Origin of the sequence: Chelatococcus composti (assembly GCF_014201415.1) — a bacterium.
Lineage (GTDB): Bacteria > Pseudomonadota > Alphaproteobacteria > Rhizobiales > Beijerinckiaceae > Chelatococcus_A > Chelatococcus_A composti.
The window spans coordinates 279,198-334,508 of sequence record NZ_JACHEH010000003.1 but is presented as its reverse complement, the minus strand read 5'-3'; the positions used below and the strand labels follow the sequence as shown (position 1 = coordinate 334,508).

55 protein-coding genes, 1 tRNA gene and 1 other RNA gene (2 of these 57 running past the window's edge) are annotated in these 55,311 nt (G+C 68.1%); 14 read left to right on the top strand and 43 right to left on the bottom strand.

The genetic code is table 11. The features are described from left to right. The 5 genes from HNQ73_RS07835 to HNQ73_RS07815 form a co-directional block, all read right to left on the bottom strand. Window positions 1-761, bottom strand: the 5' portion of a protein-coding gene (locus tag HNQ73_RS07835) for an ABC transporter substrate-binding protein (RefSeq protein ID WP_183333945.1). The gene continues 358 nt to the left of window position 1, outside the view; 761 of the gene's 1,119 nt are visible here — the first part of the coding sequence; its start codon is at window positions 759-761; its stop codon lies off the left edge, out of view. Window positions 762-793: 32 nt separating this feature from the next. Continuing rightward, window positions 794-1,291: an L-2-amino-thiazoline-4-carboxylic acid hydrolase gene (locus HNQ73_RS07830; protein WP_183333943.1), complete on the bottom strand. Its 498-nt coding sequence runs from the start codon at window positions 1,289-1,291 to the stop codon at window positions 794-796. A gap of 32 nt (window positions 1,292-1,323) precedes the next feature. Beyond that, window positions 1,324-2,610 (bottom strand): NAD(P)/FAD-dependent oxidoreductase, encoded by a 1,287-nt coding sequence (locus HNQ73_RS07825; protein ID WP_183334305.1) that lies wholly within the window; start codon window positions 2,608-2,610, stop codon window positions 1,324-1,326. A 225-nt stretch (window positions 2,611-2,835) separates the two neighbouring features. Further along, window positions 2,836-3,621 carry an outer membrane protein gene (locus tag HNQ73_RS07820; RefSeq protein ID WP_183333941.1) on the bottom strand — a complete coding sequence of 262 codons (786 nt, stop codon included), beginning with the start codon at window positions 3,619-3,621 and terminating at the stop codon, window positions 2,836-2,838. 577 nt (window positions 3,622-4,198) lie between these two features. After that, a tRNA-Glu gene (locus tag HNQ73_RS07815) sits at window positions 4,199-4,274 on the bottom strand. Between the two features lie 156 nt (window positions 4,275-4,430). On the opposite strand from HNQ73_RS07815, the gene HNQ73_RS07810 reads away from it, so the two are divergent. Then, a complete protein-coding gene (locus tag HNQ73_RS07810; RefSeq protein WP_183333938.1) occupies window positions 4,431-5,450 on the top strand; it encodes an RluA family pseudouridine synthase in 1,020 nt (339 codons plus the stop codon). A 191-nt stretch (window positions 5,451-5,641) separates the two neighbouring features. Further along, window positions 5,642-6,547, top strand: coding sequence for an RNA polymerase sigma factor RpoH (gene rpoH / locus HNQ73_RS07805; RefSeq protein ID WP_183333936.1), 906 nt, complete (start codon window positions 5,642-5,644; stop codon window positions 6,545-6,547). A gap of 79 nt (window positions 6,548-6,626) precedes the next feature. On the opposite strand, the gene HNQ73_RS07800 is transcribed toward rpoH, so the two are convergent. From HNQ73_RS07800 to HNQ73_RS07790, 3 genes are all read right to left on the bottom strand, one after another. After that, complete coding sequence (locus HNQ73_RS07800; protein ID WP_183333934.1) at window positions 6,627-7,892, bottom strand: histidine kinase; 1,266 nt, start codon at window positions 7,890-7,892, stop codon at window positions 6,627-6,629. 33 nt (window positions 7,893-7,925) lie between these two features. Beyond that, entirely contained in the window at window positions 7,926-9,218 is a 1,293-nt protein-coding gene (locus tag HNQ73_RS07795; protein WP_183333931.1) for an adenylosuccinate synthase, read from the bottom strand. A gap of 154 nt (window positions 9,219-9,372) precedes the next feature. After that, a complete protein-coding gene (locus HNQ73_RS07790; RefSeq protein ID WP_210305032.1) occupies window positions 9,373-10,221 on the bottom strand; it encodes a type 1 glutamine amidotransferase in 849 nt (282 codons plus the stop codon). A 100-nt stretch (window positions 10,222-10,321) separates the two neighbouring features. Between HNQ73_RS07790 and HNQ73_RS07785 the strand changes: the two genes are divergently transcribed. After that, complete coding sequence (locus HNQ73_RS07785; protein ID WP_183333929.1) at window positions 10,322-11,242, top strand: DMT family transporter; 921 nt, start codon at window positions 10,322-10,324, stop codon at window positions 11,240-11,242. Between the two features lie 140 nt (window positions 11,243-11,382). Here HNQ73_RS07785 and serA read toward each other — a convergent pair whose 3' ends face one another. The 15 genes from serA to HNQ73_RS07710 all read right to left on the bottom strand — a co-directional run bounded on the left by serA (window position 11,383) and on the right by HNQ73_RS07710 (window position 28,274). Then, a complete protein-coding gene (gene serA, locus HNQ73_RS07780; protein ID WP_183333927.1) occupies window positions 11,383-12,972 on the bottom strand; it encodes a phosphoglycerate dehydrogenase in 1,590 nt (529 codons plus the stop codon). Window positions 12,973-13,150: 178 nt separating this feature from the next. Continuing rightward, entirely contained in the window at window positions 13,151-14,326 is a 1,176-nt protein-coding gene (locus tag HNQ73_RS07775) for a phosphoserine transaminase (RefSeq protein WP_183333925.1), read from the bottom strand. Between the two features lie 253 nt (window positions 14,327-14,579). After that, window positions 14,580-15,422, bottom strand: a complete 843-nt coding sequence (locus tag HNQ73_RS07770; protein WP_183333923.1) for an outer membrane protein — start codon at window positions 15,420-15,422, stop codon at window positions 14,580-14,582. Between the two features lie 75 nt (window positions 15,423-15,497). Continuing rightward, window positions 15,498-16,181: an outer membrane protein gene (locus HNQ73_RS07765; RefSeq protein ID WP_183333921.1), complete on the bottom strand. Its 684-nt coding sequence runs from the start codon at window positions 16,179-16,181 to the stop codon at window positions 15,498-15,500. A gap of 209 nt (window positions 16,182-16,390) precedes the next feature. Next, window positions 16,391-17,206, bottom strand: coding sequence for an outer membrane protein (locus tag HNQ73_RS07760; protein WP_183333919.1), 816 nt, complete (start codon window positions 17,204-17,206; stop codon window positions 16,391-16,393). Between the two features lie 229 nt (window positions 17,207-17,435). Further along, window positions 17,436-18,779 (bottom strand): phosphoglucosamine mutase, encoded by a 1,344-nt coding sequence (gene glmM, locus HNQ73_RS07755; protein ID WP_183333917.1) that lies wholly within the window; start codon window positions 18,777-18,779, stop codon window positions 17,436-17,438. A gap of 190 nt (window positions 18,780-18,969) precedes the next feature. After that, window positions 18,970-20,895, bottom strand: coding sequence for an ATP-dependent zinc metalloprotease FtsH (ftsH, locus tag HNQ73_RS07750; RefSeq protein WP_183333915.1), 1,926 nt, complete (start codon window positions 20,893-20,895; stop codon window positions 18,970-18,972). A 140-nt stretch (window positions 20,896-21,035) separates the two neighbouring features. Next, a complete protein-coding gene (gene tilS / locus HNQ73_RS07745) occupies window positions 21,036-22,121 on the bottom strand; it encodes a tRNA lysidine(34) synthetase TilS (RefSeq protein ID WP_183333913.1) in 1,086 nt (361 codons plus the stop codon). 3 nt (window positions 22,122-22,124) lie between these two features. Then, window positions 22,125-23,045, bottom strand: coding sequence for a tol-pal system protein YbgF (gene ybgF, locus HNQ73_RS07740; protein ID WP_183333911.1), 921 nt, complete (start codon window positions 23,043-23,045; stop codon window positions 22,125-22,127). A 119-nt stretch (window positions 23,046-23,164) separates the two neighbouring features. Continuing rightward, the gene (gene pal, locus HNQ73_RS07735) at window positions 23,165-23,680 is read right to left on the bottom strand and encodes a peptidoglycan-associated lipoprotein Pal (protein WP_373284876.1); all 516 of its coding nucleotides are present in this window, start codon (window positions 23,678-23,680) and stop codon (window positions 23,165-23,167) included. Window positions 23,681-23,844: 164 nt separating this feature from the next. Continuing rightward, on the bottom strand, window positions 23,845-25,119 hold the full coding sequence (tolB, locus tag HNQ73_RS07730; RefSeq protein ID WP_373284885.1) for a Tol-Pal system beta propeller repeat protein TolB: 1,275 nt from the start codon (window positions 25,117-25,119) through the stop codon (window positions 23,845-23,847). A 135-nt stretch (window positions 25,120-25,254) separates the two neighbouring features. Next, window positions 25,255-26,322, bottom strand: a complete 1,068-nt coding sequence (locus HNQ73_RS07725) for a cell envelope biogenesis protein TolA (RefSeq protein WP_183333907.1) — start codon at window positions 26,320-26,322, stop codon at window positions 25,255-25,257. A gap of 10 nt (window positions 26,323-26,332) precedes the next feature. After that, window positions 26,333-26,785, bottom strand: a complete 453-nt coding sequence (locus HNQ73_RS07720) for an ExbD/TolR family protein (protein ID WP_183333905.1) — start codon at window positions 26,783-26,785, stop codon at window positions 26,333-26,335. A 27-nt stretch (window positions 26,786-26,812) separates the two neighbouring features. Next, window positions 26,813-27,529 (bottom strand): protein TolQ, encoded by a 717-nt coding sequence (tolQ, locus tag HNQ73_RS07715; RefSeq protein WP_183333902.1) that lies wholly within the window; start codon window positions 27,527-27,529, stop codon window positions 26,813-26,815. Between the two features lie 328 nt (window positions 27,530-27,857). Next, window positions 27,858-28,274, bottom strand: coding sequence for a DUF2852 domain-containing protein (locus tag HNQ73_RS07710; protein ID WP_183333901.1), 417 nt, complete (start codon window positions 28,272-28,274; stop codon window positions 27,858-27,860). Between the two features lie 489 nt (window positions 28,275-28,763). Between HNQ73_RS07710 and HNQ73_RS07705 the strand changes: the two genes are divergently transcribed. From HNQ73_RS07705 to HNQ73_RS07690, 4 genes are all read left to right on the top strand, one after another. Beyond that, window positions 28,764-29,264 carry a type III secretion system chaperone family protein gene (locus tag HNQ73_RS07705; protein WP_183333899.1) on the top strand — a complete coding sequence of 167 codons (501 nt, stop codon included), beginning with the start codon at window positions 28,764-28,766 and terminating at the stop codon, window positions 29,262-29,264. 105 nt (window positions 29,265-29,369) lie between these two features. Beyond that, on the top strand, window positions 29,370-30,191 hold the full coding sequence (proC, locus tag HNQ73_RS07700; RefSeq protein ID WP_183333897.1) for a pyrroline-5-carboxylate reductase: 822 nt from the start codon (window positions 29,370-29,372) through the stop codon (window positions 30,189-30,191). A 159-nt stretch (window positions 30,192-30,350) separates the two neighbouring features. Further along, window positions 30,351-31,103: a TetR family transcriptional regulator gene (locus HNQ73_RS07695; RefSeq protein ID WP_183333894.1), complete on the top strand. Its 753-nt coding sequence runs from the start codon at window positions 30,351-30,353 to the stop codon at window positions 31,101-31,103. Between the two features lie 168 nt (window positions 31,104-31,271). After that, window positions 31,272-31,631 (top strand): tRNA-binding protein, encoded by a 360-nt coding sequence (locus HNQ73_RS07690; protein ID WP_183333893.1) that lies wholly within the window; start codon window positions 31,272-31,274, stop codon window positions 31,629-31,631. 7 nt (window positions 31,632-31,638) lie between these two features. On the opposite strand, the gene HNQ73_RS07685 is transcribed toward HNQ73_RS07690, so the two are convergent. From HNQ73_RS07685 to HNQ73_RS07675, 3 genes are read right to left on the bottom strand one after another with little or no spacing between them, the layout of a single operon-like run. Further along, window positions 31,639-33,000, bottom strand: a complete 1,362-nt coding sequence (locus tag HNQ73_RS07685) for an ATP-binding protein (RefSeq protein ID WP_183333891.1) — start codon at window positions 32,998-33,000, stop codon at window positions 31,639-31,641. 9 nt (window positions 33,001-33,009) lie between these two features. Continuing rightward, window positions 33,010-33,720: a response regulator gene (locus HNQ73_RS07680; RefSeq protein WP_183333889.1), complete on the bottom strand. Its 711-nt coding sequence runs from the start codon at window positions 33,718-33,720 to the stop codon at window positions 33,010-33,012. Between the two features lie 29 nt (window positions 33,721-33,749). Beyond that, entirely contained in the window at window positions 33,750-34,271 is a 522-nt protein-coding gene (locus tag HNQ73_RS07675) for a MarR family winged helix-turn-helix transcriptional regulator (RefSeq protein ID WP_183333887.1), read from the bottom strand. Window positions 34,272-34,428: 157 nt separating this feature from the next. On the opposite strand from HNQ73_RS07675, the gene HNQ73_RS07670 reads away from it, so the two are divergent. Beyond that, window positions 34,429-35,316, top strand: coding sequence for a branched-chain amino acid aminotransferase (locus HNQ73_RS07670; RefSeq protein ID WP_183333884.1), 888 nt, complete (start codon window positions 34,429-34,431; stop codon window positions 35,314-35,316). 122 nt (window positions 35,317-35,438) lie between these two features. On the opposite strand, the gene HNQ73_RS07665 is transcribed toward HNQ73_RS07670, so the two are convergent. From HNQ73_RS07665 to HNQ73_RS07645, 5 genes are all read right to left on the bottom strand, one after another. Beyond that, window positions 35,439-35,891: a molybdenum cofactor biosynthesis protein MoaE gene (locus HNQ73_RS07665; protein WP_183333882.1), complete on the bottom strand. Its 453-nt coding sequence runs from the start codon at window positions 35,889-35,891 to the stop codon at window positions 35,439-35,441. 4 nt (window positions 35,892-35,895) lie between these two features. Further along, window positions 35,896-36,147: a molybdopterin converting factor subunit 1 gene (gene moaD, locus HNQ73_RS07660; RefSeq protein WP_183333880.1), complete on the bottom strand. Its 252-nt coding sequence runs from the start codon at window positions 36,145-36,147 to the stop codon at window positions 35,896-35,898. After that, window positions 36,144-36,752 carry a CDP-diacylglycerol--glycerol-3-phosphate 3-phosphatidyltransferase gene (pgsA, locus tag HNQ73_RS07655; protein ID WP_183333878.1) on the bottom strand — a complete coding sequence of 203 codons (609 nt, stop codon included), beginning with the start codon at window positions 36,750-36,752 and terminating at the stop codon, window positions 36,144-36,146. The genes moaD and pgsA overlap by 4 nt, the downstream gene beginning before the upstream one ends. A gap of 47 nt (window positions 36,753-36,799) precedes the next feature. Then, the gene (uvrC, locus tag HNQ73_RS07650) at window positions 36,800-38,821 is read right to left on the bottom strand and encodes an excinuclease ABC subunit UvrC (protein WP_244649974.1); all 2,022 of its coding nucleotides are present in this window, start codon (window positions 38,819-38,821) and stop codon (window positions 36,800-36,802) included. 181 nt (window positions 38,822-39,002) lie between these two features. After that, window positions 39,003-39,947: a ribose-phosphate pyrophosphokinase gene (locus HNQ73_RS07645; RefSeq protein WP_183333876.1), complete on the bottom strand. Its 945-nt coding sequence runs from the start codon at window positions 39,945-39,947 to the stop codon at window positions 39,003-39,005. Between the two features lie 417 nt (window positions 39,948-40,364). Here HNQ73_RS07645 and HNQ73_RS07640 point away from each other — a divergent pair, with 417 nt between their 5' ends. The 4 genes from HNQ73_RS07640 to ychF all read left to right on the top strand — a co-directional run bounded on the left by HNQ73_RS07640 (window position 40,365) and on the right by ychF (window position 45,148). Further along, window positions 40,365-42,503, top strand: a complete 2,139-nt coding sequence (locus tag HNQ73_RS07640) for a mechanosensitive ion channel family protein (RefSeq protein ID WP_183333874.1) — start codon at window positions 40,365-40,367, stop codon at window positions 42,501-42,503. A gap of 164 nt (window positions 42,504-42,667) precedes the next feature. Continuing rightward, a complete protein-coding gene (locus HNQ73_RS07635; RefSeq protein ID WP_183333872.1) occupies window positions 42,668-43,285 on the top strand; it encodes a 50S ribosomal protein L25/general stress protein Ctc in 618 nt (205 codons plus the stop codon). 147 nt (window positions 43,286-43,432) lie between these two features. Continuing rightward, the gene (gene pth, locus HNQ73_RS07630; RefSeq protein WP_183333870.1) at window positions 43,433-44,047 is read left to right on the top strand and encodes an aminoacyl-tRNA hydrolase; all 615 of its coding nucleotides are present in this window, start codon (window positions 43,433-43,435) and stop codon (window positions 44,045-44,047) included. Window positions 44,048-44,050: 3 nt separating this feature from the next. Continuing rightward, the gene (gene ychF / locus HNQ73_RS07625; protein WP_183333868.1) at window positions 44,051-45,148 is read left to right on the top strand and encodes a redox-regulated ATPase YchF; all 1,098 of its coding nucleotides are present in this window, start codon (window positions 44,051-44,053) and stop codon (window positions 45,146-45,148) included. Window positions 45,149-45,181: 33 nt separating this feature from the next. On the opposite strand, the gene HNQ73_RS07620 is transcribed toward ychF, so the two are convergent. From HNQ73_RS07620 to HNQ73_RS07565, 12 genes are all read right to left on the bottom strand, one after another. Further along, on the bottom strand, window positions 45,182-45,835 hold the full coding sequence (locus HNQ73_RS07620) for a TetR/AcrR family transcriptional regulator (RefSeq protein ID WP_183333866.1): 654 nt from the start codon (window positions 45,833-45,835) through the stop codon (window positions 45,182-45,184). Between the two features lie 53 nt (window positions 45,836-45,888). Next, a complete protein-coding gene (gene ybgC, locus HNQ73_RS07615) occupies window positions 45,889-46,344 on the bottom strand; it encodes a tol-pal system-associated acyl-CoA thioesterase (RefSeq protein ID WP_244649976.1) in 456 nt (151 codons plus the stop codon). Window positions 46,345-46,431: 87 nt separating this feature from the next. Continuing rightward, the gene (ruvB, locus tag HNQ73_RS07610) at window positions 46,432-47,472 is read right to left on the bottom strand and encodes a Holliday junction branch migration DNA helicase RuvB (protein WP_183333862.1); all 1,041 of its coding nucleotides are present in this window, start codon (window positions 47,470-47,472) and stop codon (window positions 46,432-46,434) included. A 22-nt stretch (window positions 47,473-47,494) separates the two neighbouring features. Continuing rightward, entirely contained in the window at window positions 47,495-48,112 is a 618-nt protein-coding gene (gene ruvA / locus HNQ73_RS07605; RefSeq protein WP_183333860.1) for a Holliday junction branch migration protein RuvA, read from the bottom strand. A 31-nt stretch (window positions 48,113-48,143) separates the two neighbouring features. Next, the gene (ruvC, locus tag HNQ73_RS07600) at window positions 48,144-48,656 is read right to left on the bottom strand and encodes a crossover junction endodeoxyribonuclease RuvC (protein ID WP_183333858.1); all 513 of its coding nucleotides are present in this window, start codon (window positions 48,654-48,656) and stop codon (window positions 48,144-48,146) included. A gap of 42 nt (window positions 48,657-48,698) precedes the next feature. Beyond that, complete coding sequence (locus tag HNQ73_RS07595) at window positions 48,699-49,655, bottom strand: DMT family transporter (RefSeq protein WP_183333856.1); 957 nt, start codon at window positions 49,653-49,655, stop codon at window positions 48,699-48,701. 106 nt (window positions 49,656-49,761) lie between these two features. Beyond that, window positions 49,762-50,508, bottom strand: a complete 747-nt coding sequence (locus HNQ73_RS07590) for a YebC/PmpR family DNA-binding transcriptional regulator (RefSeq protein ID WP_183333854.1) — start codon at window positions 50,506-50,508, stop codon at window positions 49,762-49,764. A gap of 125 nt (window positions 50,509-50,633) precedes the next feature. Then, entirely contained in the window at window positions 50,634-51,455 is an 822-nt protein-coding gene (locus HNQ73_RS07585) for a TIGR00282 family metallophosphoesterase (protein ID WP_183333852.1), read from the bottom strand. A gap of 46 nt (window positions 51,456-51,501) precedes the next feature. Further along, window positions 51,502-52,095, bottom strand: coding sequence for a 5-formyltetrahydrofolate cyclo-ligase (locus tag HNQ73_RS07580; RefSeq protein WP_183333848.1), 594 nt, complete (start codon window positions 52,093-52,095; stop codon window positions 51,502-51,504). A 33-nt stretch (window positions 52,096-52,128) separates the two neighbouring features. Then, a non-coding RNA gene (gene ssrS, locus HNQ73_RS07575) (6S RNA) lies at window positions 52,129-52,285 on the bottom strand. Between the two features lie 67 nt (window positions 52,286-52,352). Beyond that, window positions 52,353-52,730, bottom strand: coding sequence for a cell division protein ZapA (locus HNQ73_RS07570; protein WP_183333846.1), 378 nt, complete (start codon window positions 52,728-52,730; stop codon window positions 52,353-52,355). An 18-nt stretch (window positions 52,731-52,748) separates the two neighbouring features. Then, the gene (locus HNQ73_RS07565) at window positions 52,749-53,018 is read right to left on the bottom strand and encodes a DUF4164 domain-containing protein (RefSeq protein ID WP_183333844.1); all 270 of its coding nucleotides are present in this window, start codon (window positions 53,016-53,018) and stop codon (window positions 52,749-52,751) included. Between the two features lie 247 nt (window positions 53,019-53,265). Here HNQ73_RS07565 and tkt point away from each other — a divergent pair, with 247 nt between their 5' ends. Next, complete coding sequence (gene tkt / locus HNQ73_RS07560) at window positions 53,266-55,200, top strand: transketolase (RefSeq protein WP_244650017.1); 1,935 nt, start codon at window positions 53,266-53,268, stop codon at window positions 55,198-55,200. Window positions 55,201-55,270: 70 nt separating this feature from the next. Next, window positions 55,271-55,311, top strand: the start of a protein-coding gene (gap, locus tag HNQ73_RS07555) for a type I glyceraldehyde-3-phosphate dehydrogenase (protein WP_183333840.1). It continues 967 nt past the right edge of the window; 41 of the gene's 1,008 nt are visible here — the first part of the coding sequence; its start codon is at window positions 55,271-55,273; its stop codon lies beyond the right edge, outside the window.

The following is a 55,311-nucleotide window of genomic DNA, read 5'->3' as shown; positions in this document are numbered from 1 at the left end:
TGGTTGTAGGCGGCCGATGTGGAATAGACCGGGATGTCAACGCCGAGCTGCTTCATCTGCTTGAGGAACTGGGCGCCGTCCTCGTAGAAGAAGCCCGTGTAGATCGCGTCGGGCTTCTCGCGCGCGATCTTCGTGATGATCGGCCGGAAGTCGGCGAGGCCGCGGTTGAAGAACTCGCTGAAGACGATCTCGCCGCCCTTGGCCTTCACCTCGTCAGCGAAGTTGGAGACGACGGTCTGGCCCCAGTCGGTCTGCTCCGCGATGACGGCGATCTTCTTGAAGCCGCGCTCGAGCATCCAGTTGGCGTTGTAGGGCCCTTCCTGCGCCTGGGTCGTGATGTTGCGGAACTGCCATTCGGAAATCTTGGCATAGTCCGGGTGCGAGGCCGTCTGCGAGAGCTGCGGCATGCCGGCGCTCTTGTAGACCTGCGCCGAGGCCATGGACACGCCCGAGGTGAAGTCGCCGAGCACGCCGACAATCTCCTTGTTGTCGACGAACTTGCGCGCGATGGCGATGCCTTCCTTCGCGTCCGAGCGCGAGTCCTCGAAGATGATCTCCACCTTGAAGGGCTTGCCCGAGGAGTTGAACTTGGCGAGCGCGATCTCGGCCGCGTTCTTGAAGTCCTGGCCGTACTGGGCCGTGTTACCCGTGAGCGGCAGCTGATAGCCGAGCTTGACGACCGGTTGCTGGGCAAACGCCATGCCGCCCGAGGCGACGAGCGCGGCAAGCCCCGCACCGATCAGAAGATTCCGCCTGTCCATTTCAATCGCTCTCCCCAATGGTTCCTTGTGCTTCAGGCTGCCTTGCCGGGCAGGACCCTGAGACGGCAGCAGCCGGTCTCGCCCGGCTTCCATGTCTCGCCGGCAAAGGTGAAGCCTGCTGCGGTGAACAGACCTGTGTCGATGGCACCCGCCATGCGGCACAGTTTGCGCACGTCCTCGTCGGAACGGCCCATCTCCTGCCAAGCCTCCTTCAGCGGGCAGCGGTGGAAGTAGATTTCCAGCTCCTCGCCGTCGCAGCGCCGCACCTCGGGCGCGAACATGCGCTCGCCCTCGATGATGCCGCCGAGGAAGGCATCCTTCAGGCCGCAGAGGTCGCCCGGGCCGTAGTCCTTGAAGTGGCGCCCCATGTCCTCGCCCATGCGGCGCGTCGCCTTCATGCCGAGCTCGAGCGCCTTCTCCTCCCCCAGCTCCTCGCGCAGCGTGTCGAACATATAGGCATAGGCCGCGGCGCGCATGGCGAAGGCCCGGCGCAGGAGGTTTATGGTGTGGTCGTCGGTCTTGTCCGCCATGTCGTCCCCTTCCGCTGCAGGCTCAAACCGATTCAAGCGATTTCACGGGCATCGCGCCAGCGATAAAGAACCAGATTGAGCGGCGCGACCCGCCGCAGCAAGCCGTGCAGCGGCAGCGGCCGCGGTTCGGTGAACGGCAAGGCAACTTCCGCGCCAGAGACGGCGCGCGCCAGTTCGCGGCCAATGCTGATCGACAGCGCGACCGCCCGGCCGTTGCAGCCGGCCCAGGCATAGGCATCCGGCCCGAGGCGGTGAAAGCGCGGGAAGTAGTCGGTCGTCATGCCGATGTAGCCGTTCCACACGTAGTCGAAACGAACCTCCCCGATCTGCGGGAAGATGCGCCTCAGCCGCTCGCCGATGCGGCGGCGGAGCCGGTCCGCCCCGTTTATCGGCGAAATGAGGGCCCCGCCGGTCACCAGCCGGTTGCGTGCGTCGTAGCGCATGAACCAGAGATCGCCGTGCGTGTCGGACACGGCCTGCCGGCCGGGAATGATCGAGGCGCGCAGCTCCTCGCCGAGCGGCTCTGTGGCCATCTGCCACGACAGCACCGGCACCACCTCGTGCGCGACGGAGGGCGCGAGCCCCCCGGCGAACTCGCCGGTATAGGCATTGGTGGCGAGCACGAGCGCCCTCGCCCGCACCTCCCCCTGCGGCGTCGTGACGCGCCAGCCGGAGCCGTCGCGCGCGATGGACAGGGCGGGCGTGCCGGCAAAGATGCTCACGCCGCGGGCAGCGGCGGCACGCGCCAGCCCCCGCGCCAGCGCCAGCGGGTTGATGTGCCCGCCGGTGCGATTCCAGAATCCGCCATACCAGGCGTCTGAGCCGGTCATCCGCCGCACCTGCTCGCGGTCGAGCAGCTCGACGGGCGCGCCATGGCGGCTCCACTGGGAAAAGCGCGTCTCCGCAATCTTCATGCGGCCGGGCGAGTGCACGGGCTGGATCCAGCCCGTCTGCTCCGCCTCCGCCGGAATGTCGAGGCGGCGCACGAGATCGAACAGGACGGAGGCACTGTCGCGAAGCAGGGCGACGAAGCGCTCACCGGCCGCGCGGTGCTTGGCGACGATATCGTCCGGGTTCGGGCGCGTCAGGGTGGGAATGACCTGCCCGTTGTTACGCCCCGAGGCGCCCCACCCCGGCGCTGCCGCCTCGAGAAGCACGACGTTCTTGCCGTCCTCCGCGAGATGAAGCGCCGTCGACAGACCGGTAAAGCCGCCGCCGATGACGACGACATCGCCAGTCGCGGTTCCCGCCAGCGCTGGATAGTCTTCCCCTGAAGGCGTCACGGCTGCCCACAGCGACGGCGGCCAGGCCCGATCCATACGCTCCACTGCCCCCCTCCTCGTCGCGCCGCAGGATCAACCCGCGGGCGTCTCAAAAACGCAACCTATTCAACATTTCGCGACGGCCGCAAGCGCTAATTACACTTCTCTCGACAAATTATTTTAATTTTGCGATTGAAGCCGTTAATTAACCGACAGCCCAAACGAGAACGGCCGCCCGCGCATCGCGCGGGCGGCCGCCAGTCTGCCTCAAAGGGCGTCCGGTTAGAACTTGTAGTTGAGCCCGGCGCGGACCACGCTGAACTGCGTGTCGCTCTTGAGCGTCAGAGTGTCGCCGGCGAGCGCGGCGTCCGTGCCCGTGTAGCCGAGACGCGTGTTCTTGTCGCCGAGGTCGACGTAGAGATACTCGCCGCGCAGCGTCAGGTTGTTGGTGATCGCGTACTCGAGGCCCGCGCCCAGCGTCCAGCCCCACTGGGTGTGGTTGCCGCGGCCGGCCCAGGAATCCTCGCCGATGTCGTCGGCCACCGACATGCGGTGCTTGACCTGGCCATAGGCAAGACCACCGGTGGCGTAGACGAGGAGGCGCTCGGTCGGCGTGAAGCCGAGACGCGCACGGACGGTGCCGTACCAGTTCACCGTCGCCTTGGCGAAGACGGAGCCGCCGTCACCCTCGTGGTCAACGACCGTGCCGGCGATGCGGCGGTTGACGTTGATGTAGTTGAAATCCGCCTCGGCGCCGAGGACGAACTGGCCGATCTGGTAGTTGTAGCCGATCTGCGCACCGCCAGTGAAACCACCGCTGTCGGACTCACGCAGGCCGAGAGCCGCGCCCAGGTTGATCGACTGGAGCGTATCCTCGTCGCGCACGTGCAGGGAGCCGTGCTCCCAGGCACCGCCGATGTTCACACCGGCATAGAAGCCGGTCCAAGTGAAGATCGGCGCCACAGCAGGCGCGGCGGGAGCCACATGCCGCGACGGCAGGTCAGCAGCAAGGGCCGGGCCGGCAATGGCAAGGGCGAGGATGGAAATGGAAGTGCGAAGTGCACGCATCGGTAACCCCCAATGTAAGAGTACACGCACCATACGCATGCCGCGTAATTATGCAATTGAAATCTACACTATGCGCACCCAGAGCGATAAAACGGGCAGATTTAGCTAAATTTTCGTAAATTTCGGCGATCGACCACCGCCATTCGCGCCGCTTTCCGCCCATCCGAGAGCATCATGGCGCCCCCCCGGCACGGAAACGCCCCTGTCGCGCTTCCGGCCACACCGGATCGCGATTCGCGCTACGATTCCATGCCGCGGATGAGCAGACGACGGTCCGCGAGGCGAAGATCGCGCCGGCGAGCGGCCGGAACCGCCATTTTCCCGCCAGACAGGCCCTACCGCTCCTCGCCGCCGAAAGCTGCGGAATACTGACGAATACCATCCGTCTGCGAGTAACCGCGCCATATGCCGACGCCGCAGCACTCGCGGAGCAGAGAAGAAACGTCTTGCGAAGAGGGGATCGCTGCCCGCGCGGGGCGGTAACACTGCCTGCTTCACCGGCGCCCGAAAGCGTCGCAGCGACATTGGCTAACCCGCTTGGCTAACCGCCCGATAAACCACTGAAGCACGAAGGGAATGGCGCTCCCAAGGGGACTCGAACCCCTGTTTTCGCCGTGAGAGGGCGACGTCCTAGACCGCTAGACGATGGGAGCGTCTCGCGAGCGCCGCCTCTATATCGAGGCTTTGCTCCCCGTTCAAGCCCCTGGCGCGGACTTTGTGTCGAAAAGCGCCAATCCTCCCACAGGCTGACGCTGGCGGCAGCCCCGCAGAAGGCTTGACTGCCCGGCCGGAACGGGCGACGAGCGCGCATGGGACATGAGATGACGGATGCCGGGCAAATCATCCATCTGACCGCCACGGCGGAAGATGCCGGGGTGCGGCTCGACCGGGCGCTGGCGCTGCGGCTGCCCGAGCTGTCGCGCAGCCGCATCCAGCAGCTCATCAAGGACGGCTGCGTCACGGTTGGCGGAGCGACCGAGACCAACGCGTCGCGAAAGCTCGTCCCTGGCCTTGCCCTTGCGGTGGCCGTGCCGCTGCCGGTGGCACCGGAGCCGGCCGGCGAGGACATCCCCCTCACCGTCCTCTACGAGGACGATTCGCTCATCGTCATCGACAAGCCGGCCGGGCTCGTCGTGCACCCGGCCCCCGGCAACGAGTCGGGGACCCTCGTCAACGCGCTCATCGCCCATTGCGGGGCGAGCCTCTCCGGCATCGGCGGCGTCCGGCGCCCCGGTATCGTGCACCGGCTCGACAAGGACACGTCCGGCGTCATGGTGGCGGCGAAGACCGATGAGGCGCACAAAGGGTTGAGCGCCCAGTTCGCCGACCACGGCCGCACCGGCCCGCTGCACCGCGCCTATGTGGCGCTGGTGTGGGGCGTGCCGCAGCCGCTCGCCGGCACCATCGATGCACCGATCGACCGGGCGCCGCACAACCGCGAGAAGATGGCCGTCGTTCGCCCCGGCCATGGACGCACGGCGATCACACACTATATTGTAGAGGAGCGCTTCGCCGCCGGGGACGCGGCGGATGTGGCGAGCCTCGTGCGCTGCCGGCTGGAAACGGGGCGCACGCACCAGATCAGGGTGCATCTCGCCCATCGCGGACATCCGCTTCTCGGCGACGAAACCTACGGCAGCGGCTTCCGGACCAAATCTGCCCGCCTCGGGGAGCAGGCGCGCCAAGCCTTGGGCGCGCTCTCCCGCCAGGCGCTCCACGCCGCCGAGCTGGGCTTCGCTCACCCCGTGACGGGTCGGGAAATGCGCTTCGAAAGCCCGCTGCCCCCGGATCTGCAGCGACTGATCACCGCACTGCGCGCGAACGCCTGAGCGCGCGGCGCGGCGTTCGTCGTGTGCGCTGGCGCACATGCTGGAGGAAACCAAGGGCAGAAAGTGCAGTTCTGAGACAGTCGGACGCCCTCTTTCGGACAACGTGTTCGCGGATGTAGGGTGTTCAGGGACGGCTGGCCAGGGGGCGGCCGTCATACGGCCTGCCAAGAGGGGGCCGAAAGGAGGTGAACATGGCTACCGGCGCACTTCCCACGCTCGCCAGCGAAGGCGGGCTCGCGCGCTATCTCGAAGAGATCCGCCGTTTTCCGATGCTGACGCCCGACGAGGAGTACATGCTCGCGAAGCGGTGGCGCGAACATGGCGACCGCGAAGCGGCGCACAAGCTCGTCACATCCCACCTGCGGCTCGTGGCGAAAATCGCCATGGGATACCGCGGCTACGGCCTGCCCATCGCCGAGGTGGTCTCCGAAGGCAACGTCGGCCTGATGCAGGCGGTGAAGCGTTTCGAGCCCGACAAGGGCTTCCGGCTCGCGACCTACGCCATGTGGTGGATCAAGGCCGCGATACAGGAATACATCCTGCGCTCGTGGTCCCTCGTGAAGATGGGGACGACGGCAAGCCAGAAGAAGCTGTTCTTCAACCTGCGCAAGGCCAAGGGCCGCATCTCCGCCTATGACGAGGGCGACCTGCGGCCCGAGCAGGTGAAGGCCATCGCCAAGCGCCTCGGCGTGCCCGAGCAGGACGTGATCGAGATGAACCGCCGCCTCGGCGGCGATACCTCGCTCAACGCGCCCCTGCGCCAGGACGGCGACGGCGAGTGGCAGGACTGGCTGGTCGACGAGAGCGAAAACCAGGAAGCCAACCTCGTCGCCGAGGAAGAGGGACGCAACCGGCTCGCCGCCCTGCGCCAGGCGCTCGGCGTGCTCAACGAGCGCGAGCGCCGCATCTTCGAGGCGCGCCGCCTGCGCGACGACCCGATCACGCTCGAGGATCTGTCCAGCGAGTTCGGCGTCTCCCGCGAGCGCGTGCGGCAGATCGAGGTGCGCGCTTTCGAGAAGGTGCAGGAGGCTGTGAAACAGGGTCTCGCCCGCATCGAGGCGCCGAAGGCCGGTGGCCAGGCGCTGAGCCCGGCCTGATCCGCCGGACGGGCGAAATGCCAACGGCGGCCGTCGGGCCGCCGTTTTTTTTGTGCCGTCCGTCTTGCCGCCGGGATGACTACTGCTGCCCCTGCCAGGCGCGCAGGGCTGCCTCCAGCGTCTGCTCGCCGGACAGCCCCTTCTCGAAGGCGAGCACGGCGCGCCGGCCGGACGCATAGCGCAGCGGAATGTCCAGCCACGACCGCGAGCGCAGGAGTTCGGTATTGCGCTCCACGTCGCTGGCGAGGTTGGAGAGACCGATCAGGAAGAAGTTCGGCGTCACCGGCACCGGCAGCCCGGCGAGCGGCGTGCCGCGCGATGCCTCGTCCGTCTTGAGCTGCGGCACCCCCACCTCGCGCACCGTGCGCTCGGGGTCCGTCGACTCGAAGGTCATCTCCACAGTGTGGGATGCCGGCAGTGTTTCGTCGGTGTTGCGACGGAAGGTGAGATACAGCGTCAGCCCCGCCTCCGGCACGGTAACCTCGGCACGCACCACCGTCTCGAGCGGCTGGCCTTCGCCGGGGTTGACGGAGTCGAGACGCCAGACGGCGCGCCCCCCGGTCACCCGCGGTGCCTGATTTGCGTCGGCGCTCTCCTCATAGAGAATCGCCCGCTGCGAGACGGCAACGGTACCGCCGGGCGGCGTCGCCTGCTGCTGCGGCCGCGGCTGCGCGGGCGGGGCCTCCTCCGGCGGCGGCCCGCCGATACGGTCGTTGAACTTCGTCTCGCCGGGCGGCTGCTCGCCCGGCTCCGTCTGCGTCTGTGCCTGCTCCTGCTCCTGTCCCGGCGTGGGCGCCTCCTGCCGCAGCCACAGGGCGGTACCGGCGATGGCGGCGATGACGAGGCCGAGGACGCCGGCGACGATCAGCGTACGGCGACGCTCGCCGCCGTCGCGGTTGCTGCGCGTCGTGGACAGGCGCGGACGCGCCGGGCGCTCGTCCGCGACACGGGGCGATATGCCCTGATCAGAGGGCACGCCGGGCGGCTCGGCCGGCGGGTAGCTGTCCGCCCCGTAGCCGGCGGGCTCGCTGTCATACGTGCCCTCGTTCGCATAAGCGTTCTGATCGTCGCCGTAGGCCGGCGGCATCTCGGCCGCCTCGTCGAAGCGCGGCTCCAGCGGATCGTCGCGGACGGGCGGCGCGTATTCGCTCTCAATGCGCGCAATGACGTCATCAAGGGCGATCTGCTCGCGCTCGATGTCGGCCTCCGACAGCGGCGGGTCGACTGCCCGCAACTGCTGCAGCAGCACGACGCGCGCGCGATCATAGATTGCGCGCCGCGTCTCGGGGGTGTTCTCCGGCAGGCCGGCAATGGCCCGCGAGAGCAAGGGATAATAGTCCGCCATCGGCTCCCGAATGTCCCGAAAACGTGGGGCCCGTCAACCTTCAAAGGGGTTATGGACGAGGATCGTATCGTCACGCTCGGGGCTGGTCGACAGAAGCGCGACGGGGGCCCCGATCAGCTCCTCGATGCGCCGCACGTATTTGATGGCCTGGGCCGGCAGGTCGGCCCAGGAGCGCGCTCCCGCCGTCGTGCCGGGCCAGCCCTCGATGGTCTCGTAGATCGGCTCGACCCGCGCCTGCGCGCCCTGGCTCGCCGGCAGGTGGTCCAGCACCTCCCCGTCAAGCTTGTAGCCGACGCAGACCTTGATTTCGTCGAAGCCGTCGAGGATATCGAGCTTCGTCAGCGCGATGCCGTCGATGCCCGAAGTGCGCACCGTCTGGCGCACCAGCACGGCGTCGAACCAGCCGCAACGGCGCTTGCGCCCCGTCACTGTGCCGAACTCCCGGCCCCGCTCGCCGATGCGCTGGCCGATCTCGTCCATCAGCTCCGTCGGGAACGGCCCCTCGCCCACCCGCGTCGTGTACGCCTTGGCGATGCCAAGCACGTAGCCCACGGCCTTCGGCCCGAGGCCGGTGCCGGTCGCAGCCTGGCCCGCCACCGTGTGCGACGAGGTGACGAAGGGGTAGGTGCCGTGGTCAATGTCGAGCAGCGCGCCCTGTGCCCCCTCGAAGAGGATGCGGCGGCCCTGGCGGCGTTCCTCGTCGAGCAGGCGCCACACCGTGTCCATGTAGGGCAGCACCTTCGGCGCGACGGCGGACAGCTCGTCGAAGATCTGCTGGGCACTGAACTCGGGCAGGCCGAAGCCGCGGCGCAGGGCATTGTGGTGCGACAGGAGCCGCTCGATCTTGGCCGGCAGCGTGTCGAGGTCGGCAAGGTCCATCAGGCGGATGGCGCGGCGGCCAACCTTGTCCTCGTAGGCCGGACCGATGCCGCGGCGCGTGGTGCCGATGCGCGTGCCGGCGTTGGAGTTCTCGCGCAACGCATCGAGCTCGCGGTGCAGCGGCAGGATGAGCGTTGCGTTGTCGGCGATGCGCAGGTTTTCGCGTGTGATGCTGACGCCCTGGGCGCCGAGCCGCTCGATCTCGTCGACGAGCGCCTGCGGGTCGAGAACAACGCCATTGCCGATGACGGCGAGCTTGCCGGGGCGCACCACGCCGGACGGCAGCAGCGACAGCTTGTAGACGGCGTCCCCGATGACGAGCGTGTGGCCTGCATTGTGCCCGCCCTGGAAGCGCACGACGATGTCGGCCTGCTCACAGAGCCAGTCGACGATCTTGCCCTTGCCCTCGTCGCCCCACTGGGCGCCGACCACCACGACATTCGCCATTTAAGTCCAGCCTCCGGCTGTTCCGGCCACTAACATGACAAACCCCGGCGCAAGCTCACCTTGGCCGGGGTTTCCTTGCACCTTCTCTTGGGCGATTGGGGGGCGAAAATCAAGTCCGCCGACCATCCCCGCGACGATTTGGACGGCCACCGCCTCACTGCCGCATCGCGTCACCGGCGAGGCAGCGGGCCAGGAAATTGCGGATCTCGAGCGTGCGCTGCCTCTCGTCCAGCACCTGCTCGTCGAGGCCGTGGCGCCAGGCGATGTCACGACGGCTGCGATCGGCATCAAGTGTCCGCAGGTCCGCGACATAGCCGGCGACCTCCGACGGATCCCGGAAGAAGCCCTCCTCGGCGAGCGCATCGGCCATGCGGTCCATAATTGCTGCAAGCTCGGTGAGCGAGAATTCCGGGTGATACTGGACGCCCCAGAAGACGCCGCGCCTGTGGCGAATCTCGGCCGCCTGAACGCCCGTCATGCGGTTGGAGGCGAGCACGACGGCTTCCGCCGGCAGGCTGGCGACGACGTCGAGATGCACGCAGGGCGCATCAAAGGCAGCGGGCCGCCCGGCCAGCAGCGCATGCCCCCTGCCCGCCTCGCTCGGAGTGATTCGCCGCGCGAAGCCGACTTCGCGGCCGAGCGGGTTGGGCGTCACCGTGCCACCAGCGGCCACCGCCGCCACCTGGAGCCCCCAGCATGAGCCGAAGGAAGGCACGCCGCTGTCGTAGACGGCCCGCATCAGCTCGACCTGCCGCCGCACCGACGGCTCGTCATGATAGACGTGCAGCGGCGAGCCCGTGAGGATGACCGCATGATAGGAGGAGAGCTCCGCACCCGCAGGCAGCTGCGCATCAGCGTCAGCCGGCAGCACGATGTCGCAGGCCGCGGCCGGGGCGATGGCCTTCACCACCGCGGCATAGGCCTCACCCGGCGTCATGCCGAAGCCGGCGCGGTGGCGCTCGCGCGCATCGGCAGGATAACCATCGACGATCAGCACCCGCATCCTGTGACCCCCTCCACCGCAATGCACCCCTGCGTCTAGGCCCCTTACGAGCCGGCGGCAAGCACCCTAGTCTTCAACGCCCTTTTCACGGAAACCAACCTTGACCCTGCAGCCGTTGTCCGCCGCACGACACCGCCTCGACCACGCCTACCTGCTGCTGACGCTCACCACGCTCATGTGGGGTGGCAATGCCGTCGCCAGCAAGCTCGCGGTCGGCCACATCTCGCCGATGGTGCTGACCTCGGCGCGCTGGATTCTCGTCTGCCTCATCCTGCTGCCGCTCTACGGCAAGGCCCTGCGCGACCACTGGCGCACCATCGCAGCCCACCGCGTGCGCGCCGTCCTGATGGGCACCTTCGGCTTCACGGGGTTCAACGCGCTCTTCTACCTCGCCGGCCACCACACCAGCGCCGTCAACATCTCGATCATGCAGGGATCGATACCGATCCTTGTGCTCATCGGCGCGCTCGTCTTCTTCGGCGTCCGCGCCACCTGGCTGCAGATCGTCGGCGTCGTCGTGACGCTCGGTGGCGTCGCCATGACCGCAACCCACGGCGACATCACAACCATCACGCAGCTCTCCTTCAACATCGGCGACGTGTGGATGCTGATCGCCTGCGCCTTCTACACCGGATACACGCTGGCGCTACGCGGCCGCCCGGACGTGCCCGGTCTCGTCTTCTTCCTGGCGCTCGCCATCGTCGCCTGCCTCACCTCCCTGCCCCTGCTGGCCTGGGAAATCGCCGCCGGCGATGCCTTCTGGCCCACCCTGCAGGGCTATCTCGTCCTCGCCTTCGTCGCGGTCTTTCCCTCGCTCTTGTCGCAGATCACCTTCATGCGCGGGGTCGAGCTCATCGGGCCGAGCCGTGCGGGTGTCTTCGTCAATCTCGTGCCCGTCTTCGGCGCACTGCTCGCCGTCGTCGTCCTCGGGGAACCCTTCGGTTGGCATCACGCGGTCGCCATGGCCATGGTGCTCGGCGGCATCTTCATCGCGGAGCGCCTGGGCCGGACGGTCGGCTAGGCGCGACGCCGGTCCGCTTCGTCAGCCGGCCGGCTGACGGATGACGGGCCCGTTGCTGCTCCCCTTTTTCGGCATGTCCGGAAAGCAAATGCCCGGCCAGAGGCCGGGCACCGCGGGATCGCTGAACGGGAAAGCGAAGGTCAGAAGACCAGCGGCTTCGCCTGCTTGACGCCCGGAATGGCCTGGATGTCCTCCAGCACCTTGGCGGGCACCTCGCCGTCCACCTCCACGAGCGCGATGGCCGAGCCTCCGGGCGCATCGCGGCCGAGGGCGAAGGTGGCGATATTGATGCCGGCGTCGCCCAGAATGCCGGCGAAGCGGCCGATGAAGCCGGGCTTGTCCTCGTTCGTCACGTAGATCATCGAGGGCGCGAACTCGGCATCGACCGAGATGCCCTTGATGTTGACGATGCGCGGCTTGCCGTTGGCGAAGACAGTGCCCGACACGGAGCGGGTCTGCCGCTCGGTCACCACCGTGAGCGTGATGAGCGCGTCATAGTCATGCTCAGCCTCGCGGACCGTCTCCTCGACGACGATGCCGCGCTCCTTGGCGACGACCGGAGCCGACACGACGTTCACATCCTGCAGCATCGGGCGCAGCAGGCCGGCGATGGCCGCCGAGGTGAGCGCACGCGTGTTGAGCTGCGCCACCGTGCCCTCGTAGGTGAGATGCACGCTCTTGATGCCCGTTTCGGTGAGCTGGCCGGCAAACGAGCCGAGGTTCTCGGCAAGGGTGATGAAGGGCCGCAGCTTCGGCGCCTCCTCCGCCGTGATCGACGGGAAGTTCACCGCGTTCGAGATGGCGCCGCGCAGCAGGTACTCCGACATCTGCTCGGCCACCTGCAGGGCGACGTTCTCCTGCGCCTCCGTCGTCGAGGCGCCGAGGTGCGGCGTGCAGACGACGTTCGGATGGCCGAAGAGCGGGTTCTCAGTGGCCGGCTCGACGGTGAAGACGTCGAAGGCGGCGCCTGCCACATGCCCCTCGTCGAGCGCCTTGCGCAGCGCCACCTCGTCCACCAGGCCGCCGCGGGCGCAGTTGATGATGCGCACGCCCTTCTTCGTCTTGGCGATGTTCTCCGCCGAGAGGATATTGCGCGTCTTCTCGGTGAGCGGCGTATGCAGGGTGATGATGTCGGCCCGGGCGAGGAGATCATCGAGCTCCACCTTCTCGACGCCGATGTCGACCGCGCGCTCGGGCGACAGGAAGGGATCGTAGGCGATGACCTTCATCTTCAGGCCGATGGCGCGGTCAGCCACGATGGAGCCGATGTTGCCGCAGCCGATGACGCCGAGCGTCTTGCCCGTGATCTCGACGCCCATGAAGCGGTTTTTCTCCCACTTGCCGGCCTGGGTGGAGGCGTCGGCGGCGGGGATCTGGCGCGCCAGCGCAAACATCATGGCAATGGCGTGCTCGGCGGTCGTGATCGAATTGCCGAAGGGCGTGTTCATCACGATGATGCCCCTGGCAGTCGCGGCCGGGATGTCGACGTTGTCGACGCCGATGCCGGCGCGGCCGATGACCTTGAGGCGGGTGGCCCGCTCGAGGATCTTCGGCGTGACCTTGGTGGCCGAACGGATGGCGAGGCCGTCGTAGTTGCCGATGATCTCGGCGAGCTTGTCCTTGTCCTTGCCGAGGTTCGGCTGGAAATCGACCTCGATGCCGCGATCCTTGAAGATCTGCACGGCGGCGGGCGACAGGGCATCGGAAATGAGAACCTTGGGGGCGGTCATGGGTTTGTCCTCATCGGGGCCACCTCCGCCCGTTCTGGGAACGGGGCTGCGCGCTGCAGCCGGGGCGGAATGACCGGGAAAACGCTTGCAATTGTCTGGCGGGCCGGGCGGCAGGCGAAGCGTTCAGCTCCCCCGCCGCTCCTAGAAGCAGCCCCTCGCCGTCGGCGAAGGGGGCACCTTACGCCGCGGCGGCGAGCTTTGCCTTTTCAGCGGCGAAGGCCCAGTCAAGCCAGGCCGTCAGGGCCTTGATGTCGTCCACCTCGACGGTGGCGCCGCACCAGATGCGCAGGCCGGGAGGGGCGTCGCGATAGGAGCCGATGTCGTAGGCGACACCCTCCTTCTCGAGAGCGGCCGCGATGCCCTTGGCCACCGCGGCGACCGCCTCGGGCCCCTTCGCCACCACTTCGGGGTCAACGATCTTGAGGCAGACGGAGGTGTTGGACGCCGTCGCCGGATCCTCGGCGAGGTTGGCCACCCACGGGCTCGCCTCGACCCAGTCGAGAAGCGCCCGGGCGTTGGCATCGGCCTTGGCGATGAGGGCCTTGAGGCCGCCGAGGGACTTCGCCCACTGCAGTGCGTCAATGTAGTCCTCGACGCAGAGCATCGACGGCGTATTGATCGTCTCGCCGATGAAGATGCCCTCGATGAGCTTGCCGCCCTTGGTCATGCGGAAGATCTTGGGCAGCGGCCAGGCCGGCGTGTAGCTCTCCAGGCGCTCGACGGCGCGCGGGGAGAGGATCAGCATGCCATGCGCCGCCTCGCCGCCCAGCACCTTCTGCCAGGAGAACGTGACGACATCGAGCTTCTGCCAGTCGAGATCCTGCGCAAAGGCTGCGGATGTCGCGTCGCAGATCACGAGGCCTTCGCGGTCGGCGGCGATCCAGTCGGCATTCGGCACGCGCACACCCGAGGTCGTGCCGTTCCAGGTGAAGACCACGTCGCGCGTGCGGGTGTCGACCTCCGCGAGGTTCGGCAGCTTGCCATAGGGCGCCTTGATGACGCGCACGTCGGTGAGCTTGAGCTGCTTGACGACGTCGGTGACCCAACCCTCACCGAACGACTCCCAGGCGAGCATGTCGACGCCGCGGGCGCCGAGCAGGGACCACAGCGCCATCTCGACGGCGCCGGTGTCCGAGGCTGGCACGATGCCGATGCGGTAGTCCGCCGGCACGCCGAGCACTTCGCGGGTCAGATCGATGGCGAGCTTCAGCTTCGCCTTGCCCACCTTGGCACGGTGGGAGCGGCCGAGCGGTGCGTCCTTGAGGGCTTCGAGGGTCCAGCCGGGGCGCTTGGCACAGGGGCCAGACGAAAAATGCGCGCGCTGAGGCCGCGCGGCGGGAGCGTTCGTCGTCATGTAGTCCATCCTCTCAGATGGGCGCTTCCCGTTGGGGGGAAGTGTCCCGCCGACGGGGATACGCTCCCCCCACCCACGCGTCAACGACAGAGTTGGTCCAAGTTGCCGCAGGTGTGCGCAGGACTGGACGACGGCTGCCGGACGGCGCAACGCGCTCCGCGCCTTTGTTCGGGCGCCCGAAATGGGCCGGCCCACCCGTGGCCGCCGCCGCAGGTGGGCCGGGAAAACTGTAGTAAGGACCGGAACGTCCGGATCAGAACTTCGCCGCAACGGCGCCGCGTACGGTGTGGAAATCCACGTTCACGTTCTCGAACGAGCCAAATCGGACATACTCGTATTCGCCGCGCAGGAAGAGGTTCTCGGTCAGGAGAATGTCGAGACCGAGGCCGGCGGCGATGCCCACCGCATAGGTATCCTTCTTGCGCTCGCTGGCCGAACCGTAGAGCCCCACAGCGCAGGCCGGCGGCGTGCTGCCGGTTGTGTCCTCGCACAGATAGACGTTCGCACTGCGCGTCACTTCGGCCCGCCCGACGGCAAGGCCCAGTGTCGCGTAGGGCAGGAAGTTGCCGAGATCGTAGCCCGCGCGGCCACGGAAGGTCAGGTAATCTGTCAGCTTCACCTGCGCGCTCGATTCGAGCCCGACGTCATAGGTGTAGCCGTTGCTCGTGGCCGTCCAGAACCGGTTGCCGGCCGCCGCGTTGGCATCGAGGTTGAGCCGGGTGTAGCCGAGCTCGACGCCCAGGACCACGTCCTCCCACTGGCTGTTGTAGCCGACGAGGAAGCCGTAGTTGCCGCCGCGGACGTCTCGTTCCGGCAGCACCGTCGCCCCCGAGATGCGGCGCTCCTGCTCGACGGCGAGGTTGCGCAGGATAAAGGCAATCTGGCTGCTGCTCGCCGTGCCGAAATCGACATTGGCGTTGGTGTAGCCGCCCTGGAAGCCGATGTAGAAGCCGCCCCAGGCTCCGGTCGGCTCGCTTTCGCCATAGGCCGGCATGGAGCCTCGCAGCCAGCTGTCGCCGAGATCGGCGGCGTGAACGGCCGGAGCCGCGAAAGCCCAGCCGAGACCAAGAACCAGGCCCGGAAGAAGCGCGCGCATCGATAAGAACTCCCCAACCGCCAGTATCGCGCCGATTATTGCTCGTTAACCTTAATATTCGGTTGCCGGCACCGCTCAGTCGAAGGTGTAGCGCAGGCCGAAACGCACCTCGTGGCTGCGCAGCTCGCCGACACGCACGGCCCCGCCCGCTGCCCGCGCCTTGCCGAGGTCGCTGAAGCGGTAGCCGATGTCGAATTTCAGGGAGGTCGTGATGTCTATGGACGCGCCGGCCATCAGTGCCCAGGCGAAGCCGGTGCGCGTGCCGCCGCCATAGGCGAGCCCCTCGCCGGTTGCCGTCACCGTCTCCCGCACCGCGCCGAGCCTGTTGACCGCGACGCCCGCGCCGACGCCCACATAGGGCGTGATGCCGGACCACGTGCCGAGATCGGCATAGAGATTGGCGAGGACGGCAACCGAGTTGACCTTGGCGGAAAAGCCGAGCCCCGGCGCGGCGGCCGTGAGGCGGCGCTCGGCGAAGACATCGCCCGTTACGTCCGCCCTCAGCCAGCCGAAGTCATAGCCGACGCCGAGCCCGAAGGTGGCGTGCTTCTTCAGCCGCTCGCCCACATGGCCGACGCCGTTGACGGACAGCGACGGATCGATGGGCATGGCATAGCCGACGTCGCCGCGCAGGTAGAGCCCCTCCCCGCTCGCCAGCACTCCCGGCTCGGGATCGAGCACCGGCGCCGGTGGAAGCTCTGCCGCGGCAACCGGAGCGGCCATGGTGAAGGACAGGGCTGCGAGGAAGACATGACGCATCGGAGGAAAACTCCCGGAACGGACGCAACGGATGTGCGGCACTTGCACCACCGCTCGCTGGGAGACTGCCGCCAAGAAGTTAAGTGACGATTAACCTTAACGAATATTGACCGGAAAAAATCCGGACCTGTTCCGGCATGAAAAAAGCGCGGCGTCGGGCGCCGCGCTCGTGTAATGCATCGGGGGGAACTCTTGGCCCAGTATTTCGATCAGTACTTGGCGACGATGGGCTCGTAGCTGCCGTTCGGAGCCGTGCCACCAAGGTTCCAGCGCAGGCCGAGCTTCACGTCATGCGACGTGAGATCCTTGAACTTCATCGGGTTGTACACGTTGTTCGTGCCCGTGTAGGTGATGATGTCACCGCTCTGCGCATCGCCCAGGTTCACGTAGCGATAGCCGAGCTCCACCGTGAAGTTCGGCGTCACGGCATAGGCGAGCCCCGCATAGAGCGCCCAGGCAAAATTCCACTTCGAGGCTTCGCGCGCATAGGCCGAGCCCCAGTTGGGAACGTTCTCGTCGCGGAAGCTGTGGATGGTGTTGTAGGAACCGCCGATGCCAGCGCCGATGAAGGGCGTCAGGCCGTTCCAGGTGCCGAGATCGAGATAGGCGTTGGCGAGGAACAGCCATTCGGACTTGGAGCCCGAATAGTTGTCCGAGCCGGGACCATAGCCGGGACCGCCTGGATAGACGTCGTAGCCGTGGAAGTTCGCCCGGGCCCGGTATTCGCCCGTGACGTCGAAACGGAGCCAGCTGTTGAGCTGGTAACCAATACCGACGCCGAAGAAGGGCGCAGCATCGAACGCCTTGTCGATGGTCACGACGCTGGAATCGTAGAGCACGTTGTCGAGCTTATCGACCTCCTGGTTGCTGAAGCCGATGTCGCCCCGCAGATACCAGCCGCCGAAGGCGACGGGTTCAGGTGCCGGCAGGGGAGCCGGAGCAGGCAGAAGATCGGCCGCCTGGGCGCCGGAGACGAGCCCGGCAGCCATGAGGCCGGCGAACGCAAAGGTTTTCAGGCTGCCCATGAGTATGTCCTTCGTACCGGGCAATTCCGCTTGCCCACACAACCGCAGACGCAGCCAACTTAGACAGAACCCGTTAAATAACGCTTAAGGCTAACACTTAACCCTACTTATCCGTTAAGCCAGCTTCGCGGCTGCGCGGAACGCGCAAGCGCAGCCAGCAGCGCCCCCTCCCCTGCGGGAGGAGGGGGCTGCAGTTGCCTCCAGGTTGCTGGTGATCTTTCGTCGCTTGTCAGGCAGCAACACTGCTCAGGGCTTCGCAGACTTCGCCCACCACCTGCTCGACGAGGTCGCGGTCGTCGCCCTCTGCCATCACGCGGATCACCGGCTCGGTGCCCGAGGGACGAATGACGAGGCGCCCTTTGCTGCCGAGGCGCTCACGCGCTGCATCGACGGCATGAATGACGGAATCGTTCTTGAGCGGCTGGCCGTTCTTGTACCGCACATTCTTCAGCACCTGCGGCAGCGGCTCGAAACAGTGGCAGACCTCGCTCACCGGCCGGTCCTGTGCCTTGACCACCGCCAGGAGCTGCAGGGCGGCGATGAGGCCGTCGCCCGTCGTCGTATGGTCGGACAGGATGATATGGCCGGACTGCTCGCCGCCGAGGTTGTAGCCGTGCGCACGCATGTGCTCGAGCACGTAGCGGTCGCCGACGGCCGTACGGGCGAGTTCGAGCCCGAGGCTGGCCAGATAGCGCTCGAGCCCCAGGTTCGACATGATGGTGGCGACGATGCCCGGCTTCGACAGGCGCCCGTCGGCCTGCCAGCTCGTGGCGATGACGGCCATGAGCTGGTCGCCGTCCACGAGGTGGCCCTTCTCGTCGACGATCAGCACGCGATCGCCATCGCCGTCGAGCGCGATGCCGATGTCGGCGCGCACCTCCCGCACCTTGCGCACCAGCGCCTCCGGCGCGGTCGAGCCGACCTCGTGGTTGATGTTGAACCCGTCCGGCTCATCGCCGATGGTGATCACCTCCGCGCCCAGCTCCCACAGCGCTTCGGGCGCCACCTTGTAGGCCGCGCCGTTGGCGCAGTCGACGACGATGCGCAGGCCCTCAAGGTCAAGCTGGCGCGGCAGGGTGCGCTTGGCGAACTCGATGTAGCGCGCATGGACGCTCTCGATGCGCTTGGCTCGGCCAAGACGCGCCGGCTGCGCGAGCCGGCTCGTCAGGTCACTCATCATGAGGCTCTCGATCTCGCTCTCAACCTCGTCGGAGAGCTTGTAGCCGTCGGGGCCGAAGAGCTTGATGCCGTTGTCCTCATAGGGGTTGTGCGAGGCGGAAATCATCACGCCCAGGTCGCAGCGCATGGACCGCGTCAGCATCGCCACGGCCGGCGTCGGCACGGGCCCGAGAAGCAGCACGTCCATGCCGACCGAGGTGAAGCCGGCCTGCAGGGCCGATTCGATCATGTAGCCCGACAGGCGCGTGTCCTTGCCGATGACGACGCGGTGGCGATAGTCGCCGCGGTGAAAGACAAGACCGGCCGCCTGGCCGACGCGCAGGGCAAGTTCGGGCGTGATGGTGCCGTTGGCCCGGCCGCGGATGCCGTCGGTTCCGAAGAAGCTGCGTGTCATGTGCGTAGAACTCGGTAGGAACGAGAGGAGGCTCGGCTGAACTGAACCCGTGCGAGTATACCATCAAGCATCGCTCAAAGATGCGCGCGGTTTGTTCACAAAGTATGAGCGCAGATTACAACCGCCGCCCCATCAGAAAGACGAACGGCGCCCTTTCGGCGCCGTTCGCCGCATGCCGGGTTTCTGTAGATCAGGCCTGCGGCTGGGGCTCGAGGCCGGCGTCGGGCTCGCCGCGCGGACGGTTGAAGCCGGCCGACGGCACCGGCGAGTGGCGCGTGGGCGCCGCCGGCTCGCCGGCATCGCGCACGGGCGGCTTGCCGTCCAGCAGGTCGCGGATCTCCTCGCCCGTGAGTGTCTCGTATTCGAGCAACCCCTTGGCCAGGATCTCGAGCTGGTCATACTTCTCCTTGAGGATGCGAGTTGCCTCGGCATAGCCGGCCTCGACGAAGCGGCGGATCTCGGCGTCGATCTTCTGGGCCGTGGCCTCGGAGACGTTCTGCTGACGCGCCACGGACATGCCGAGGAAGACCTCGTCCTGGTTCTCGCCGTACATCACGGTGCCGAGCTCCTCGGAGAAGCCCCACTGCGTCACCATCATGCGGGCAAGCTTGGTCGCCTGCTGGATGTCGGAAGCGGCGCCGGAGGTGACCTTCTCCTTGCCGAAGACGAGCTCCTCGGCCACGCGGCCGCCCATCATGATGGCGAGGCGCGAGGTCATCTGCTCGTAGCTCATGGAGAGCTTGTCGCGCTCCGGCAGCTGCATGACCATGCCGAGCGCCCGCCCGCGCGGGATGATCGTGGCCTTGTGCACCGGGTCCGTCGCCGGGACGTTGAGGGCGACGATGGCGTGCCCGGCCTCGTGGTAGGCGGTGAGGCGCTTCTCCTCCTCGCTCATGACGAGAGAGCGGCGCTCCGCGCCCATCATCACCTTGTCCTTGGCGTCCTCGAACTCGCGCATGGTGACGATGCGCTTGGAACGGCGGGCGGCAAGCAGCGCCGCCTCGTTGACGAGGTTCATGAGGTCGGCGCCCGAGAAGCCCGGCGTACCGCGGGCGATGACCTTGAGGTCGACGTCCGGGGCGAGCGGCACCTTGCGCACGTGGACGCGCAGGATCTTCTCGCGGCCTGCGACGTCCGGGTTGGGCACCACGATCTGCCGGTCGAAGCGGCCGGGACGCAGCAGCGCCGGGTCGAGCACGTCGGGCCGGTTGGTGGCGGCGATGATGATGACGCCCTCGTTGGCCTCGAAGCCGTCCATCTCGACCAGCAACTGGTTCAGCGTCTGCTCGCGCTCGTCGTTGCCGCCGCCGAGGCCGGCGCCGCGGTGACGGCCAACCGCGTCGATCTCGTCAATGAAGATGATGCACGGCGCGTTCTTCTTCGCCTGCTCGAACATGTCGCGCACGCGGCTCGCGCCGACACCGACGAACATCTCGACGAAATCCGATCCCGAAATTGTGAAGAAGGGCACGTTCGCTTCACCCGCGACGGCGCGGGCGGTGAGCGTCTTGCCCGTGCCGGGCGGGCCGACGAGCAGCACGCCGCGCGGGATGCGGCCGCCGAGGCGCTGGAACTTCTGCGGATCGCGCAGGAACTCAACGATCTCCTGCAGATCCTCCTTCGCCTCGTCGATGCCGGCAACGTCCTCAAAGGTCACGCGCCCGTGTGCCTCGGTGAGCAGCTTGGCCTTGGACTTGCCGAAGCCCATGGCGCGGCCGGCGCCGTTCTGCATCTGGCGTGACAGGAAAATCCAGGCCCCGATGAAGACGAGGAGCGGCAGCCAATTGACGAGCAGTGCAATAAACCAGGGCGTCGAATCCTGCGGCGGCTTGGCCGAGATCTGCACGCCCTTCTGCGACAGCTTGCCGATCAGGTTCGGGTCATAGGGCGCGTAGGTGGAGAAGGTGCCGCCACCGCCGATGTAGGTGCCGGTGATGTTCTGGCCGGAGATCACCACGGAGGCGATGCGGCCGTTCTCGGCGTCGGTGATGAGCTGCGAATAGGGAATCTCGTTCGAGGCCTGCCGCTGCCCGGGGTTCTGGAAGATCGTTACCAGCGCCAACACCAGGAGAAAGATGACGACCCAGAGGGCAAAGTTACGAAAATTGGGATTCATCGTTTCCCTGTCGCTTTGTTCTTCCGGCACCGGTACGCGGGCGGCTTTCGTGTCGAAGCTAATTTAAGATCGCGCCAAACCCTTGCCAAGGGAACCCCAATCCGCAAGCACCCTTAAGGGAAGGTTGGCGTCGCACCATCTCAGCCAGATGTCGGCGGCTTTTCTGGGGCGCGCCGGCCTCTCCGCCGTGGCGGCTCCGGCCCGATGCGCAGGGAGCCTGCGACATCGAGCGCAACGAGCGCGCCCGCCAGTGTGGCCCGCATCGTCCTGCCTTCCTCCCGCGTCTGCCGCAGCGCGGTGACGAGGGCCTCGAGCCGTTCGAGGCGCAGGGGCACCGTGGGTCCGGCAGCCCCGCCCGCCGCCTCCACGACGGCGCGCTCAAGCACGCGCAGCATCAATTCCTCCGGCAGATCAAAGATTTCCGCCGAAACTTCGACGCTCCCGTTGCCGTTCCCGAGAGGTCGGACGAGCCGGGACGATTCGGCGGCGGCGCAGGCCGCGAGGGCCTCGTCCACTCTGGCGGCTCGTGCGGCGAGGCGCACGAGCCGCTCCGGCGTCAGGCCCAGGGTCGCGGCGGCGGAGCGCGCCGCCGGGCTGCGCAAGCGCGCGCGCATGTAGGCGGGATCGCGATTCGTGGGATCGTCCGCCGCCTCGAGCCCGGCCGCCGCCACGGTGGCCACGAGGCGCGCCTTTGGAAAGGGCAGGAACGGCCGCGCCAGCGCGAGGCCGGGTGCGACCGCGACCCGTGGCCGCATGGCCGCGAGCCCGGCGATGCCACTGCCGGCGGCAAGGCGCATCAGCACGGTTTCGGCCTGGTCGTCACGGTGATGGGCGGTGACGAGACAGTCGGCGCCGATCGCGGCGGCATGGTCGGCCAGCAGGCGGTAGCGCGCGGCCCGTGCGGCTTCCGGAATGCCGCGGGCGGGCTTCTCGCCGTCCCAGCAGAGCGTGGCGTGCGCCAGGCCGAAATCGTTCGCGACTCGCGCCACCGCCTCGGCCTCGGCGGCGCTCGCGGCTCTCAGGCGATGGTCGACGGTGGCAACGCTGACGCGCGGCCTGGGCCCGCCTTCATGAAGCCAGCCGGCGACAGCGATCAGGAGGGCAAGGGAATCGGGGCCGCCCGAGACGGCGAGGAGAAGGTGGCGGCTGTCGGTGAGGTCCGCGAGGACGGCGGCGATCTCACCGCGTGAAAGAGGAACGTCGTCGAGATGCGAGGGACCGCTCACGACTCAGCAGCGCGCCCGCTCACGCTCGGCCGCCTGGCGCACGGCTGCGGGAGCCTGCGGATACTTGCGGGTAACTTCCGCAAAGGTGGCACATGCCTGCTCGCGGGCGCCAATGGCCTTGAGCGCCTGCCCGAGCTTCAGCAGCCCCTCCGGAGCCCGGCCGGAATTGGGATAGTCGGTGGCGAGCTTCAGGTACTGCTCGGCCGCCTCGTTGTAGCGCTTGCGCTGATAATAGGTCTCGCCGAGGAAGAAAGTCGCGTCGGGCACGAGCCGGTCGCGCGGGTGCGACTGGAGGAACTGGCGCAGGCCCATCTCCGCCGCGTCGTACTGACGCTGGCGCAGCAGCGCGACGGCCTTCTCGTAGTCCTCGGCCGGGTCGGCCGAGCCCGTGGCAGCGATGCTCGGGCCGCTGCGCGGCACCGGCGCGGCGCCCGTGACCTCCCGCGCCAGCGAGTTGATGTCGAGCGGCGTACCCGCCCCCGGTGTCGGATCGTCGCCGATGATGGCGACCCCGCCCGTGGCGCTGTTGGCCGTGTTGACCGGAAGCTCGCCGAGCCTGCGCGGAGCCCCCGGCGCGCCAGGCGCCGCCGACGGGTCGAAGGCATCGCCGCGACGCTGCGGAGGGGCGGGCGCAGGCGCCGGCGCAGGCTGCGGGCGCGGCGTGGCGCCGGACCGGCCACCGCTGCCCTCCTGGAAGCGGAACTCCACGTCTTCCTGGAAGCGTTGCAGGGTCTGCATGAGCTGCCGGTTCTGGTGCTGCAGCTGCTCGACCTGGCCCGAAAGCTCCCGCACCTGGCCTTCGAGGCGGTTGAGGCGCACGAACAGCTCGGCGGCATCCTGCGCGCGCACGGCCTGGGGCGTGAAGGTGATGGCCGCAGTCGCCGCAAGAAGCGCGACGGCGATGCTTCGGAATGTCTGGATCATGCCATGCATTGGGTTAGCCGCGATTGTCGCGTCCGCCTAGCAGAACAGGCCGGTTGCGGCCACAATATGGCTGCATACCGGCCCCTTCTCCACGCGCGGCATTGACTGCGGGCGCTGTCTCAGACGCCGCCGCCCGCGTCGAGCACCGTGACCGCGCGGCGGTTCTGCGACCAGCAGGAGATGTCGTTGCACACCGCCACCGGGCGCTCCTTGCCGTAGGAGATCGTGCGCATGCGCGAGGCGGCGATGCCGCGCGAGACGAGATAGTCGCGCACCGTCTGCGCGCGGCGCGCACCGAGCGAGAAGTTGTACTCGCGCGTGCCACGCTCGTCGGCGTGCCCCTCGATCACGAAGGTGTAGCGCGGATACTGCGACAGCCACTGTGCCTGCTTGTTCAGGGTGGCGATGGCGGTCGGCGTCAGGTCGGACGAGTCGGTCTCGAAGAAGACACGGTCACCGACATTCACGACGAAGTCCTGGGCCGTGCCCGGCGCCGCATAGCCGCCTGCGCCCGCGCCAGCACCACCGGCAAGGCCATCCTTGTTGGGATCGGACGAGCAGGCGGCCAGCGTCAGGGCTGCGGCCAGGGCGGCCGCGACCTTGAGGCCGCCCGACGAGAAGAGCGAGGACATCATCTGACAACTCCTTGGCGCACTTCCGGCTGTCGGCGACCACCGGACAGACGCGGAACGAAGGCTGATCAATGAGCCGTCAACCTTGACGGGAGGTTGACGACCGGCACCGAAAAGCGACACGTGCGGCAAACCTTGCCTTGAGGTTAACCACTCGTAAACGCCCCTCAGCGCACCTCGGTCAGAAGCGGTGACCAGGCCGGGTCGGAGGCAAAAGACGGCGTCGGCACCGGCACCTCGACGCGACCGGTCACGTCGACCATGTAGAGCTTGCCGCCTCCCTGCCCGCCGGGATCGCGCCAGAACATGATGTACTGCCCGTTCGGCGCCCAGGTCGGCCCCTCGTTGTGGAAGCCCTCGGTCAGGATGCGCTCGCCGGAGCCATCCGGCCGCATGATGCCGATGGAAAAGGTGCCGCCCTTCTGGCGCGTGAAGGCGATGTAGTCGCCGCGCGGCGACCAGACCGGCTGGGCATAGGAGCCCTCGCCGAAGGAGATGCGCTGCACGTTCGAGCCATCGGCATTCATCACATAGATCTGCTGCGCGCCGCCGCGGTCGGACTCAAAGGCGATGCGCGTGCCGTCAGGCGAGAAGGACGGGGAGGTGTCGATGGCGTTCGTCGAGGTGACGCGCGTCGTCGTGCGCGAGCGCAGGTCCATCAGATAGATGTTGGCATTGCCGCCCTGCTGCAGGCTCATGACGATGCGCTGTCCATCCGGCGAGAAGCGCGGGCTCGACGTCATGTCGGGAAAGTTGCCGACGATCTCGCGCTGCCCCGTGTCGAGGTTGAGCAGCTGGACGTGCGGCTGCTCGCCCGAGCGCTGCGACATGAAGGTGATCTCCTGCGCCACCGGCGAGAAGCGCGGCGTGACGACGAGGTCCTCGCCGCGGGTGAGATAGCGCAGGTTGGCGCCGTCCTGGTCCATGATGGCGAGGCGCTTGCGCCGTGACTCCTTGGGGCCGGATTCGTCGACGAAGACGATGCGCGTGTCGAAGAAGCCCTTGAGCCCGGTAATGCGCGAGAAGATGGCGTCGGAGATGATGTGCGCGATGCGACGCCAGTTGTTGGGATCGGTGAAATACTGCTGGCCGGTGAGCTGCTGGCCGGCGAAGACGTCCCACAGGCGGAACTCCGCCTTGAGGCGCCCTCCCCCCTCACGCGTCACCCGGCCCGTGACCAGCGCCTGGGCATTGATGGCCTGCCAGGCACTGAACTGGGGCGGGGCGTCGAAGGCCGGCGACGGCTCGACGAAGGCCTTCGGATCGATGGGAAGGAAGTAGCCGCAGCGACGCAGGTTGGCGGTGATGACCTCGGCGATGCGTGCGCCGAACTCGACATCGCCACCGAAGTTGGTGATGGCGATCGGCAGCGGCTGGAAGTTCGCACGGTCGAGCGTGATGGTGATCTCCGCGCGCGCTGGTGTCAGCACCGCCGGCACCATTGTCATCGCCGCGATCAGCGGCAGCGCGAGGCGCGCCATCAGGGTCTTCATCATCGTGCTTTTCTTGGCTCTTGCCGGGAGAGACATGACGTCCGTGGGGCGTTGGTTATGGATGAGGCTGACGGCGAAACCATGTCAGCCCAGAAACTCGCTCGGATCGAGGATGACGTTCCATTCCTGCCAGTCGGCATAGAATAGCTGGAAGCGTTCGGGAATGCGGAAGGGCGCGCAGCGGCGCACGGCGCGGAGCGCGCTGTCCGCCACCGAGCGGAAGGCCGGGTCGCTGGACGAGTTCACCAGGGTCGGCATCGCCCTCAGCGAGCCGTCAGGGTTGAGGCTCATGCGCACGATCGGCTTGACCTGGGGGTTGGCCCCCGGCGGCGGCGACCAGCACTGCGCGAGCTGCTCGCGCACGATGCCGCCGAGGATGTCGGCGTCGGCCGGTGACAGGCGGGCGGCGTTGCCATGGCGCGTGCCGAGCGAGGCGGTGCGGTTGACCTCCTGCCCGGTCGAGGCGGCGCTCTGCGGCTTGTCCTTGCTCTCGAGCAGCTTGCGGATGTCGTTCGGGTTGAACTTGCGCTCCGGCTCCCGCGACCTGGAGGGGGCCGGCTTCTCCTGCGGCTTGGTGTCCTCGATCAGCTTGGCGAGATCCTCGCGCTTCGGCTCCGGCTTCTTCGGCTCGGGCCGCTGCTGCTGAGGCTTCTCGGCGATGTCGGGACGCTTCGGCGGCTGCGGCGCCGGCTCCGTGCGCGCGGGCTCCGGCTTCTCTTCCGCCTGCTTCTCGGCCGTCTCTGCGGCGGGCGCGGGCTGCGGCTTCGGCGGCATCGCCTGCTGCGGGGGCGCAGGCGGTGGCGGAGCCGGCGGCTTGGGCGCCTCCTGCTGATCAGCCTCGGCGGTCTGGGGCCGCGACGGTGGCGCCGGCGCGTCGCGCTGCGCGTCGCCGGGCTTCGGCCGCTCCTCCACCTTCTCCGACTGCCTGTCGACCACCGGCCGCGGCTTCTCGGCCACCTTCTTCTCGGTCGGCGTGCCGCGCGTCAGCTCACGCAGGTCGCTCTCGCTCACCACATCGACGGCAATCGCCTCCTGCTGGTCGTCGAACGGCTTCGCGCTCGAGAAGGCGACGAGCCCCGCCACGAGCACGGCGGCATGGCCGAGGCCCGAGACCATGAAACCCGGTTGCTGGCGGAGGAAGCGCAGCGCCACGGCCCCGTCCTTAGCTCTGCCGCTCCGGCTCGGTCACCAGCGCGACGCGCTTGAAGCCGGCGGCGGTGACGAGCGCCATGATCTGGGCGACACGGCCGTAGTCGACCTGGCGCGCGCCACGAATGTAGATGCGCTCCTCGGCGCCCGCCTTGGCCACCGCCATGAGCTTGGGCACGATCTCGCTGTCCTCGAGCGGCGTTTCCATCAGGAACACACGCCCCTTGTCGTCGATCGACAGCATCAGCGGCTTCTGCTCGACGTTGAGCGGCTTGGCCGCCGTCTCCGGCAGGTCGAGCGGCACGCCGACGGTGAGAAGCGGCGCCGCGACCATGAAGATGATGAGCAGCACCAGCATGACGTCGATGAACGGCGTCATGTTGATCTCGGACATGGCACCGTGGCGCCGGCGCCGCCGTCGGCCCCGGCCGCCCCCACCCGCTCCTGCTCCGATGGACATGCCCATGTTCCGATCCCCTGACTGCAGCCCGCCTCAGGCGGCCACGCGTTCGTCGATCTGCCGGGACAGGATGGCGGAGAACTCGTCGGCAAAGCCCTCGAGCCGCCCCTGCGCCTTCGCCGCCTCGGCCTGCAGCCGGTTGTAGGCGATCACGGCCGGAATGGCGGCGAAGAGACCGATGGCCGTGGCGAAGAGCGCCTCGGCGATGCCCGGGGCGACGACAGCAAGACTCGTGTTCTTCGAGGCCGCGATGGAGCGGAAGGAGGTCATGATGCCCCAGACTGTGCCGAACAGGCCGATGAACGGCGAGGCCGAGCCGATGGTGGCGAGCACCAGCAGCTTGGACTCGAGCCGCTCCACCTCACGCTGGATCGACACGTCGAGCACCTTGTCGATGCGCTGGGCGAGGCTGGCCACTGCCCGGCCGCCGCCCTCGAAGGAGCGCTTCCACTCCCGCATGGCGGCCACGAACAGGGCCGCCATGCCGGAGACCGGCCTGCTCGCGAGCGAGCGGTACAGCTCCTCCAGCGACTGGCCGGACCAGAAGACCTCCTCGAAACGGTCCATCTGCCGCCGGGTGCGCATGAACAGAAGCGTCTTGTCGACGATGATGGCCCAGGACCAGACGGAGGCCCCCAGCAGGCCGAGCATCACGAGCTTGACGACGAAATGGGCCTGCCAGAACAACCCCCAGAGGGACACCTCGTTCACGGCCTGCAAGGCACCTTGCGTCACTTCGGCGGGGTCCATTCGCTTGTCCTTTTGCACTCTCGCGCGCCGCATGCGCCGCGGCATTTGCCGTCATCAACGGCAAACGGCAGGCTGTCGAAATTCCGGAAGCGTCGCGCAGCTGCTCAAGTCGCTTCCGAATCTGTCGAAATGAGGGCGTTCCCGGCCCTCCCTTCCCTCGCAACAGATACTTGCCGTCCATACAGTTAGTCGCTCCGCAAGGTTAACGCCGGGTTTCCGGGTTGCGGCGCATTCGAGGGCAGGCGAGCCGGCGGCGGCCTCGCCGGCATGCGAAAACGCCCGCCGGAGGGCGGGCGTCGGCAAGGATCGGAAACGGTCCCCGGCGGCATCACGCCGCGGGTGCGTCGGGCTGCGGGCGCTGGCGACGCTCGGCCATGAACTGGTCGAACTCCGCCTTGTCCTTGGCGAAGCGCAGCTTGTCGAGGAAGACCTTGAACTCGCGCTGCTCCTCCTCGAGCCGACGCAGCGTCTCCTCACGATACTCGTCGAATGCCCGATTGCCGCTGGAGCTGCCCGTCCAGCCGCCGCGGCCTTCCATGCGCGCGCGCAGGCGGTCCATCTTCTCCTGCAGGCGCATCATCTTCTGCTCCCAACGATCACTGCCTCTTCCGCACATCATGCGTCCGCTCCACATTGAGTACATCAGGACAAAAAGGCCGAGAGGCCACCAGACGAGGAAGCCGAGGATCGTGAGCGCAATCCATGCCCCCCGTCCCATCTCGTCGAGCTTCGCCGCGATCGGCATGACTGGGCTCCATCCGTGAGTGTCGATCGGCTGTGAATGTTAATCACATTTACATAGGTAGGCGCGACCCGCGGTCTTGTCAAGCGAAACCGGCTCTCCAGACGTGAGCGGCGCCGCATCTCCGGGTTCTGGTCACCTCTGGCAGCAGCCGCGCTGACCGTCGGCATGCCGGCAGTCGCCCGGCGTTACACGTATCGCTTGTGGACAGGGTCGCCGCACCGGTTGTAGCCAGGCCACGAATCTCCGAGCGTTCAACTGTGTTCTGTGCGTCGGGACTCCGGCGCGCTATAGTCGAAGGGAAAGGTGATTCGTCACAGACGGTCGGTCTATTCGGATCAAACGCCTGTAACGAATACGTCGTTGGCGCGATATCTCTTCGAAATATAGCGCCAGCGGCGTGGTCGCGTCGCCCGTGTACTGCGTTGCTTCACGGCGGCCGCGCCTGACGGCCGGTTGCCCGAAACGTCCGAGCGAGCCGAGGTATCGGCAATGACCCACGTCGAGTTTGATTACGAACGCAGCGAACATCCGCTCGACGTCGTCGAGCGGCTCGCCTCCATCAACGACTGGACTTTCGACCGGGTCGAGGACGACGAGATGTCGATCTCGGTCGCCGGCGCCTGGACCGAATACCACATCGCCTTCACTTGGATCGAGGACATGGAGGCGGTGCATGTCGCCTGTGCCTTCGACCTCAAGGTGCCCGAGCGGCGCAGGGCGGAGCTGCTGCAGCTCGTCTCCCTCATCAACGAGCAGCTGTGGGTCGGCCATTTTGACCTGTGGAGCGCGCAGAACGTCGTCATGTTCCGCCACGCGCTGCTGCTGAGTGGCGGGGCGGAGCCGACGCGCAGCCAGTATGAGAGCATGCTGCGCACCGCCATCGATGCCTGCGAACGCCACTACCAGGCCTTCCAGTTCGTGCTGTGGGCGGGCAAGAGCGCCCGCGAGGCGCTGGACAGCGTCCTGTTCGAGACCGAGGGCGAGGCCTGACGACGCAGACTGCGTGGTCCCGGTGGCAAGTTGCGCCGCTCCGGCCTACAAGAGCGGCCATCGGACCGCGCTTCGGCGCCGGTCGGTCTTCTCGGATAGGGCCCGATGACTCTCGTATTTCCTGAAACGCTCGTTCTCGTCGGCGCAGGCAAGATGGGCGGCGCCATGCTCGACGGCTGGCTCGCCAACGGCCTCTCGCCGCAGGCCGTAACCGTTCTCGATCCGCACCCCTCGCCGGAGATCACGGCTCTCGCGCGCGACAAGGGCTTTCGGCTCAACCCGCCGATCGAGGAGGTGGCGCCCCCTGCAGCACTCGTCCTCGCCATCAAGCCGCAGTCGCTCGATGCCACCGCTCCGACCATCGCGCATCTCGCCGGCAGCGAGACGCTGGTCGTCTCCATCCTCGCCGGCAAGACCATCGCGAACCTGCGCGCGCGCCTGCCGGCAGCCGGCGCCATCGTCCGCGCCATGCCGAACCTGCCCGCTGCCGTGCGCCGAGGCGTCACCGCCGCCGTGACCGGCCGCGAGACCAGCCAGGAGCGGCGCATCATCGCCGACAGCCTGCTCCGGGGCGTTGGCACCGTCGAATGGCTCGACGACGAGCGCCTGATCGATGCCGTCACGGCCGTCTCGGGCTCCGGCCCGGCCTATGTCTTCTATCTGGCCGAATGCCTCGCCGAGGCGGGCACCGCCGCCGGCCTGCCGCCGGACCTTGCCGCCCGGCTCGCTCGCGCAACCGTGATCGGCGCAGGCGAGTTGCTGCACCAGTCCGACCTGCCCCCGTCCAAGCTGCGCCAGAACGTGACCTCCCCCGGCGGCACGACAGCCGCTGCCCTCGACGTACTGATGGCGAAGGACGGCCTGCAGCCGCTCCTCACGAAGGCTGTCGCCGCCGCACGGAGGAGGGCCGGCGAGCTGTCCGGCTGACGACGAGCCCGATGGCGCCGCGGGGCGCCTGTCCCCGCGTGCTGCCCGCATGCCCGTGACCGGCGGAGCGCAGGATCGCGCCGGCCGGTGCGTTTTGCGCTTCCGGTACCGGCTGCAATGCCTATCTTTGATGTTCGACCATGCATCGAGGAGGACGACATGGCAGCCAAGGCCACCGAAAAGGCCCGCGACATCCGCGGTGACATCGTCGAGGCCCTCATGCGCCTCGCTGCCGAGCGGGACTGGGACGCGATCCGCCTCTCCGACATCGCTGCCGAAGCCGGCGTCTCCCTCGCCGACTTCCGCGGCGCCTTCCCCTCCAAGGGCGCCGTTCTCGCCGAATTCAGCCGCCGCATCGACAAGGCGGTGCTGGAGGCCCTGCCCGCGCCCGGCGCGCCGGACAGCATGGCCGACCAGCCGGCCCGGGAGCGCGTCTTCGACATCATCATGCGCCGGCTCGATGCGCTCGCCCCCTACCGGGCCGCGCTCAAACGCCTGTCCCGCGGCCTGCGGCGCGAACTGACGGCCCTGCCCGAGCTCGCGCGGCTCACGCTCAATTCCATGCGCTTCATGCTGGAGGCCGCGGGCATCGACACGGAAGGCTCGATGGGCCACGTGCGCCTGCAGGGCGCCGTCCTCGTCTACGCCCGTGTTCTCGACACGTGGTACAACGACGACGACCCCGCCCTCGCCGCGACGATGGCGCGCCTCGACCGCGAGCTGACACGGGGGGAGCGCATGCTGCGCTGCGCCGAAGACGCCTATCGCCTGGCCGCCCCCTTCCGCGCCGCTGCGCGGGTCTTCTGCGAAGGGCGGGCGAGCAACAGGCGCTACCGGCGCGAACGGCAGCGCGAACGCAGCCGCCGCGACACCGACGGCGACGACAACGAATCCTTCGCGCCAGCCATCTGACACGACAGCGCGACAGGATCTGCCGACAGGCGCCCGCCGGCGGAATTTTCTGCCGTCCGGGCCCGGTTCTCCATGCCGGCATGGGCACACCCTGCGCGATGCTCTTGCCATGACGCGTCGCCGGCGGCACATGCGGCGGCGCCAGCCAACGATGGAGAACGCCAGCCCATGACGACGACGGCCCCTGTCAGCGAGCGCATCACCTTCGACGATTTCCTCAAGGTCGACGTCCGCGTCGGCACCATCGTCGAGGTCTCACCCTTTCCGGAAGCCCGCAAGCCGGCGTTCAAGCTCCTGATCGACTTCGGCGGCGACATCGGGCGCAGGAAGTCATCCGCCCAGATCACGCAGAACTACCGGCCCGAGGACCTCGTCGGCCGGCAGGTGCTGGCGGTCGTCAACTTCCCGCCGCGCCAGATCGGCCCCTTCATGTCCGAGGTGCTGACGCTCGGCGTTCCGGACGCCGAGGGCAACGTCATGCTCATCGGCCCAGATCGTCCCGTGCCGAACGGGGGACGGCTCTACTGAGGCCGGACTACACCGGCACCCGCACCATCGCGCGCAGGCCGCCCAGCGGGCTGTCCATCAGCGTCACGTCGCCGCCATGCGAGCGGGCGATGTCGCGGGCGATGGCGAGCCCCAGCCCGGTGCCGCCGTCGTCCACATTGCGCGCCTCGTCGAGGCGGACGAAGGGCTTGAACACCTCCTCGCGCATCTCCTCCGGCACGCCCGGCCCGTCGTCGTCCACCGTCACGATGAGCCAGCGCAGGTCACGCACAGCATTGATGGCGATGGTGTCGCCGTGCCGGGCCGCATTGGCAACGAGGTTGACGAGAAGGCGCCGGAAAGCGTCCGGCCGCACGGTGACGACGAGGTCGTCGGCCACGTTGAGGCGCGTCGCATGGCCTTGGCGCTCGAGATCGGCCTTGAGGTCCTCCAGCAGGGCGCGCATGTCGGTCGGCGCCGGCTGCTCGCCGGCATCCCCGCGCGCGAAGGCGAGATAGGCCTCCAGCATGCGGGACATCTCGTCGACATCCTTGCGCAGGGCCTCGACGTCCGGCGTGTCCTCCAGCATGGCCAGCGACAGCTTGAACCGCGTCAGGATGGTGCGCAGGTCGTGGCTGACGCCGTTCAGCATGGTCGTGCGCTGCTCGATGGCACGTTCCACGCGCTGCTTCATCTCGAGGAAGGCCTGGCCCGCCCGCCGCACCTCACGCGCCCCGCGCGGGTGAAACTCGACCTCTCGGCCCTTGCCGAAGGCTTCCGCGGCGTCGGCAAGGCGCAGGATGGGCTTGATCTGATTGCGCAGAAAGAGGATGGCAACGGCGAGCAGGACGAGCGATGCCGTCACCATCCACACGAGGAAGATGTGCGAGTTCGACGCGTAGGCAAGGCTGCGCCGCGCGATGATGCGCATCACAACCTTGTCGAGCTTGACGCGGATCTCGATGAGGTTGGAGCGGCCGACGGTGTCGATCCAGAACGGGCGCGCCACCTGCTTGCGGATCTCGTCCGACAGGACGCTGTCGAGGATGGAGAAGAAGGGCTTGGGCCCTGGCGGCGGCAGCTCCTCGCCGGGCAGGATGTCAACGTCGAGCCCCAGGTCCTCGGCAGCGATGCGCGTGAGGGTCGTTGCCTCCGGGTCCTGCGGATAGCTCTCGTAGACGTGGATGAGGGCCGCGATGTCGCCGGACACCGCCGACGACAGCCGCCGCGTGACGAGCTGCCAGTGCCGCTCCATGAAAACGTAGGCGACGATCGACTGCAGGATGACGACCGGCGCTATGATGATGATGAGCGAGCGGGCGTAGAGGCCCTTGGGCATCATCGAGCCGATCCAGCGCGTGGCCCGGCGGAAGTAGGCCGATGGGCGGCCCATCGCACTGATCATGCTCATGGGGTCACGTCATTCGTCCACGAGCAGCCTGTAGCCGATGCCGCGGACCGTCTGCAGATGTACGGGATTGGCGGGGTCGCGCTCGATCTTGCGGCGCAGGCGGTTGATCTGCACATCCACCGTCCGCTCGCTGGCACCCGCGCCCAGCCCCGCGAGCGCCTCGCGCGGGACTTGCTGGCCGGGGCGCGAGCCCAGGATGCTCAGGATCTCCCGCTCCCTGTCGGTGATGCGCACGATCTCCTCGCCCCGGCGCAGCTCGCCGCGGTCGAGCCGGAAGGTGAACTCGCCGAAGCGGATGGTGTCGGCCTGGGCCTGCGCCCCGTCGCCGTTGGACGCCCGCTTGAGGATGTTGCCCACGCGCAGCAGCAGCTCGCGCGGCTCGAAGGGCTTGGGCAGATAGTCATCCGCCCCGATCTCCAGCCCCTTCACGCGGTCGGCCGCGTCGGCCCGCGCCGTCAGCATCAGGATCGGCATGCCCGACAGCATCCGCAGGCGCTTGGCGAAATCAAAGCCGTTCTCGCCGGGCATCATGATGTCGAGCACCATGAGGTCGAACACCATGTGGCTGAGGCGCGACTCGGCCTCGGCCGCATTGGCGGCCGGCGTCACGCGATAGCCGTTCTCGCAGAGGAAGCGTGTGAGGAGATCACGTAGGCGCCTGTCGTCATCGACCACGAGAATGTGCGGCGCATCATCCGCCAGCGAGATCGCCCTTCGCATCCGTCCATCCCCGACGGGCGGCGTGCCCGTCACTGCCCCTTTCGTTCGCCCGCACCGTACACGAGACGCGCCACATGGTCGCGATCGTTTTCATCGATCATGGCGAAAAGAAAGCGCAATGCCGCCTGGCGGTCCTCTTCGCCGCAGCGGTTGATGGCCCGGCGGATACGCTCGTCCTGCGGGCGGGACAGCGCAAGTGCCAGGCTGCGGCCCTTGGCAGTGGGGAACAGCAGGCGCTGGCGCCGGTCCTGCACCCCGGGGCGCTGCTCGATGAAGCCCTTCTCCACCAGCTCCTTGAGCACGCGGTTGAGGCTCTGCTTGGTGATGCGCAGGATGTCGAGCAGCTCGGCGATGGTGAGCCCCGGCTGCCGGTTGACGAAATGCAGCACCCGGTGATGGGCGCGGCCAAAGCCGTAGTCCGTCAGGATGCGATCAGGATCGCTGACGAAGTCCCGATAGGCGAAGAAGAGAAGCTCAATGACGTCGAAATGCGGCTCGGCGTCGGGTTCGGTCGCAGCCGCGGGCGGCGCCTCAGCAAGGGCTCCAGACAATGCGTCACTCCGTTACGTCAGCCTTATTGACATATCTCAAGACGATTGTTACTCGTCAAGCGCGATCCGCGAAACGAATGAACTTTACCGGGCCTTTTTGAGCATCATTCTGACCCTCTGGCACGGACGCGGACGAGGTCGTGAGGAGAATCTCCCAATGTCAGTCATTCCGTTCGATCAGCGTGAAGGTGTCATCTGGTACGATGGCAAGCTCGTCCCCTGGAAGGACGCGACGCTGCACGTACTCTCCCACGGCCTCCACTACGCCTCCTGCGTCTTCGAGGGCGAGCGCGCCTACGGCGGCACCATCTTCAAGTCCACCGAGCACTCCCAGCGCCTGAAGAAGTCGGCCGAGTACCTCGACTTCGAGATCCCGTACACGGTTGAGGAGATCGACGCTGCCAAGCGGCTCGTGCTGGAGAAGAACGGTCAGGTCGACGCCTACGTGCGCCCCATCGCCTGGCGCGGGTCGGAGATGATGGGCGTCTCGGCCCAGCACAACAAGATTCATCTCGCCATCGCCACCTGGGAATGGCCGAGCTACTTCGACCCGGCCCAGCGGCTGAAGGGCATCCGCCTCGACATGGCCGAGTATCGCCGTCCGGATCCGGCGACGATTCCGTGCAAGTCGAAGGCCGCCGGCCTCTACATGATCTGCACCATCTCCAAGCACAAGGCCGAGCGCAAGGGCTACGCCGACGCCCTCATGCTCGACTATCGCGGCCAGGTCGCCGAGTGCACGGGCGCCAACATCTTCTTCGTGAAGGACGGCGCGCTGCACACGCCGACGCCGGACTGCTTCCTCGATGGCATCACTCGCCGCACGGTGATCGATCTGGCCAAGCGCCGCGGCATCGAGGTGGTCGAGCGCGCCATCCTGCCGAACGAGCTGGAAAGCTTCTCGGAGTGCTTCATCACCGGCACGGCTGCCGAGGTGACTCCGGTCGCCGAGATCGGCCCCTACAACTTCGTGCCGGGCGCTGTCACCAAGACGCTGCTCGAGGACTACATGGCCGAGGTGCAGCCGAAGGCCAAGGCGGCGTGAGCCGTCCGCAGCTGACGTTCACGAACGCCCGTTTGCAACCGTGCGCAATCGAGGCCGGGGTTCGCCCCGGCCTTTCGCGTTCCGAAGCATGCTGCGTGCGGCGGTGCAGCGCGGGCGCCCCCTTACTCCCAGCGGGCCGTCGCCTCGTCGTCCTCCTGCCGTGGCGCCACCCAGCCGCCGCTGGTGCCGTCGGCGAGATGCTCCTTTTTCCAGAAGGGCGCGCGGGTCTTGAGGTAATCCATCAAGAACGACGCCGCCTCGAAGGCCGCCTGCCGGTGTGCCGAGGCGGTGACGACGAGCACGATGTTCTCGCCTGGGCGGATGAGGCCAAAGCGGTGGATGACGCACAGGCCCTTCAGCGGCCAGCGCCTTTCGGCCTCCGCCGCCACACGGGCGATCTCCTCCTCCGCCATGCCGGGGTAGTGCTCGAGCTCCAGCGCCGCGAGCCGCCCGCCATCGCTGCGGCAGACGCCGGTGAAGGTGACGACGGCGCCGACATCCTGCGCGCCGGCCTGCACCGCCGCCACTTCCGCTGCGACGTCGAAATCGGCCGCCTGCACGCGGATGTCGGCCATGGCCTCAGCCGCCCGTCATGGGCGGGAAGAAGGCGACCTCCGCCGCTCCCGCGATCGGTGCATCGGGCTTGACGTGGCGCCGGTCGACCGCCGCGCGCACCATGCCCGGCTCGGCGAAGGCATGGGCATATTCCTCTCCCCTGCCCTTCAGCCATTCGGCGAGGTCAGCTACCGTCCGCACATGCTCGGGCGGCGTCACGATCTCCTCGCTCTTGCCGATCCGCTCGCGCACCCAGGCGAAATAGGCGATCTTCATGGCCGGAGTGCATCCTCCTCGACGAGATGCTTGATCCCAGCCTTCATGTAGTCCCAGCCGGTGTAGAGCGTCAGCACCGCCGAGAGCCACAGCAGCACGATGCCGATGGTGATGGTGCCGGGCAGCACGCGCTCGCCCGCCGGCCCTGCGACGAGAAAGCCAATGGCGAGGAGCTGGAAGGTCGTCTTCCACTTGGCCACCCGCGTCACCGGCACGCTGACGCGCAGCTCGGCCAGAAACTCCCTGAGACCCGAGACGAGGATTTCCCGGCACAGGATGATGATGCCCGCCCACATGCTCCAGCCGTGGATCGTCCCGTCCGAGGCAAGCATCAGCAGGCACGCCGCCACGAGCAGCTTGTCGGCGATGGGATCGAGCATGCGCCCGAGCGCCGACTGCTGCGACCAGGCGCGCGCCAGCCAGCCGTCGAGATAGTCCGTCACCGCCGCCGTAATGTAGATGCCGAGGGCAATCCAGCGCGTCCACACATCCTCGGGCCAGAAAAGGCAGACAACCACCGCCGGCACGGCCGCGATGCGGCCATAGGTCAGCAGGTTGGGCAGGCTCAGCGCACCGTTGCGGCGCGTGGTGGCAGTCTCACTCATCACAGGCGAGCAAACCTTTTCTGTTGCGGGGCGTCAATCACGGCGCCTCATCGCACGTCCGTCTCATGGAAGAAATCATAGACGAGTCGCGCGGTTGCGGCATTGATCCCGGGCACGCGCTGCAAATCCTCCAGCGAGGCGCGCGAGACAGCCTTGGCCGTGCCGAAGTGGTGCAGCAGTGCCCGCTTGCGGGCGGGGCCGATGCCGACGATCTCGTCCAGCGGGTTGCGGGCGATGTCGCGCTTGCGCTTGGCGCGATGCGTGCCGATGGCGAAGCGGTGCGCCTCGTCGCGCAGGCGCTGGATGAAATAGAGCGCCGGGTCGCGCGGCGGCAGGCGGAAGGGCTCGCGGCCGGGGATGACGAAGGTCTCGCGCCCGGCGTCACGGTCCGCCCCCTTGGCGACGCCGACGAGGGGCACGTCCGTGATCCCGAGATCGGCGAGCACCTGCCGCGCGGCCTCGAGCTGGCCCTTGCCGCCGTCGATCAGCACCAGGTCCGGCCAGGTGGGGAAAGGCTCGTCCTCTGCGCACTCCGCCTGTGGCGCGGGGGCGGCCTGCCGCGGTGCTTCCTTCAGCAGCCGCGAGAACCGTCGGTGCATCACCTCGCGCATCATGCCGTAGTCGTCACCCGGCGTGAGTTCCTGCGAGCGGATGTTGAAGGTGCGGTAGTGACTCTTCATGAATCCGTCGGGGCCCGCCACGATCATGGCGCCGACGGCATTCGTGCCCGAGATGTGCGAGTTGTCGTAGACCTCGATGCGGCGCGGCGGCGCGGCAAGACCGAACGCCTCGCCCACCGCAGCGAGCAGCTTGCGCTGCGAGCTCGTGTCCGCGAGGCGGCGGCCGAGGGCCTCGCGTGCGTTCTGCGCCGCATGCGCCACGAGGTCGCGCTTCTCGCCGCGCTTCGGCGCCGCGATCTCGACGCGGTGCCCGGCACGGGCCGACAGCGCCTCCACAAGCAGCTCGCGCTCGGGCAGATCGTGCGAAACGAGCACAAGCCGCGGACAGGGCTTGTCGTCGTAGAACTGGGCGATGAAGGAGGTCAGCACCTCCTCCGGCGGCATGCTGCGGTCCGCCTTGGGAAAGTAGGCCCGGTTGCCCCAGTTCTGGTGGTTGCGGAAGAAGAACACCTGCACGCAGAACTGCCCGGCCTGCTCGTCAAGCGCGAAGACATCCGCCTCTTCCACGCCCTGCGGGTTGATGTCCTGGGTCGTCTGCACGGCCGACAACGCGGCCAGACGGTCGCGGTAGCGCGCCGCGCGCTCGAATTCGAGCGCATCGGACGCGGCCTGCATCTCCCGTGCCAGCATCTCCTTCACGGCCGTGGAGCGACCCGAGAGGAAACCGCGCGCCTCGTCGACGAGATGGCCGTAGTCCTCCAGCGAAATCTCGCCGGTGCATGGGGCCGAGCATCGCTTGATCTGGAACAGCAGGCACGGGCGCGTGCGGTTCTCGTAATAGCTGTCGGAGCAGGTGCGCAGCAGGAAGGCGCGCTGCAGGGCATTGACGGTGCGCGTCACCGCCCCGGCATTGGCGAACGGGCCGTAATAGTTGCCCTTGCGCGTGCGCGCCCCGCGGTGCTTGACGAGCTGCGGCGCGGGATGGTCCCCCGTAATGAGGATGTAGGGGAAGGACTTGTCATCACGCAGCAGCACGTTGTAGCGCGGCCGCAGCTGCTTGATGAGATTGGCCTCCAGCAGCAGCGCCTCGGTTTCCGTCTGCGTGGTGACGAATTCCATGGCCGCCGTCTCGGCGATCATCCGCATGGTGCGATTGCCGCCGTGGCCGATGCCGCGCACGTAGTTGGCGACACGCTTCTTCAGGTTGCGCGCCTTGCCGACGTAGAGCACGTCGCCGAAGGCATCGATCATGCGATAGACGCCGGGGCTGTTGGGCAGCGTCTTCCAGAAGTCGCGGATCACCTCGGCGCCGGCACGCACGGAGGCCGGCGCATCGGCGACGAGATGCTCGATCTCGCGCAGTTCACCGCCGTTCTCACCCGCTTCCGCCCGAACGGCATCGTCCTGCAGCGCGGGCTCCCTTCCACTCTTCGAGTCGTCCGCCGTCATGGCGTTGAGGTGACGCCGCGCGGACAGAAGGTCAAGAGGCCGTCGGCGGAAACGGCGTCACGCCGGCCAGAGGCCGCTCCGGGCAGCATACTGGCGGGAATGGGGCCATAAAGAGGAAAATGGCGCACTCGTGACCGACGCCAAAAGGGGCGGCCCGGTCATCGCCGGGCCCGCTGGTCGATCAGTCGAACAGGCTCGAGACGCTCGATTCCGTCGCCGTGCGGCCGATGGCCTCGCCGATGAGCGGCGCGATGGTGATGACGCGGATGTTCGGCGCCACCTTCACGGCCTCAGTCGGCTGGATGGAATCCGTGATGACGAGCTGCTTGAGGCGCGAGGAGGCGATGCGCGCCACGGCCCCGCCCGAGAGCACGCCGTGCGTGCAGTAGGCGTAGACCTCCCGCGCGCCCTTGGCGAGCAGGGCGTCGGCCGCGTTGCACAGCGTGCCGCCGGAATCGATGATGTCGTCGACAAGGATGCAGGAGCGCCCCTCGACATCGCCGATGATGTTCATCACTTCCGATTCGCCGGGCCGCTCGCGGCGCTTGTCGACGATGGCGAGCGGCGCGTCGATGCGCTTGGCAAGGGCGCGGGCACGGACCACCCCGCCGACGTCCGGCGAGACCACCATGACATTGGCGAGATCCATGTGCTCGCGGATGTCGCGCACCATGACCGGCGCACCGTAGAGATTGTCGGTCGGGATATCGAAGAAGCCCTGGATCTGGCCGGCGTGCAGGTCGAGCGTCAGAACGCGGTCGGCACCGGCACGGGTGATGAGGTTGGCGACGAGCTTGGCCGAGATCGGCGTGCGCGGGCCTGGCTTACGATCCTGCCGGGCATAGCCGAAATAGGGCAGCACCGCCGTGATGCGGCGGGCGGAGGAGCGACGGAGCGCATCGATGATGATGAGCAGCTCCATCAGGTGGTCGTTGGCCGGGAACGACGTGGACTGGATGACGAAGACATCCTCGCCACGCACGTTCTCCTGGATCTCGACGAACACCTCCATGTCGGCAAAGCGCTTGACCTGGCAGGTCGCGAGCGGCACCTCGAGGTAGTTCGAGATGGCCTCGGCGAGCGGACGGTTCGAGTTGCCCGCGACAAGCTTGATCGAGGGTTTCATCCAGCGCGGTCCCGTTTGTTGAGCGGAGCTGTGGAACTAGATCGGATCGACTGCCTCGGGTCGCGCCGTCACAACCCGGACATATTGAACTGCGCGGCTCTTATCAGCGTTGGCGCGCGGGAACAATAGCACTTGTACTGCGGTGCGGCATCTGGATAGCCGCCATGCTCCACAAGCGCAGAAGCGCTCTCGTCGTTGACCGGCATCCGCCCGGCTCGCGCCGCACGGGGGCGAGCAAGGGCTGATCCAGCGCCTCGGGGCTCGCCCCCGTTGCCGAGACAGGGGCGACCGAGGCACACGGCCGGGCCGCTCGCCGCCTTCAGCACCGGCCGGTCGCCCGCGGCCGGCAGTAAGAATTCCTTGTATTCTGCCGGCTACTGCCGCCATCGTGTTACAATGGATCGTTCGGGGGCGGGTATGCGCACAGCGGCAGCGCTCGGATCGAGTCTCGCCACCGGCATCGTCGCAGAAGCGCAGGCCAGCCCCCTCACCGGCGGCACCGAAGGCTTCATCGACACCCTGGCCGGGCACATCGGCTCAGCGGCACGGGCCCTGTGGGACGTGCTCATGGCTGCGCCGCAGATCCCCTCTGCCTTTGCCGATGCCTGGCAGGCCATGGAGGGAAGCGGCAACGGCGGCCCCCTCCTTGCCCTCGCCTTTCTCCTTGGCGCGGTGGCGCTTCTCGCGCCCACGCTCGTCCGGACGATGGGCGGCGGGGCACTGGCCCAGGCGCAGGACAGCGGGCGCCTCTGGCTGAAGCGCGCCGCCAGGCGACTCGTCGTCGACGTCATTGGCCTCATCGCCATGGTCGCTGCCGCCGCCTTGCTGGCGCGGTTCTTCCTGCGCGGTGACACGCCAGTGCACGCGCTCGCCGTGGCGATCGTCGGGGCAATGGTGCGCTGGCGGCTTGCCATGATGCTGCCGCTCATCCTGCTGCGTCCGGGCGAGTCCGGTCTGCGGCTCGTAGCCATCGGGGATGAGCGCGTGCGCGCCGTGCTCGCGGGCGCCGGAGCGACGCTCGCCATCCTCATCGCCTTCTACACGCTCATGCCGGTCTTCGTCCGGGCCGGCATCGCGCAGCTGCCGGCGCAAGCCTTGGGCGTCATTGTCGGCACGATCGCCGCGGGCGCCGCGGGCGCCACGCTCGCCCGCTTCTTCACCCACGCGGCGGCGCCGCGCGCCGTCGTCGCGGCGGCCGACATCGTCATCGCGCTCGTCTGGCTGGCCTGGATCTACGGCATCGTCACGCTCGACTTCGATCTCTACCATGCCGCCGTCTTCTCCGCGCTGCTGATACTCGCCGTGGCGACGCTCGACGGCTTCCTCGCCAAGGCAATCGCCTGCTGCCGGCAGCAGGAGGCACCGCCGGCGACCGGGACCAGCCACCCTGCTGCCCCTGTCCCCCCGCCGGCGGAGGCGGGCGCTGCCGAAGCGGGACGGGCGCAGGCGACAGCGTCGGAAGCCGGAACGGAAGCGGGGCCGGCGGAGACGGCCGCCGCGGAGACCGCGGCACCTGATCACGGCTCGCCCCGCCTCCTGCAGATCCTGGTCACGGCGCGGCGCATCGTGCTGGCGGTCACCGTCACCGCCCTCATGACCTTCTTCGTGCGGCTGTGGGCGGTCGAGGTCTTCGGGCTCTTCACCGACGAGCAGTGGCACGCCTGGCGTGAGGCGCTGCTGACGGCGGTCATCATCCTCGTCGTCGGCTACATCCTGTTCGAGCTGCTGCGCGGCTGGGCGCGCGTGCGGTTCGGCCACGGGCCCACGACGCTCCAAGGCGACCACGATGCCGCCGGCCTTCCGCGCCCCGCGGGCCGGCTCGCGTCGGTGCTGCCGCTGCTCGAGGGCTTCGCGGGCGTGCTCATCGTGGCCACGGCCGTTCTCGTCGCCCTGTCGCATGTCGGGGTCAACATCGGCCCCATCCTCGCCGGTGCCGGCATCTTCGGCCTCGCCTTCAGCTTCGGCTCGCAGGCGCTGGTGCGCGACATCGTCTCCGGCATCTTCTTCCTGGCGGATGATGCATTTCGCGTCGGCGAATACATCCAGGCCGGCAGCCACAAGGGCATGGTGGAGCGCATCTCCATGCGCTCGCTACGCATCCGCCACCAGAACGGGCAGTTCCACACCATTCCCTACGGCCAACTTGGCGCCGTCACCAACTTCAGCCGCGACTGGGCGACGGTGAAATTCAACCTGCGCCTTGCACGTGATGTCGACGTCGAGCAGGCGCGCAAGATCGCCAAGAAGGTCGGGCAGGAGTTGCTGTCCCACGAGGAATACGGCCGGGACTTCATCGGCCAACTGAAGATGCAGGGCGTGGCCGACGTGCAGGAGAACGCCCTCGTCTGCCGCTTCAAGTTCACGGTCAAGCCGGGCCGGCAGGCCCTCATCCAGCGCGAGGCGGTGAAGCGCCTGTTCAAGGCCTTCACCGAAAACGGCGTCCGTTTCTCCTCAAACGCCGTCGTCGTGCAGGGCGGCGACAGCCCCGCCTCCGCCGCCGCGGCCGCCGAGCTGTCGCGACAGATGGTGGAGGAGCGTGCACGTGAGCCGGGCTGACGCTTGCCGGGCGAGCGTTGCAAAACCGGGGGCTTGCTGATAAAGGCAAGGCGCGCCCGCCAGACACCCCTGGAGGCACGGGCGCGCCACACATGTTCGGATGAACGTGAATGGCCGTGCGCGAGCGCGGCCGTTTCTGTTCCGTACCACGAAGGATCGAAGCCATGTCCGCTGTCAAGCAGCTCAAGGCCTCGGCTCGCGAGCGGGTCGGCAAGGGGGCCGCCCGTGCCGTTCGCCGTCAGGGCCGTATTCCCGCAGTCATCTACGGTCTCGGCGAGGCGCCGCAGCCGATCTCGCTCGATTTCAATGAGACGAAGCGCCTGATCTTCGCCGGCGGCTTCCTCACCACGGTGTTCGAGATCGACGTTAACGGCAAGAAGACCCGCGCCATCCCGCGCGACTACCAGCTCGACCCGGTGAAGGACATGCCCCTGCATGTCGACTTCCTGCGCGTGACGCAGGACGCCACCGTCAACGTCGAGGTGCCGGTGCACTTCTTCAACCATGAGGCCTCGCCCGGCCTGAAGCGCGGCGGCACGCTCAACGTCGTGCGCCACACGGTCGAGCTCATCGTGCCCGTCGACGCCATCCCGGATTCGATCGACGTGGACCTCACGGGCCGCGAGATCGGTGATTCCATCCACATCTCGGCTGTCAAGCTGCCGGCTGGCGTCAAGCCGGTGATCCAGGACCGCGACTTCACCATCGCCACGCTGGTCGCGCCGTCCGGTCTCGTCGCCGAGGAGGCCGAGGCTGCCGCCGCCGAGGCCGAGGAGAAGTAATTCTCCCGCGCGGGGGCGGGCCCTGCCCGCCCCGGCCTGTCTCCCCGCGCCCCGGCGCGGGGATCGAACCCGCCGCAGGGCCGCTTGCAGCAGGCCCGCCGGGTTTCGGGGGCATCGGATGCTCCCCTTCGCTGACGGGGCTTCGCCATGCTGCTGTTCGTCGGGCTCGGCAATCCGGGCGCGCGCTATGCGCGCAACCGCCACAACATCGGCTTCATGGCGATCGACGAGATCGCCCGCCGGCACCAGGCCGGCCCATGGCGCCGCCGCTTCCAGAGCGAGGTGGCCGAGGCCGTGATCGGCGGCAAGCGGCTCCTGCTCATGAAGCCCCAGACCTACATGAACGAGTCGGGCCGCGCCGTCGGCGAGGCGCAGCGCTTCTTCAAGGTCGCGCTCGGCGACATCGTCGTCTTCCACGACGAACTCGATCTCGCGCCCGCCAGGCTGCGGGTGAAGACAGGCGGTGGCATCGCTGGCCACAACGGCCTGCGGTCGATCTCCGCCCATGTCGGCAACGATTACCGCCGCGTGCGCCTCGGCATCGGCCATCCCGGTGACAAGGCGCTCGTGCACGCCTATGTGCTCAGCGATTTCGCCAAGGCCGAGGAGCCCTGGGTCGAGGATCTTACGGGCGCTGTCAGCGAGTTTGCGGACCTTCTCGCCCGTGGCGAGGACGCCACTTTCCAGAACAAGGTGCATCTGGCGATGGAAGCGCGGGGCTGGGGCGAGGTGAAACGCCCGGGCGCACGCGCCGGAGGATAGGTAATGGGTTTCAAATGCGGCATCGTCGGCCTGCCCAACGTCGGCAAGTCGACCCTCTTCAACGCGCTCACGCAGACGGCGGCGGCCCAGGCGGCCAACTATCCCTTCTGCACCATCGAGCCGAACGTGGGCGAGGTCGCCGTGCCCGATCCGCGCCTCAACAAGCTGGCCGAGATCGCCGGCTCGGCGCAGATCATCCCGACACGGCTCACCTTCGTCGATATCGCCGGTCTGGTGCGCGGAGCCTCGAAGGGCGAGGGGCTCGGCAACCAGTTCCTCGCCAACATCCGTGAGGTCGATGCCATCGCCCATGTGGTGCGCTGCTTCGAGGACAGCGATGTGACCCACGTCGAGGGCAGGGTCGATCCCATCGCCGACATCGAGACGATCGAGACCGAGCTGATGCTGGCCGACCTCGAAAGCCTCGAGAAGCGCGTCACCGCCCTCGAGAAGAAGGCCCGGGGCGGCGACAAGGAGGCGAAGGAAACGCTCGACCTCGTCTCCCGCGCCCTGACGCTGCTGCGCGACGGCAAGCCGGCGCGCCTCGTCGAGCGCAAGCCGGAGGAGGAGCGCGCCTTCTCCATGCTCGGCCTGCTGACGTCGAAGCCGGTGCTCTACGTGTGCAACGTCGACGAGGCCTCGGCCCGCGACGGCAACGTGTTCTCCGCCCGCGTCTTCGCCCGCGCCGCGGAGGAAGAGGCCAAGGCTGTCGTCGTCTCCGCCAAGATCGAGAGCGAGATCGCAGTGCTGCCGGAGGAGGAGCAGGCCGAATACCTCGCCGCCATCGACCTCGAGGAGCCCGGCCTCAACCGCGTGATCCGCGCCGGCTACGAGCTGCTCGGCCTCATCACCTATTTCACCGTGGGCCCCAAGGAGGCGCGCGCCTGGACCATCACCCGCGGCACAAAGGCGCCGCAGGCCGCGGGCGTGATCCACAGCGACTTCGAGAAGGGCTTCATCCGCGCCGAGACCATAGCCTATGACGACTACGTGGCGCTCAAGGGCGAGGCCGGCGCGCGCGATGCCGGCAAGCTGCGCCTCGAGGGCAAGGACTACGAGGTCGCCGACGGCGACGTCCTGCACTTCCGCTTCGCGACCTGACGGCCCGGCGGCCGGAAACGGCCGCCCCACATGCTACCCGCCGGCCTGCGCAGGGGCCCCGATGCCGAGCCCCTGGAGATAGACGAGCATTCCCGCCTCCAGCAGCTCCTCGGGCGTCATCGGCAGGGCGCGCCGGCCCGCATCACCCCGTGCGAACAGGGAGGCGATGCCGTGCGACATGGCCCAGATGTGCAGCGCCATCATCAGCGCAGGCGGCCGCTTGCCCGGAGGCGCGGTGGCGACGAGCGCATCCGCCGCGTTGCGCAGCACCGTAAAGGCCCGTTCGGCAGCCAGCCGCAGCTCCGGATTGTCATCGAGCGAGATGCCAGCCTCGAACATGGCCGAGTAATAGGCCGGCTCGTTGCGGGCGAAGGCGAGATAGGCCTTGCCGAGGCGCTCAAAGGCCGTGCCCGGATCGGGCGTACCATCCGCCCATGCGGCCGCGAGCTCGGCCTCAAACTGCGTGAAACCGCGCAGTGCGACATCGGCGAGCAGGTCATCCCTGTCGCGGAAATGGCGATAGGGCGCGGCCGGGCTGACGCCTGCCCAGCGGGCCGCCTCCGCGAAGGTGAAGCCGGCCGGCCCCTTCTCGGCGATGAGCGCGAGAGCGGCGCGAACGAGCGTCTCCTTCAGATTCCCGTGATGATAGCCCCGGGAGCCGCCCGGTCCGCTGCGTTTCCAGCTCATGTGAAGAGGTCTTACATGCCTTTGCGGGCGCTGTCGATGCAGGGGTCGGAAGGCTAGGCGCCGCCGCCCAGAATCTTGCGCAGATGGTCCGGGATGCGCGCTGGCCGGCCGCCGGCGATGGCGGCGACGCGCACGTCCGCCGTGACGATGAGGTCCACCCCGCGCAGGATGCGCTGGGCAACGACGAGCGAGGCGCCCCGCACCTCCTCGGTGCGCGTCTCCACCGTCAGCACGTCGTCCATGCGCGCCGGCTGGAGATAGTCAATTGTCATGCGCCGCACCGCGAAGATGAGGCCCTGCCCGTTCGCGTGCAGGTCCGACTGGGAGACGCCGGCGACGCGCAGGAAGTCGGTGCGCCCGCGCTCAAGGAAGCGCAGATAGCTCGCGTGATAGACGACGCCGGAGAAATCCGTGTCCTCGTAATAGACGCGCACCGGCAAGATATGGGTGCGCCCCTCGAGCACGCCGGCAAGATGTGGCCACTGCCGCCCGGCGGAGTCGGTGGTCATCGGCTCGTCCCTTCGTGCGTCCATCTCGTCCCTTCCATGGGCCGCCGTCACGCCCCTCGCACGCCACCTGCGCGACAAGAACCGCTCTCAGGCCTCGTCGTCACTGCCGAAAAGGCCGAACTGCACCGCGTCCCGCTTCGGCTCCTCGAGCCCGAGGTGGCGGAAGGCGTGCGGCGTCAGAATCCGGCCGCGCGGCGTTCGCTGCACGAAACCCTTCTGGATAAGGAAGGGCTCGATAATCTCCTCGATCGCGTCGCGCGGCTCCGACAGCGCGGCGGCGATTGTCTCGATGCCCACCGGCCCGCCGCCAAAGGACAGTGCGATCGTGGAGAGATAGCGCCTGTCCATCAGGTCAAGCCCGGCGCCGTCCACCTCAAGCAGCTGCAGCGCCCTGTCGGCAATGGCGCGGGTGATCGTGTTCGCCCCTTCCACCACGGCGAAATCGCGCACCCGGCGCAGGAGCCGGCCGGCGATGCGTGGCGTGCCGCGGGCGCGGCGGGCGATCTCGTTGGCGCCGTCGTCGCTCATGCCGATGCCGATGACGCGCGCGCCCCGCTTCACGATGAGCTCCAGCTCCTCCACCGTGTAGAATTGCAGGCGAATCGGAATGCCGAAACGGTCGCGCAGGGGCGTCGTCAGCAGGCCCTGGCGCGTCGTGGCTCCGACGAGCGTGAACTTGGGCAGGTCGATCTTGACCGAGCGCGCCGCCGGCCCCTCGCCGATGATGAGGTCGAGCTGGTAGTCCTCCATCGCCGGATAGAGAATTTCCTCCACCGCCGGGTTGAGGCGGTGGATCTCGTCGATGAAGAGCACGTCGCGCTCGTCGAGATTGGTGAGCTGGGCGGCGAGGTCACCGGCCTTGGCAATGACGGGCCCGGAGGTGGAGCGGAAGTTGACGCCGAGCTCGCGCGCCACGATCTGCGCCAGCGTCGTCTTGCCGAGACCCGGCGGGCCGACAAAGAGCACGTGATCCAGCGCGTCGCCTCGGGCCTTCGCCGCCTCGATGAAGACGGCAAGATTGGCCCGCGCCTGCGCCTGGCCGATGAACTCGTTGAGAGCGAGCGGCCGCAGGGACGCATCGGGATCATCGCCGCGCCGTTCGGCGCTGACGAGGCGTTCGCCCGCCATCAGGCCTCTCCCTTACCGTACATCAACGCGCCAGTTCCTTCAGGCCGAGGCGGATGAGGCTCGCGGTCTGCGCGTCCTCCCCCGCCGCTTTCAGGGCCGCGGCGACGGCTGCCGCAGCCTGCGGCTGGCCGTAGCCCAGATTGACCAGCGCCGAGACGGCATCGGCCACCGCCGCCGGCGCTTCGCCCTCCGCCACCGCACCGGAGAGGCGGATGACGGCCGGATCCACGGCGCCGAACACCGGCGCCTTGTCCTTCAGCTCCGCGATGATGCGGGCGGCGAGCTTCGGCCCCACACCCGGCGCGCGGGCGATGGCCGCCTTGTCGCCCATGCCGACCGCCGAGGCAAGGGCCCCCGGATCGAGCACCGAGAGTATGCCGAGCGCCACGCGCGAGCCCACCCCCTGCACCGTCTGCAGCAGGCGGAACCACTCCCGCTCGGCGTCGGTGCGGAAGCCATAGAGGCGGATCATATCCTCGCGCACCACGGTCTCGATGGCGAGGACGGCCACCTCGCCCACCGGCGGCAATTGCTGCAGCGTCCGTGCGGAACAATGCACCAGATAGCCGACGCCATGCACGTCGAGGATGACGTGGTCCTCGCCGTAGCTGTCGACGACACCCTTGAGCTTGCCGATCATGCCCGCATCCGCCTGTCGAATCGCGTCCCCATCATAGCGCCAGAGACCTGCGCAACGCCCGCGCCTGCCGGTGCTGGGCATGGGTGATGGCGACGGCGAGCGCGTCAGCGGCGTCCGCCGTCGTGGCCACTGCCTTCGGCAGCAGCACCTTGATCATCGCCGCGATCTGGTGCTTCTCCGCATGGCCGACGCCCGTCACCGTCTTCTTCACGAGATTGGCCGCATACTCGGCCACATCGAGCCCTGCGAGCGCCGGCACCAGCAGGGCCACGGCCCGCGCGTGGCCGAGCTTCAGCGTGGCCTGCGCATCCTTGTTGACGAAGGTCTCCTCCACTGCCACCTCGTCCGGCCGATGCGCTCGCACGACTTCGGTGAGCCCGTCGTGAAGCTGGCGCAGGCGTTCGGCCAGTGGCAGCTCGTTACCGGAGGTCACGCAGCCGCAGGCGACGAAGGACAGGCGCGTGCCGGACACGTCGACAACCCCCCAGCCCATCCTGCGCAGGCCGGGGTCGATGCCGAGGATGCGAATCGCGTCAGCGCCCATGCCTTCGGCTTTAGCCGAACAAAGGGCGAACGGCCAGCCTCTTTACCCGCCGCGCCTGCCGGCGCCGGCCAGGGCGCCGACGGCGCCGCTCGCGAAGAGGAAGCCGACAGTCACGAGCAGCAGCGCGCCGATAGCAAGCGGCGACAGGCTCTCGCCAAGAAACAGCATACCGCCGAAGGAGGACATGGCCGGCACCAGCGCCGAGAAGGCAGCTGCCACGGTGACACCGAGGCGGCGCACGGCGAGCGAATAGGCGGCGATGCCAACGACGCCCGACAGGATGCCCTGCCACAGCACCTGCATGGCGAGTTCCTGCCAGGACGCGACGAGAAAGCCGCTGTTGCCGGACAGGTACCAGATCGGCAGCAGGAGCAGGAAGGACCAGGCGTTGAGTACCGCGGCCGCCTGCCAGCCTGTCAGCCCGCTCTGCCGGATGCCGAACGTGTAGACGGCCCACAGCGCGCCGCCGCAGACGAACAGCAGGTCACCCCGCCAGCTGCCTGCGGCGTCGCCAAGGCTCGGCCCGATGATGGCCGCGACGCCTGCGAAGATGAGGGCGAAGCCGATGAAATGCGTGCGTGTCGGCCGCTCGCCGAACCACAGCGCGCCGAAGAGCATCACAAACATCGGCACAGTAGTCGGCATGATGGAGCCCATGTGGGCGACAGGCGCGAGGCGCGCCCCGGCCATTGCGACGAGCCCGAAGGGCAGGCCCGCGCCTGCAACCATGCCGGCAATGGTCCAGAGCTTCGCGGGCTTCGGCAACAGGCCGCTGCGCAGCAGCACCGGCGCCAGCAGGAGTGATGCCACGCCGTAGCGCAGAAATGCGAGATCGAAGGGCGTCAGGCTGGTCGAGGCGCTGTGGCGCGTGGCGATCTGCCAGCCTGCCCAGATGGAGATCGCGGTGACGGCACCGAGGATACCGAGGAACTGGCCCTTGCGCGCGGCAACCCGCGCTGCCGCGGCCTCCTCGACCGCGCCCTCGGTGTGCACTGCCATTCGCCCCTCCGGCACGCCACTGAACAGTGGCGCATCCATAGCCGCCGCAACGGCAGCGCGCATCGGCGCCCGGCGGGGAGCTGCCGTGCGCCGGACGCACAGCAGCTCAGGCGCTCAGTTTCGCCACGAGGCTGTCGGAGATCTCGAAGTTGGCATAGACGTTCTGCACGTCATCGTGCTCTTCGAGCAAATTGATGAGGCGCATCAGCTTCTCGCCCGTCTCGTCGTCGACGGCGACCGTGTTCTGCGGCTTCCACACGAGCTTGGTGGCCGTCGGCTCGCCGAACTTCTCCTCGAGCGCCTTGGCGACCTCGTGCAGGGCGCCCTGCTCGCAGTAGATCTCGTGCATCTCCTCGCCCGAGACGACGTCATCGGCACCGGCCTCGATGGCGGCCTCGAGCATGTCGTCGCCAGACGCGACGGAGGCGTTGAAGGTGATGTAGCCGACGCGGTCGAACATGAAGGACACGGCGCCCGTCTCGGCCAGGTTGCCGCCGCTCTTGGTGAAGTAGGAACGCACGTCCGACGCGGTGCGGTTGCGGTTGTCGGTCATCGCCTCGACGATGACGGCGACGCCGCCCGGCCCGTAGCCCTCGTAGCGGATTTCCTCATAGTTCTCGGCATCGCCGCCCGAGGCCTTCTTGATGGCGCGCTCGATGTTTTCCTTCGGCATGTTCTCCGCGCGCGCGGCAAGGACGGCGGCGCGCAGGCGCGGGTTCATCGCAGGGTCTGGCAGGCCGAGCCTGGCCGCAACGGTGATTTCACGCGCCAGCTTGGAGAAGAGCTTCGACCGCAGGGCATCCTGCTTGCCCTTGCGGTGCATGATGTTCTTGAACTGTGAATGTCCGGCCATCGGTCCTCCGGCGGATACGGGGCACCACGGGCAGCTCCGGCTGCCCGCAGGTCGACCCCGTCTGGAATGGATGGCGCCTTATACGGCGGCTGTCGTCGAAAATAAAGAAAGGGGCGCGGCCCTGGCTATTCCCAGAAGTCCGGCCCGCTCGGCGCAAGATGTGGTCCAATGCGCACATGCGCCACGCGGCGGGCGAGGCCGGTCGCGTCGTCCGTCTCGACGGCAATGCCGGCGAGCGTGCCTTCCCCGTTCGCGGCCTCGAGCCGGCTGCCCGGGGTCTTCTCGAGGAAGCGGCGGATCGGCTCGTCCTTCTGCATGCCAAGGATCGAGTCGTAGTCGCCGCACATGCCGGCATCGGACAGATAAGCCGTGCCACCGGGCAGGATGCGCCCGTCCGCGGTCGGCACGTGGGTGTGTGTGCCGACGACGAGGCTCGCCCGGCCGTCCACGAAGGCGGCGATCCCCTGCTTCTCGCTGGTCGCCTCTGCATGCACGTCGATGACAACAGCGTCGCAGGCCGTGCCCAGCGGGCAGGCCTCCAGCTCCTGCGCGACGACGGTGAAGGGGTCGTCGAGCGGGTCCATGAACAGGCGGCCCATCACGTTCATCACAAGGACGCGCGCGCCATTGCGGGCCTCGACGACCGTGGCCCCGCGGCCGGGCGTGCCACGCGGGTAGTTGGCGGGGCGCAGCAGGCGCGGCTGGCGCTCGATGAAGACGAGCGCCTCGCGCTGGTCGAAGGAGTGGTTGCCGAGGGTGATGACGTCGGCGCCAGCGGCCAGCACCTCGTCGCAGATCGCCTCGGTGATGCCGAAGCCCCCGGCCGCATTCTCGCCATTGATGACGACGAGGTCGAGACCCCAGCGCTCGCGCAGGCCCGGCAGCCGCTCGACGACGGCCGTGCGTCCCGCCCGGCCGACAATGTCCCCGAGAAAGAGAAGGCGCATGTGAACTCCCCGATGGCGGCAGACCAGCGGCCCCCTCGCGCGAAGTTCAGACCGCTCCCGGGCGGATCACTTCGCTTTCCGTGACGACGACGTCAAGTCGCCGGTCGTGATTTTCTGCCGGCACACGCGCGACTTCCTGGCAGGCCAGGGCAAGGCCGATGGTCGTCACCATCCCCGCCACCACCGAGAGCCGGGCGATGGCGCCGTCGTAGTGGCCCTTGCCGTAGCCGATGCGATGGCCTGCCCGGTCGAAGGCGGCGAGTGGCACGAGGAGAACGCGCGGCGTCACCTCCTCGGCCGTCTCGGGCGGGCCGAGCGTGCCGAAGCCGGCCGGCACCAGCGGCTGCCACGGCTGCCAGGCGCGGAAGACGAGCCCCTGCGGCGTGCATACCGGCAACGCGAGGGCGCATCCCCGGTCGGCCAGGGCTTCCAGGATGGGACGCGGATCGATTTCGCTGCGGATCGGCCAGTAGCCTGCCACAGGCCCGGCCCCGGCCAGCTCCGGCAGGGAAAGCGCGTTGTCGCGCAAGGCCTCGGCGGCCTCCACCATCGTGTCGACGTCGAGCGCCACCTGGTCCCGCCGCGCGAGGGCGGCGCGGCGCAGCTCGTCCTTGGAAGGGGAACCGGAAAGGGCGTGCACGCGTCGACTGGCCTCGCCGGCGGATGAAGACGGTGCGGAGCCGCGATGGCCGTTGGAGTATCGATCCCGGGAGACCTACAAAGTAGGTGGGCGCCGTGTCGCCAAGTCCACGGACAAGGCGAGGAACAGCTCCCTTTAGGATCGATAAGGCCCCGGGGATAGTTTCTCCTGACGCACCCCGCAGCGCCCGCGCGGCAAAGATAGGACGGTGCCGGGCGGATTGCTAGAGGCGCGAACGGGCTGCCCCCAGCCCTCGTTCAGCTCTGGCTCTGCTGGGCCGAGGGCGTGAGCGTCTTCGTCACGCGCTCGATGCGCTCGGCCAGGACGGAGAGGGCGCCCGCCAGCCGCTCCTCGACATCGCCCAGCCGCTCGTCGCCCGCGCCCACGGCCTCCTTCAGTGCCGCAACCTCGCCTTCGAGCCGTTCGAGGCCACGTTTGGCCTCGCTCAGCTCGTCGGCGATGGTGAGAGCGGCCATGACGTGCAGGCGCATGTCGCCGATCTCGCCGAAGGCCGTGCGCATCTCCTCGATGCGGCGGTCGAGGCTGGCGGCGAGCTGCTCGATGTGCTCCTCCTCGCCCTCCCCGCAGGCCATGCGGTAGAGGCGCCCGGCAATGGTAACCGAAACCTGCGGCATTGCTCTTTCCTCTCGGCTCTAGGGCTGGCCCTCGGCGCCCATCACCGACTTCACCGCCCCCATGGCCCGCTCGACCCGCCGCGACACATCGTCCGCTGCGGCTTCCAGTCGCTCCAGCCGGGCGAGCGCGCCGTCGAGCTCGACGGCGAGCCGCGCCCTGTCGTCCTGCATCAGCGACAGCTCCGTCTCGAGGTCGCCGCGCCGCTGCTCCAGCTCGAGCCGCCGTGCCGCTGCCCGCTCGAGCCCGGCGACCGCGGCCTCGAGCCGCTCGAGTGCTGCATTGAGCATTGCCTGCGATCGCGCCATGATCTCACCCAATGACTGTCGGCGGCGTGGGGAATCGCATGCCGGCCGTCGTTCCATTGACTCGCAAAGACGACCTGCTATCAAGCCCGCGCCCCCGCGGCTGTGCCGGCCCACGTCGCAAGCGGCGTCGAACGCGCAGTCAGACCCTGGTTTCGAGCGTACCGGAAACGATCCAGTGACTTCTCCCGTCGAGCACGCCCGCCTTGCCAATGCCATCCGCGCCCTCAGCATGGACGCGGTGGAACAAGCCAAATCCGGCCACCCCGGCCTGCCCATGGGGGCGGCCGACATCGCCACCGTCCTCTTCTCGCGCTTCCTGAAGTTTGACGCGGCCGATCCGCGCTGGCCCGACCGCGACCGTTTCGTGCTGTCGGCCGGGCACGGCTCGATGCTGCTCTATGCACTGCTGCATCTCACCGGCAACCCGGACGTGACGCTGGACGAGATCAAGCGCTTCCGCCAGCTCGGCTCCAAGACGCCGGGGCACCCGGAGAACTTCGTCACCGCGGGCGTCGAGACAACCACCGGCCCGCTCGGCCAGGGTATTGCCACGGCCGTCGGCATGGCACTCGCCGAGCGCATGCTCAACGCCCAGTTCGGTGACGATCTCGTCAACCACTACACCTATGTGCTCGCCTCCGACGGCGACCTCATGGAAGGCGTGAGCCAGGAGGCCATCGCGCTCGCCGGCCATCTCCGGCTCAACCGTCTCATCGTCCTCTTTGACGACAACGGCATCTCCATCGACGGGCCGTTGTCGCTGTCCGATTCCGTCGACCAGCTGAAGCGCTTCGAGGCAGCCGGCTGGGCGACAACCCGCGTCGACGGGCACGACCCGCAGGCCATTGCCGATGCCATCACGGCAGCCCGCGAGAGCGCGTTCCCGACACTCATCGCCTGCCGCACCACCATCGGCTACGGCGCGCCGAACAAGGCCGGCACCTCCAAGGCGCACGGCGAGCCGCTCGGCGCCGAGGAGCTCGGTGCGGCCAAGCAGCGCCTCGGCTGGGAATACGGCCCCTTCGAGATTCCCGAGGACGTGCGCTCCGCCTGGCTCGCCATCGGCGAGCGCGGCCGGGCCGCGCGCGAGGCGTGGCAGTCCCGCCTCGCCGCCATGGATCCTGAGCTGCGCGAGGAGTTCTCCCGCCGCATCACCGGCACGCCACTTCCCGGCCTCGACGAGGCTGTCGCCCGCCTGAAGCGGCAGCTCGCCGAGACGGCACCCACCCTTGCCACCCGCAAGGCGAGCGAGACAGCTCTCGGCGCGCTGACGGAAGCGGTGCCCGAACTCGTGCTCGGCTCCGCCGACCTGACGCCCTCCAACAACACCCGCACCAAGAACCTCGACGCGGTCGGGCCCGGCAACTACGGCGGACGCTACATCCATTACGGCATCCGCGAGCATGGCATGGCGGCGGCGATGAACGGCCTTGCCCTGCACGGCGGTTTCATCCCCGCCGGTGGCACCTTCCTCGTCTTTGCCGACTATGCGCGCCCCGCGATGCGCCTCGCCGCGCTCATGGGCACGCAGGTCATCTACGTGCTGACGCACGACTCGATCGGCCTCGGTGAGGACGGGCCGACACACCAGCCGGTCGAGCATCTCGCCAGCCTGCGCGCCATGCCCAACATGCGCGTCTTCCGTCCGGCCGACGCCGTCGAGACGCTGGAGTGCTGGCAGCTCGCCATCGAGCGGCGTGACGGCCCGACGGTCCTGGCGCTCACCCGCCAGAACCTGCCCGCCCTGCGCACGGCCTTCACCGACTGGAACATGTGCGCCACCGGCGCCTACGAGCTCGCCGCCGCCGAGGGCGAGACAGCCGTCACCCTCTTCGCCTCGGGCTCCGAGGTGGAGATTGCGGTTGCGGCGCGCGCGCTGCTTGCCGAGCGCGGCATTGGTGCCCGCGTCGTCTCCGTGCCGTCGCTCGACCTCTTCCTCGCCCAGCCCGAGGAAGTGCGCCGCGACATCATCGGCGATGCGCCCGTCAAGGTCGCAATCGAGGCAGCCGTGCGCTTCGGCTGGGATGCGGTGATCGGACCCGACGGCATCTTCGTCGGCATGTCGAGCTTCGGCGCCAGCGCCCCCTACAAGGAGCTCTACAAGCATTTCGGCATCACGGCCGAGGCCGTCGTGGAGCGCGTCCTCGCGCGGCGCGGCGCCTGAACGGCGCCTCCTGCCTCAGTTTCGCCGAATGCGCCGTGTCTCACGGCAACAGATCGAGGGAGTGAACACCATGACGGTTCGGGTAGCCATCAACGGTTTCGGACGCATCGG

Bases quoted from the DNA above. Each gene is read 5' to 3' on its own strand.
- pal (WP_373284876.1), bottom strand. From the start codon at position 23,680: ATGATGTCCTCGCTCTTCTCGTCGGGCGGCCTCAAGGTCGCGGCCGCC.
- ruvB (WP_183333862.1), bottom strand. From the start codon at position 47,472: ATGGCGGGCGAACGCCTCGTCAGCGCCGAACGGCGCGGCGATGATCCC.
- HNQ73_RS07570 (WP_183333846.1), bottom strand. From the start codon at position 52,730: ATGCCGCAGGTTTCGGTTACCATTGCCGGGCGCCTCTACCGCATGGCC.
- ychF (WP_183333868.1), top strand. From the start codon at position 44,051: ATGGGTTTCAAATGCGGCATCGTCGGCCTGCCCAACGTCGGCAAGTCG.
- HNQ73_RS07820 (WP_183333941.1), bottom strand. From the start codon at position 3,621: ATGCGTGCACTTCGCACTTCCATTTCCATCCTCGCCCTTGCCATTGCC.
- tkt (WP_244650017.1), top strand. From the start codon at position 53,266: ATGGACGCGGTGGAACAAGCCAAATCCGGCCACCCCGGCCTGCCCATG.
- HNQ73_RS07565 (WP_183333844.1), bottom strand. From the start codon at position 53,018: ATGCTCAATGCAGCACTCGAGCGGCTCGAGGCCGCGGTCGCCGGGCTC.
- HNQ73_RS07585 (WP_183333852.1), bottom strand. From the start codon at position 51,455: ATGCGCCTTCTCTTTCTCGGGGACATTGTCGGCCGGGCGGGACGCACG.
- HNQ73_RS07590 (WP_183333854.1), bottom strand. From the start codon at position 50,508: ATGGCCGGACATTCACAGTTCAAGAACATCATGCACCGCAAGGGCAAG.
- HNQ73_RS07720 (WP_183333905.1), bottom strand. From the start codon at position 26,785: ATGGGCATGTCCATCGGAGCAGGAGCGGGTGGGGGCGGCCGGGGCCGA.
- HNQ73_RS07775 (WP_183333925.1), bottom strand. From the start codon at position 14,326: ATGACGACGAACGCTCCCGCCGCGCGGCCTCAGCGCGCGCATTTTTCG.
- HNQ73_RS07640 (WP_183333874.1), top strand. From the start codon at position 40,365: ATGCGCACAGCGGCAGCGCTCGGATCGAGTCTCGCCACCGGCATCGTC.
- HNQ73_RS07685 (WP_183333891.1), bottom strand. From the start codon at position 33,000: ATGAGCATGATCAGTGCGATGGGCCGCCCATCGGCCTACTTCCGCCGG.
- rpoH (WP_183333936.1), top strand. From the start codon at position 5,642: ATGGCTACCGGCGCACTTCCCACGCTCGCCAGCGAAGGCGGGCTCGCG.
- HNQ73_RS07790 (WP_210305032.1), bottom strand. From the start codon at position 10,221: ATGCGGGTGCTGATCGTCGATGGTTATCCTGCCGATGCGCGCGAGCGC.
- proC (WP_183333897.1), top strand. From the start codon at position 29,370: ATGACTCTCGTATTTCCTGAAACGCTCGTTCTCGTCGGCGCAGGCAAG.
- pth (WP_183333870.1), top strand. From the start codon at position 43,433: ATGCTGCTGTTCGTCGGGCTCGGCAATCCGGGCGCGCGCTATGCGCGC.
- tolQ (WP_183333902.1), bottom strand. From the start codon at position 27,529: ATGGACCCCGCCGAAGTGACGCAAGGTGCCTTGCAGGCCGTGAACGAG.
- HNQ73_RS07795 (WP_183333931.1), bottom strand. From the start codon at position 9,218: ATGGCGAATGTCGTGGTGGTCGGCGCCCAGTGGGGCGACGAGGGCAAG.
- ybgF (WP_183333911.1), bottom strand. From the start codon at position 23,045: ATGATCCAGACATTCCGAAGCATCGCCGTCGCGCTTCTTGCGGCGACT.
- HNQ73_RS07645 (WP_183333876.1), bottom strand. From the start codon at position 39,947: ATGAAACCCTCGATCAAGCTTGTCGCGGGCAACTCGAACCGTCCGCTC.
- glmM (WP_183333917.1), bottom strand. From the start codon at position 18,779: ATGACACGCAGCTTCTTCGGAACCGACGGCATCCGCGGCCGGGCCAAC.
- HNQ73_RS07705 (WP_183333899.1), top strand. From the start codon at position 28,764: ATGACCCACGTCGAGTTTGATTACGAACGCAGCGAACATCCGCTCGAC.
- ruvA (WP_183333860.1), bottom strand. From the start codon at position 48,112: ATGATCGGCAAGCTCAAGGGTGTCGTCGACAGCTACGGCGAGGACCAC.
- ftsH (WP_183333915.1), bottom strand. From the start codon at position 20,895: ATGAATCCCAATTTTCGTAACTTTGCCCTCTGGGTCGTCATCTTTCTC.
- HNQ73_RS07710 (WP_183333901.1), bottom strand. From the start codon at position 28,274: ATGCCGATCGCGGCGAAGCTCGACGAGATGGGACGGGGGGCATGGATT.
- HNQ73_RS07635 (WP_183333872.1), top strand. From the start codon at position 42,668: ATGTCCGCTGTCAAGCAGCTCAAGGCCTCGGCTCGCGAGCGGGTCGGC.
- HNQ73_RS07825 (WP_183334305.1), bottom strand. From the start codon at position 2,610: ATGGATCGGGCCTGGCCGCCGTCGCTGTGGGCAGCCGTGACGCCTTCA.
- HNQ73_RS07760 (WP_183333919.1), bottom strand. From the start codon at position 17,206: ATGGGCAGCCTGAAAACCTTTGCGTTCGCCGGCCTCATGGCTGCCGGG.
- HNQ73_RS07765 (WP_183333921.1), bottom strand. From the start codon at position 16,181: ATGCGTCATGTCTTCCTCGCAGCCCTGTCCTTCACCATGGCCGCTCCG.
- HNQ73_RS07800 (WP_183333934.1), bottom strand. From the start codon at position 7,892: ATGGCGGACTATTATCCCTTGCTCTCGCGGGCCATTGCCGGCCTGCCG.
- HNQ73_RS07690 (WP_183333893.1), top strand. From the start codon at position 31,272: ATGACGACGACGGCCCCTGTCAGCGAGCGCATCACCTTCGACGATTTC.
- ruvC (WP_183333858.1), bottom strand. From the start codon at position 48,656: ATGGGCGCTGACGCGATTCGCATCCTCGGCATCGACCCCGGCCTGCGC.
- HNQ73_RS07670 (WP_183333884.1), top strand. From the start codon at position 34,429: ATGTCAGTCATTCCGTTCGATCAGCGTGAAGGTGTCATCTGGTACGAT.
- serA (WP_183333927.1), bottom strand. From the start codon at position 12,972: ATGACCGCCCCCAAGGTTCTCATTTCCGATGCCCTGTCGCCCGCCGCC.
- HNQ73_RS07830 (WP_183333943.1), bottom strand. From the start codon at position 1,291: ATGGCGGACAAGACCGACGACCACACCATAAACCTCCTGCGCCGGGCC.
- HNQ73_RS07680 (WP_183333889.1), bottom strand. From the start codon at position 33,720: ATGCGAAGGGCGATCTCGCTGGCGGATGATGCGCCGCACATTCTCGTG.
- HNQ73_RS07665 (WP_183333882.1), bottom strand. From the start codon at position 35,891: ATGGCCGACATCCGCGTGCAGGCGGCCGATTTCGACGTCGCAGCGGAA.
- moaD (WP_183333880.1), bottom strand. From the start codon at position 36,147: ATGAAGATCGCCTATTTCGCCTGGGTGCGCGAGCGGATCGGCAAGAGC.
- HNQ73_RS07810 (WP_183333938.1), top strand. From the start codon at position 4,431: ATGGGACATGAGATGACGGATGCCGGGCAAATCATCCATCTGACCGCC.
- uvrC (WP_244649974.1), bottom strand. From the start codon at position 38,821: ATGACGGCGGACGACTCGAAGAGTGGAAGGGAGCCCGCGCTGCAGGAC.
- HNQ73_RS07595 (WP_183333856.1), bottom strand. From the start codon at position 49,655: ATGGCAGTGCACACCGAGGGCGCGGTCGAGGAGGCCGCGGCAGCGCGG.
- HNQ73_RS07695 (WP_183333894.1), top strand. From the start codon at position 30,351: ATGGCAGCCAAGGCCACCGAAAAGGCCCGCGACATCCGCGGTGACATC.
- ybgC (WP_244649976.1), bottom strand. From the start codon at position 46,344: ATGACCACCGACTCCGCCGGGCGGCAGTGGCCACATCTTGCCGGCGTG.
- HNQ73_RS07770 (WP_183333923.1), bottom strand. From the start codon at position 15,422: ATGCGCGCGCTTCTTCCGGGCCTGGTTCTTGGTCTCGGCTGGGCTTTC.
- pgsA (WP_183333878.1), bottom strand. From the start codon at position 36,752: ATGAGTGAGACTGCCACCACGCGCCGCAACGGTGCGCTGAGCCTGCCC.
- HNQ73_RS07620 (WP_183333866.1), bottom strand. From the start codon at position 45,835: ATGAGCTGGAAACGCAGCGGACCGGGCGGCTCCCGGGGCTATCATCAC.
- tolB (WP_373284885.1), bottom strand. From the start codon at position 25,119: ATGGTGCCGGCGGTGCTGACACCAGCGCGCGCGGAGATCACCATCACG.